Genomic DNA, 46,836 nt, shown 5'->3' on the forward strand with positions numbered 1-46,836 from the left:
CGTCTCCCCCTCGACGTGTTGTCTTGCAGGGGGATTCTTCCCCCCGAGAGTCGGTCATCATTTTTCTTCAGCCCATTTACCTACTTTATGCCTTTCATCTTCCCAGGCCTGCTATTCCTCACCGCGATGACTGAACGACAGACTGGGTTCGCTGCTATTATCATAATATCTCTGAACCTCATACCGCTTTGGTGTATCAGCCACATTTTCAGGTTCCACCGAGCAGGGGGCAATAGAGTCTCACCTTTATAAAATGGCCATAACAAAACACCCGAGGTAAACATTCGTGGCTCTCGCTGAAATGTTTCCGACCCTGTAAAAAGAAGACCTGTTCGGGTCAATGAACAGCAGGTTCATTTAGTGACAACATGACTCCACGCGAAAGAAAAATTATTGTTTGACGGATTCAAGTCGGTGATGCCGACGTCTCTTCCTACAGAGTGATCAACTCGACTTTGCCGTGACGCTAGCCGGCACTGAAGATTAGCAACAGTTGTTGACTCTGGTTAAGCAGCATAGCCTGAATGGTATTCAGTAGCAGTGGCATACTCTGGTAGAGGGATAAAATACCGATCAATAGGGTTAAGGGAAAGCCGATGACGAAGGCGGAAAACTGTGGTGTCATACGGTTGAGTAGCCCCAAGGCCAGGTTCACGGCCAGCAACATGAAAATTAGCGGGAGTGAAAGCTGTAGCGCTTGAGAGAATATGGCCCCGCCAAATTGCGCCAGACCGACAAATCGCTCGGTTAATGGGGTTAGGCCATCGTAGGGTAATTGCTCGAACTTATCGGCGAGGTGCTCAATCATCCACAGAATACCATCGACACTGACAAACAGCAGTAAGCTCATATAGGTCAGTAATCGAGAAATTACAGAAAGAGAGCTGTGGCTACCGCTATCAAAAAACGAGGCAAAAGAGAGGCCCATTTGCAGTGCAATGACCTCTCCGGCTAAGCGGATGGCAGCAAAGACACACTGCATACTGATTCCCAATGCCGCGCCGATTATGCATTGATTGATAATAAGCAATACACCCTGTGGGGAAAACAGCGCCACGAGGTGAGTGGCACTCGGTAGGGCAATCAACAGGCTGATGACCAAGGCGAGCGCCACGCGTAGGCGAAGGGTGATCGATTTCTCTGACAGTAATGGCGCAACGCTAAAGAAGGCGATGATCCGACAAAAGGGCAGAAAAACCGAAGGTAAACGGTCTAACAACCCGAGTAGACTCAGCCATTCCATCGGTTAACCGACCCACTGCGGAAAGGTGGTGAGCAGGCTCTTAATATACTCGGTCATAGTGGTTAGCATCCAAGGTCCGGCCACCATCAGCGTCACGACGACAGCGATGATTTTAGGGATAAAGGATAGCGTCTGCTCATTCACTTGAGTCGCCGCCTGCAATAGACTAATGATTAGCCCGGTAAGCAGGGCCGCCAGTAAAGGGGGAGCGGCGAGGAATAACGCTACCTTCATCGCGGCCTGACCCAAGGTGGTGATCATTTCTGGTGTCATCATCAATTCTGCCCTGTTAGCTGATAAAGCTCTGTGCCAAAGAGCCGATTAAAAGTTGCCATCCATCTGCCATCACAAATAGCATCAGCTTAAAGGGAAGCGCCAAGGTTGCAGGGGGAACCATCATCATCCCTAACGCCATCAATACACTCGCTACCACCAAATCAATGATCAGAAAAGGAATAAACAGCGTAAAACCAATCTGAAATGCTGTTTTTAACTCGCTGGTCACGTAGGCGGGTACCAGAACCCGTAAAGGGACGGCGGCGGGGGTTTCCGGTGCTGACAGGTGGGCCAGACGGGTAAAGAGAGCCAAATCGGTTTGCCGCGTTTGATGCAGCATAAATTCCATTAAGGGTTTTTTTCCGATGTCGACCGCTTCAACTAACGTCACCTTCTGTTGTTGATAGGGAAGATAAGCCTCTTGCCAGATACGATCGAAAGTTGGCCCCATAATGAACCAGGTTAAAAACAGCGATAAGCCTATGACTACCTGATTGGGTGGCGCTGAAGTCGTGCCTAACGCGTTACGCAGTAAGCCAAACACGATGATCAAGCGGGTGAAACTGGTCATCAGTAATAAGGCTGCAGGAATAAAACTGAGCGCGCCGATGAGCACTAACGTTTGTACCGGTAACGCCCACTCTTGCTCGTGATCAAAGAGGGGGTGCGCCGCTGCATACTGCGGGAGGAGGCCTATCGTCGCCATGGCGATGATGCGAATACGCATTAAATCCTTCATCGTGTTTTCCTTGCACGCAACCGTGCAAATTTCTCAGTAAAGTGGCAGGAGGCGGGTGTGGGCTGAGTGCTTATCTCCTGCAGCGGCTCGGTTAGCGTACAGAGTAATTGAATCGACTGCGGCGTCACCCCAATAACGATCTGTTGCTCTCCCACTTGCGCAATCATTAGGCGCTCGCGTGGCCCAATTACCAATGTCTCCTTAATGGCAAGCGCGCGCAGGCCGCGATATCGTCCTCCTTGAGGAAGATGCTTAAGTAATTTTTTGATCCCAAGCAGTAGCAAAATAATCACAATCAGTGCCCCTCCTGATTGCCACAGCATTTGGCTTGCCGGGACCGCGACACTCGGGGCAGCAGTCGTTACAGTCATGACCATTCACTATCGACTTAAGCGGCGCATGCGCTCAGAAGGGGTAATAATGTCAGTAATACGCACACCATACTTATCATTGACGACCACCACTTCGCCCTGCGCAATCAGGTAATGGTTGATAAGAATATCCAGAGGTTCGCCTGCCAAGCCTTCCAGCGGAACGATCGACCCTTGGGTTAATCGGAGTAGCTCTTTAATCGTCATCCTCGTCCGGCCTAATTCAACGGTGAGTTGAATGGGGATATCCATGATCAAATTGATATCTTGGAGTGGGTCAAGAGGCTCGGGCGCAGTGATTGCGGGGAGTGGGTCCTTTTCAGCCTGCCCATCATTCACCTGTTGTTCTGCTAAGGCTTCGGCCCAAGGGTCCGAAGCTAATTCATTATTTTCCGGGGTTACAGGGGTATCACTCATGGGAAGTTCCTTCTTGTAAAGTTGAGAGCAATGGCGTAATCAGTTGATTCACACTCAGGGCATATTGGTCACGATGAATACCGTGAGAGGCGGTGAAAACCGGCACGTTATCGACGGTGGCGATGATATTCTCTGGCGATTCTATCGCCAGTACGTCCCCGACTTGTAGGCGCATAATTTCCCGCAGTGTGATGGATAGCTCACTAAGCCGTGCGGTGACTTCTAACGGTGATTGTTGCACTTCGTTGACCAAGTTTTCCCTCCACAAGCAGTCTTCTTGCTGACTATTCTCTAAAGGGGGATTTACCAGCAGTTCACGAAGGGGTTCTATCATCGAAAAAGGGATACAGATATTGAAGTGTCCCACCAAATTACTGATCTCGACTTGAAAAGTGGTATTGATAACGATGTCATTAGGCGAGGTAGTAATATTGGTGAACTTAACCTGCATCTCTGAACGCACATATTCCATGGTCAGGGGGTAGATGGCCTGCCACGCTTCCTGATAGTTGTCTAAGGCTAAACTTAATAAGCGACGGATAACGCGCTGTTCGGTATAGGTGAACTCACGGCCTTCTACTTTGGTGGGGAAACGACCGTCCCCACCAAATAAGTTATCGACCACGATAAAGACGAGGCTCGGTGAAAAAACAATAAGCGCCGTTCCCCGTAAGGGTTTCATATGCAGCAAATTCAGGTTAGTAGGCACCGGCATATTGCGCGCAAATTCTTGATAAGGCTGGATATCGATCGATTCCACCGTAATATCAGGACTACGACGCAGTAGGTTGAATACTCCCATACGAAATTGGCGTGCAAAACGTTCATTAATAATTTCTAAGGCTTGTAGTCGTTCCCGAACCACCCGACGCTGTGTCGTCGGGTCATAATCTCGAATGCTGTTCGGGTCACTGTTTTCGGTGGAAGTTTCCGTTTTACCGGAGTCTCCATTAAGTAACTGGTCGATCTCAGCTTGAGATAAACTCGTATCAGCCATTACTGCTACCTCAAAATAAAGGTGGTATAGAGAATATCGGCGACATCCTGCTCAGGTAATCCGGGAGCAAAAGGAGGCTTTAAGACTTGTTTGATTTCCGCCGATAATGCCGTTTTACCTTCTTCGGTTTGTAGCGCCGATTGTTCTTGATGGCTGAGCAACAATAGAATCCGGCTTCTGACTTCCGGTAAGTACTTCACTAAACGCTCCTCGGTGTGCATATCCTTAAGCCGCAAAGTGAAGCCAACGTAAAGCACGCGCTCATCTTGTGAGGCTGACTCCACCAAGTTAACGGTAAAAGGTTCAAGCGGGTAGAAAAGGGGTTGAGGGACGATGACCTCCTCAGGGACTGGGGTGAGCGCCTGAGTCTGGGGTGAAGCCGTCAACGCCCGCAGTTTCCACACCGCGTAGCCTGCCGCACCGCAGGCAATGAGCACGATGATGAGTAAAATAATGATCCATTTACGGGTGGATTTAAGGGTTGATTCGGATTTGGTCGACATGAGTCCCGATATCCTTTCATTAGCAATTAAATTGGTGTGAGGCTTATTATCCAAGGTTGAAAGAGGGGTAATCGGCGGAATAGCGATAGTTTACTTGGCGATATTAAGGTGTTCGCTCAGTCTTTAACCGACTGAGCGAAGCGTTAGACCAGCAGTGAGATGTGACTGCCATCACGCAGTAGTGCGGAGGCAGTCTCTGTTGCAGAGGATGGCTCGTGGATTTCGCCTTGCGTTAGCGTAACACTGGGTGGCTCAGGGGAGTGATGCGATGAGAATGCTGACTGTTGCCCTGATGCGGCATCGTGACCGACTTGACTGTGCCCCAATTGAATACCGTTATCGGCCAAAGCTTGGCGTAACTGCGGAAGGGCTGCCTCTAAGGCTGATCTGACTTGCCCATGATTGGAGAGCATGACTAACTCAGCATGGTCCTTATTCACCGTCATCGAAATCTTCACATCGCCCAACTCTTCTGGATGTAATTTCAAGTGGATAGTCTGTTGCCCTTGTTTATGAAAAATAATCTGCTGAGACAGATCACGTTGCCACTGAGGCGACCCTAACGGGGCTTTTAATTCTTGAGCGCTCGCCGGATGGAAGGAGAGTTCAGGAAAGGAGGGGGACTGATTCAGTGGCAAGAGGCCAGTGGAAGCATGAGGCGTACGGGGGCCGTTTACCGGTGGGGGTTCTGTCATGACGGAGTGAGGGGGTAACGGGGCCGTTGCGGCAGCGACTGTGGCAGGCACAGTAGGAGGGAGAGACTGCCGAGTATCGAGAGCCTGCAGTGCAGAGTGTTGGTCTAGCATAGCGTTACGCACACCTTTTTTCGCGGCGTGGGTGGGGCCTGAAGGTAATACTGAATTTGAGTGGGGAGATGGTTCGATATCTGACTCAGAGAGTTTCAACGAGCTAGAGGAGAGTGGACTCTGGAGTGGGAGGGGCGTAGGTAACATAGCGGTAACGAGGTTAAGTAATGTTGTCGCCTGCGGTGACTCAGAACGCTGCTGGTTATTAATATCAAGCGCATCGAGCTTGGGCTCGGCTTTACTCAGCACGAGGGGTTTTGTTGCGGGTTGTTGAGGAGCCAATAGCGCACCGAAAGCGGGGGGAAGACGATCGTCGGTGAGGGATGTTTCAGGCTTAAGCATCGTTGAATGTGGTAACTTCATGACTTTCCCTGTGGGGGTGAGTAGTGTTACTAGGCTAATGGTCATCACGCTTCTCCTTGAAAGCGACGGGTAGCAAATTCATCATTGGATTTTTGCTGGGCGCGAGCCTGACTCAGCGTATCGCGTTGATGGCGGCGTTCTATTAGCACTTGTAGTGCGTTAACTTTTTTTCGCGATTGTTGCCAATCTCCTAACAGATGCGCTTGCTGTTGGTCGAGCACCTTTACCGCAGCATCTTGCGCGGACAGGGCCTGCTCGACGGTATGTAAAAAATCATGATAATTATCGCGGCGGTAGCCGTAGATCCCGCCTTCCGACTCATGACGTAGCAGTTGTTGGTAATCATGCCGGTAGTGCTGCAGTAGCTGTTGCTGCGCGTTAGCCTGTTGACGCTCGTTTTGTAACGTCGCCAGCTGCTGGCTGACATTATCGAGCTGTACCGTTGCTCGCTCTTTTAATACCTCTAAAACGCTTTTATGACGCATTACTCCTCCTCATTCACTGAGACCAGTGCGGCGAGCGCACTACACGCCTGTGTGTAATGACAACGTTCGTTAATCTCTTGCTGCAAGTACCGACAAATTTCCGGGTAGCGTTCGATTGCCCTATCTAATCGCGGGTCGGACCCTGCGGTATAAGCGCCAACACTGATTAAGTCTTGGTTACGCTGATACAGTGCCAATAATCGTTTGCATTCGCGTGCATACTGCAGCTGCTCCGGCGAGACAATCTCGTGCATCACTCGACTGATCGACGCTTCAATATCGATAGCTGGGTAGTGACCTGATTCGGCAAGTTCACGAGATAGGACGATATGGCCATCAAGAATGGCGCGCGCCGCGTCGGCGATGGGGTCTTGCTGATCATCGCCTTCTGTTAACACGGTATAGAAAGCGGTAATCGACCCATTAATACTCTCGCTATTACCCGCTCGTTCGACCAGTGCCGGAAGTTTAGCGAATACCGAGGGCGGATAGCCTTTGGTGGCGGGAGGTTCGCCAATCGCTAACGCGATTTCCCGTTGCGCCATGGCATATCGGGTTAACGAATCCATAATGAGCAGCACGTTATAGCCGCGGTCGCGAAAATCTTCGGCAATCCGCGTAGCATAACTTGCGCCTTGTAACCGTAATAAGGGGGAAACATCTGCCGGGGCGGCCACGACGACTGCCCGTGATAATCCCTCCTCGCCAAGAATATGTTGGATAAAATCTTTCACTTCGCGGCCACGTTCTCCGATAAGGCCCACCACAATGACATCGGCACTGGTGTAGCGAGCCATCATGCCCAATAGCACACTCTTGCCAACGCCAGAACCGGCAAATAAGCCCATCCGCTGACCCCGGCCCACCGAAAGTAAACCGTTGATAGCCCTGACTCCTGTATCCAATACCTGATCAATCGGCTTACGCAGTAAGGGATTGAGCGGTGGGGTAGTCAGTTTTCCCGTCTCCAAGGGAGGTAACGGGCAATTATCCAAGGGGCGACCACAACTGTCGACAACCCGACCAAGCAGGGCGGGGCCGAGCGGTAGGCTCCCTTCCATACCCGCCTTACCTAGTGACGCATAGACCCTGCATCCTGGGCGGATCCCCTCCATTGGCCCGAGCGGCATTAAGTAGAGCTGGTTACCTTTAAACCCCACCACCTGCGCTTCGCATTTTTTTTCAATTGCATCGTATTCGCGCTCAATCCAACAGTGACTCCCTAGCGGCAATTGCAAGCCACTGACTTCTAACACTAAGCCTGTTGCGCGTGTCAGGTAGCCGTAATGGCGAGGGGCGAAAGTGGTGCTGAGGCTTTGCTCGAAACGGTCTAACCGTGTCATCCAGCGATGTAGCGCAAGCATTAGTAGACTCCCTGTTGCGCGAGTTCGCATAAGCTTTGCCAACGGGTGGAGAGGGCGCTCTCCAGTTCACCCTCTACACTGACTAAACGGCAATCACCGCGCGATAAGCTATTATCCACCACCACTTCCCAACGCGGATGTTCGGTGAGTGTCGACAGCTGGCCTTGCAGACATTGATGGTCTTGTGGGTTCATTTTTAGAGTAAGGGGACCGCTAAGCAGGGCTTCTTGGGCCAACAATTGTTTTACTTGGGTCATCACCATTCGCGCATCGTGGCTGACCTCTTCTCCTGTCAGTTGGTGGGCAATTTCCAAGGCTAATTGCACCAATCGATAGCTGACGGTCTCCTCAAGCAGATCGAAGGATAACGTTATCTGTTGCACCAGTTTTTCCACACTGGCCAGTGCTTGGTGTTGTTGGGTATTAGCCTGCTCATTTGCCTGCTGAGTGGCATGTTGCAAGCCTTCGCGTTCGCCCTGAGCGAAACCAGCGGAATAGCCTTCTTCCCAGGCCTTATCGCGGACCGAAGCACGAAAGGCTTCGATCTCTTGTTGCGCTTCGAGCGCCGCCGTCGGCGCTGGCGCACTGACGGGCAGTGGGTCGGCTGGCACGGTGACCGCGGTATGTCCTGGCTCGACAAACTGTTGTGGTTGCCATTTCTGCCAAGGAATTGAGGGATCTTGTTTAGACATAGGCTTCATCTGCACCTCCAATGACCATATCGCCGCTTTCGGCAAGCTTTCTTACAACCAGTAGAATGGCTTTTTGTGCCGTTTCCACATCGGACAGACGAACAGGGCCTCGGTTGACCAAGTCATCACGTAAAATATCGGCAGCACGCGTTGACATGTTATTTAAGAATTTGTCACGCAGTGCGTTATCTGCACCTTTGAGAGCAATCAATAATTGCTCTGCATCGATCTCTTGCAGTAAGCGTTGTAGGCTGCGGTCGTCGACATCCACCAGATTTTCGAAGAGGAACATTTCGTCGATAATCTTCTGAGCAAGGTCACCATCAAAGGCACGAACAGCGTCGATAATGGTCTCTTCTTGCTGGGATTTCATTAAGTTGAGAATCTCAGCCGCTGTGCGAATTCCCCCCATTTTGGCACGCTTAATGTTTTGACCATCGAGGAGGTTATTCAGTACTTCAGTGAGTTCTGCCAAGGCGGCCGGTTGTACGCCACCGAAGGTGGCAATCCGTAGCATGACATCTTGGCGTAAACGCTCATCGAAGTGCGCCAAGATATCGGCGGCTTGGGAACGTTTTAAATGGACCAAGATGGTGGCGATGATTTGCGGGTGTTCCTCGCGAATCAAGTCCGCAGCAGATGGCGGATCCATTAGGTTCAGCGTATCCATACCAGAGGTGGTATCGCGTGTTTCCAATAAATCCTCCAGCAAACTGCTGGCGCGTTCTTCGCCCAAGGCCTTAACCAGAACGGTACGCAAATAATCATTCGAATTAATGGATAGCGCAGCATACTGCTCTGCGTCTTGTTCGAATTGCTGCAGCACATGGGTGAGTTGCTGGTGGGACACTTGGCGCATGGTCGCCATCGCACTACTCAGGTGTTGGACTTCACGTTGATTAAGGTGTTTGAAGACCTCGGCCGCGCGCTCCTCGCCGAGGGTCATCATTAATATTGCACTGCGATCGGTGCCGGTCATTTTCATAGTTCGCTTCCCATCCAATCGCGGATCACTAAGGCCACCACTTGAGGTTCATTTTCTGACATAGTGCGAATTCGTTGGCTCATCTGTTCGGCATTGATCCGTAACTGTACTTTACGTGCCGCCTCGTTAAGACTTGGATCCACTACGCTGGTTTCTTGAGGTGTCTCGACAACCGGTGGGTTGAGCGTCTGTTGAACGTGTTGGAAGGCGGGTGACACAATTTTACGGTAGAGCACGAGGGCGATAATGATGACGACTAACCAGCGTAATGCCTGAGTCGCCAAGGCAATCCATTGAGACTGTTGCCACCAAGGTAAGGCATCGTCGGCAAATTCCTGTGCGCTAAAAGGGGTATTGACCACATTAACGCTATCACCACGCGCCTCGGAAAAGCCCATCGCTTGTTTAACCAAACTGGTTATTTGGTTAATTTGCTCGGTGGAGAGGGCGACCTCTTTACCTTCCTTATTCTGTTGATAATTCACCACGACGGCGACGGAGAGTCGCTTGATGCCACCGGTGCTCAACTGGGTATGGCGAGTGGTTTTATCGAGTTCGTAGTTGACGGTGCTTTCATTGTTCCTTTGCAGCGGTGTTTTCTTCGCAGCTGAGGTGTTTCCTGTGTGCGCTGCGGTGTTCTTATTGCCTTCTATATTGGCTTGGGCTGGCGGCGTCGGTTGATTCGATAAAGCCCCTGGAACCCCTTCAGCTTGCTGTGCGTTTAACTCGCTCTGGCTACGTTGTGCGGAGCGAATGGCTTGTTTAGCAGTATCACTATTAGGTTGATAGCGTTCATCGGTCTGTTCTTGACGGTCGAAATTAATCTCGGCAGTGACTTGCGCGCGGACATTTTGTTGCCCCAACATCGGACGTAGTAACAGCTCAATACGTTGCTGCACCGTTTTTTCGATACGTTGGGTGTATTTTAATTGCGTGGTATTTTGCGTTTGTGCAGCTAAGCCTGCGCCAGAAAGCAGTTCGCCAGCTTGATCAACCACCGTCACATTATCGGCACTCATCCCCGCCACGCTACTGGCCACTAAATGCACTACGGCATTAATTTGTGAGGCATCAAGCACCCGCCCAGGTTGTAACTTAAGCGTTACGGCAGCAGTCGGCGGCTGTTTTTCCCGAACGAAGACACTGGGCCGAGGAATGGCGAGATGCACCCGGGCGGTCACAACGGGATCGAGTGTTTCAATAGTGCGCGAAAGCTCTCCAGCTAAAGCGCGTTGAAAATTCACTTGTTCGTTAAACTGGCTTAAGCCAAACTTTTCATCGTCCAGTAACTCAAACCCCGTAGTGCTACTTTTCGGTAATCCTTGGCTCGCCAGCTGTAAACGAAGCTCTCTGACTTGCTGATGGGGAACAAGAATGGCACCGGTATCGGTATCGAGTTGGTAAGGGACGTTCATTTTGGTTAAGGCGCTGACGATATTTCCGCCTTCGGCTTCGGATAATGAACCATAGAGAGTCCGATAATCAGGGCTTCTAGCCCATAAGGCGAGCGCCGCAATCACCGCAATTGATAGTGCGGTAGCCACGATAAAGACCACCTTCTGTTGGTCGCGCAAGGTAGCGATAGATTGCTGGACTCTGCTCCAGAGAGACGTGGGTAGGGTGGCTGTGTTAATGCTCATACAGACACTCCTACTGTAGCCCAGCGGTGGATATAATGTGACAGCACATGGTTCTCCTCATTGACACATATTAATAATGACTCTTTATCAGGCTTATTATTTGGGTTCTGAAAGGAAGTAATGGTCGAATGAGGGGATCTTTTCGGGGTTAATTTTTAGATTTGAATCATTAGCAGGCTGCTAAAGTGTGATGATACTTTGACACTTAGGAGATTTATCGTGACTAGGGTATCAGCCATTAACTTACCTGAATCAACACCTTTATCGACCATGTCAACTCGTCGCGAGGGGGCGGAACAGCCCTTTTCATCGGTGTTTTCCTCCATGCTTAATGGTATCAGTCAGTACCAAGATCATGCCGCACAACAAGTTCGCGAGGTGGAACTAGGCCACAGCGAGGTGGGGATCAATGATTTAATGGTGTCGATACAGAAAGCCACGGTTTCACTTCAATTAGGCGTGCAAGTGCGTAATAAGATGATTGCGGCTTATAACGAAGTAATGAATATGTCGGTGTAGGGGGGTGAGTTGATGATTAATATAATTATGTGTTTACCGTCTTAAGCCCATGGGGCACTGGTGGGGCAGATCCGTTTAATTTATTGTTTAACATCGCTCTGAGTTTCATCATTTTCAGGCATGCAAGACCCATAAACATTGTGAACCATTTATTCATTGGTATGACCCATTTGGTTAGCAATGAAATCAGGGGTAGCTCCAGCAGCTAAAGACCAACAGGCATAGGTGTGACGAGATTGATATGCCTTCCTGCCTCTGATGCCTGCAACAGTCAAAGCCGTTTTCCAAGTTTGAGATAGCGATAAAACACTGTAATGGTAGTTGCTATCTTTTTTGTTAGAGTTGTGGGTTAAACACGAAGTTAACGACTTCAGTTTCCCGTTTACCATACTCCCGCTTGATGACCTTGATTCCCTTTCTGACCTCATGCGGGTTAACTCCATTTGATCGTATATTGCCTCCCACGCAGAATCGATTAAATAAATCTTCCTGATACCCGAGTCTGTTTTGGGGACCGTGAAGTATCCTTTCGATGTGAGGTTGCCCCTTACGTTAATGGTTCTGTTTTTAATGTCCACATCCCCCCAGGTTAGTGCGCCATATTTCTCCATGTCGCACGCCCGTGAATAACGCAGAAATCCACCGTGCGATTCAACGCCGGTGGGGTATTTCTTTTCTTTCATGATTACTCTCCGGTTATATTAATGAACAACCTAACTAGGAGCTAAAGAATCAATCCACTTTTCTATTGCCTCAACTTTATAGATGCACTGGTTATTAGGTTTAGGATCCCCATCAGATGACACATGGGCATATTCTCTGCCAAGCATCCATGATTGCTCCCTAGCACGTTTAATCATCCCCGGCTTCAATCCGGTAACCAAAGTTAATACGTCCTCGGTCACCCATTTAGCGAGAGTTAAAACTAAAGATTGTTGCATAGCATTCTCCTTTACCTTCCCGCAGGCATGACGATGCCGCTGATTATCGGTGCGAATAGGGTGGGTTAATTTAAGGGGTTTAGTGACGGTTTAAAACTTTAGCGCGTGCAATCTTCTCAGCATCTTCACGGCACTCACAGCAGCAATAACTTGTGCCGGGTACCGATGGCTCGCCACAATTGCCGTTCCAGTGATTGGCTGATGCTGGCTCCGGTCTAACTCTTCTTATCAGTGCTGCATTTAGGTGTTGTTCCGCTTCTGCGTCAGCTTGGTCTGCTATATCTGCGAACATAGTGGCTGCCTTTAGGTAATAAAAAACCGCCTTAGTGGGTTGATTTCATTCACTTAGTTTATATCACTGCGATTAAGAGCTGATTTTATGTTTTGTATCTGATTACCATTCAAACCTAAGGCAAATCGATTATTAGATACATAAAATAAAATATCTTCTTTAGTCACGGAATCCGTGTGCTCTAATAGACATAATGTTGCTTGGCCAATGATTGATTCTAATATGTAAGTTTTCACAATAATCACCTATTTATTATTACTAACTCTAAAATTGACTTAATTTATCCTAATACCCCACCTTAAATTTTACAACTACCTAACATCAGGTCTCCTGAATGTGATGATGTTGTCTACTTTTTTTTTATTGGTTTTAATTTCTAATTTAGCTAATTCTGTTAGCAAGAAATTCACCTGAGTATGATTTAATGATGCTTTGTTAACCCATAACTCTCTGATTTTACCGAAAGTTATCTCCTCTCCTAAGCATGAAAGATGGATTACACAGTAACCCAATTCAGAATGGAAAAATTCCTCATTTAACATATAATTTTTCCTTATATCAAATAGCCGTAGGATACCTGAGCCTAGTTGAATTAATGAGAATAGCTATTATTTAGGAGTTAAATTGTTCATAATTTAAAATTTGCGTGGATGTCATTAACAAAATCCTTCTCCATGCTCCACCACACACAAGCTCATGCTTAGGCTGAATATCTTTCATAGCCTCTATCTGATGCCCGCATTGTGATTGGGTGGGGCTGATTGTGTTATTGAGGGGTAATACTTGAGTGTTGATGATTAGAGTAGGGTCAAGTCGATTGTCATTATGGTAACCCCGGTAAAGGCATCCAGTGAGTAAACTCTACTTCCCCGCCGGTATTCGGGATTAGCTCACCGTGCTCATAATGAAGGTCCATATTTCGCCAATACCATCAGTATCAAGGCACAGGGTATCACTTTCAGGGGGCGCCCCCCTACAATGCACCATTGCGTTAATTTTCTAAGCTTACTTAATTCCTTCAGCGCCGACCATAAACCAATATCACTTAGCTCTCTTTTCCCTTCGATCGCTTCGTACCATATGAAGAAATCGTTCTCGTCCATTACCCAATCAGGTAATTCTTTTCGATTAGGAAACTTAATCTCCGCCACTGGCGGTGCGGGGTAAAGTGCAGGTTCTACCTTGCAGCAAATTGAGAATACTTTGTCGTCAGCGCATTCTTTCTTTTTAAGAAAGCCACTGGATTTGCCGTTAGTGATGCTAATGAATTCTTATGAGTAGAAGGCTCCATAGATTCATCTTCATTCAAGCCAAATGGCATTTCATCTCGGCACTGCTCCATGCTTGAGATGCGGCTCTTCAGCCAGTCAATTCTCTTTTTATACTCACTTTACTCTCCACTATAAGTTAGCCTCCCTAGGCGATGGGGTTGTGCCGGTTTCCTTCATAAAGCCAATAGAAAGTCGCCACTTAGGGCGACTTTATTAGTTATTCTGAAATATCGTGAATGTCTATCAGCATTCCACGCTTTTATTATTCAAGTCCTTCTTCACTCAAAGACTTTCTCACTGACTCCTTTGTCATCATTCTCTCGTACCAACCTTTCAAATTAGTTAGCCTGTCGAAGTTAATATCGGCATTGTAAGTTGATTTTAGCCAGCTAGCTTGTCCCCATTTTATCAGAGCAAAGAGGTATGCATCTGTAATCGAGAATCTTCCATTAAGATAATCCTTTCCAGCCATCTCTTTATCTAGCCATTCAAATCTAGCCAATAACTTAGGCTTGGCGGTGTCAGTGCCATAACGACCTGATAGCTTGCTATAGAGTAATGGAATAAAACCCTTGTGAATTTCAGTTGAAAGAAAGCTCAGGGTTTCTTGAAGTTTATATCTCTCGAATAGTGCATGCGGAGGTATTAATTCAGACTCCGGTCTGAGGTCGGCTAAAAATTGATTTATAACTGAACCCTCAGTCAATTGAGAACCATCATCTAAAACTAAGAGAGGTATATAACCTAGGGGATTTATTAATAAATAATCCTCACCAAGTTCAGTAATTTGAGTCGAATGCTCTACTTTTACCAATTCAATAGGTAACTTCAACTCATTTATGATGATATGTGACGATAAAGAGCATGCACCAGGTATGTAATAAAGCTTCATTTTTAATCTCCTGAGTAATTATGTTTATTGTCCAAGAGAGGAGATAAAAAAGGAAGAAGGCATAATTTTGTGGTATAGGTAAAAAAAGTATACCTATAGGCTAATATTATGAAAAAGAACTTAAGTGGTTGCTCGGTAGAGGAAGCTATGAGAATCCTCGGTGGTAGATGGCGACTCCTAATTATTTCTTATTTGATTGGTGACCCTAAAAGGTTTAGTGACCTTCGCCGACTAATGCCCAATATTTCGCAAAGAATGCTGACGCTTGATCTGAGGGAGCTGGAAGAAGAGGGCTTAGTTAAAAGAACTGTCTATCCGACCTCCCCAATAATGGTTACTTATGAACTTACAGAGGATGGCACTAAGATCATACCAGTAGTTGAAGTGATGAAGGAGTTCGGATTATGGTATCAACAAAGGTAGTTTATGATTATCACTCTAATCACTTGAACCGCCGCGATCGTTAAGTTTAGATATGACGACTCCACCAGACTGTCACATAACCTCAGCCTATTCTTTCACCTTTTCATCACGCTTGCTTGTACGTACTGCCAGCATGGATTCTGGTAGCGGAGGATTAAATGCTGCCTTGTTATTATCAGCCCTGTGCTTTCCCTGCTCGGTGTAACCAGTATTCCAGTCAGGAGTTTTGCCGTCGTTGGTCATCGACATCACCATGCCTAAATATAACCTTGGCGATTACCTCTCCTCACTGACCAGGTCTCACCCAACAAAGAGTCGCTAGTGTTCTTTTGCGTAAAACGTCAGGAAAGCGTGCTAATTCCTCTCACTGACCAAGTTACTGGCGTAAGAATATCGCCGATTTTTTTCGGGTAAGTTCATGGGATAACCTTAAATTAGGTGGGGAGGGTGGTTATTGCTGGCTACTGAAGGGCACATCATTGTCGAACTCCATTGGTGGTTCGTTCGATTGCAAAGGCTGACTACGTTGACTCCGCGAAGCATTATTCCTAGGGTCGTTATCAGGATTATTGAAAAATAGACTTTAACTTGGTGCGGGCACTTATGAAGCGAAAGAGATAGATAACAGTTCTCAGCCAGCTCATTCTTAGATAAATTCTGCAAGGCGACGAATCAGCCTTGAGTTTCCCTAACGACAGTATCCCGTCGATGGAGATTATCATCGCTCTCTAGCGCCGAATTTCGCTAAGGCCTAGCTTTTGGCCGGATGAACTCGATATAAGTGGGCCTTTCTTGTTCATAAAGTCTGCTCTCAACAGTGAGATAACTTCCTCCTTTTATAGGGTGCCACCACAGTCAGCATCCCTTTAGACAGGTTGAAATATCGATAATCTCATAAAATAAGCTTCACGCTTTCTTACGATCTCTTATCGAAGGCTTATTTACGCGTTGCGAAAGCCGATTGAATAACTCCGCAACTATACCAACACCCGTTTCCATCATCGTTCTCAACTATCAATAAATGAAAGATGATTAGTTTATTTTTGACCGTCGGCGAAAAAAAACGTTTATATTGGGAGAAATCTTATTACTGATTAAAGTTATGAAAACATCTTATTGTGCTTCAGCCTGCTTTTTTTATTCAACTCTAGTGCGCAGGCTTTCGCCTGCAAAACGGCTGCCGGTGTGACGATCCCAGTTGGCGGGGGAAACGCTAACGTTTATGTTAACCTGACTCCTCAAGTTCAATCAGGCGGCAACCTAGTCGTCGACTTAGCGAACAGTATCTTTTGTCATAACGACTATCCGGCAAGTATTACCGACTACGTGACGCTGGCGTCGGGTTCTTCCTTCAACGGGGTGCTGAAAAACTTTACTGGCTCTGTGATCTATAATAGTAAAAGCTACTCATTCCCGACAACGAGTGAAACGTCGAGAGTGCTCTATCGATCCAAGACAGATACGCCCTGGCCCACGCGGCTATTACTGACGCCCATCAGTACCGCTGAGGGGGTGGTGGTTAATGCCGGTACCTTAATCGCTTCATTAGTGCTTCACCAAACCAATAATGTTGGTAATGACTCCTATTATTACGCGTGGAATATCTACGCCTCTAATAACGTCGTGGTGCCAACAGGAGGCTGTGATGTCGATAACCGAAATCTGACCGTACAACTCCCTAATTATCCTGGCCAGCAAGCTTTTACAATCAATGTTCACTGTGCCACCGATAAAAATCTTAACTATGCCCTCAGTGGTACGACTGTCGACTCCGCAGGGACTATCTTGAAGAATGTGCTCGAAGGAAATACCGATTCGGCAAGCGGAGTGGGGGTTCAGATTCTCAAAGACGGTACGCCGGTTAAGTTTGGGGATACCATCAAACTCGGTAAAGTCACCTCTTCTGGAACAAACATTACCTTGACGGCTCAATACCAACCCACCAGTGGGCAAATGACCGCAGGGAAAGTCCAGTCAATCGTCGGGATGAATTTCACTTATCAATAATCTCTAACAGACAAAGCAACCTAGGTAGCCTTGCCAAGTTTGCGTCAAGCGTTACCTTTACCTGCCAGCGATGCTTCACCCTTAACGTTGGCGTAAATTGATCCCCTTCCAGAAAGCAGTGTCACTATTAGTGACACTGTCACTTTACTGAGAAGTAATGCTTGCTGCTACCAAGGTTAACTGAAATAACTACGCATAATGCGCTGGATAGAGTGTAAATTAGTGTTTTCTTCGCAGAGATAACAGTAGCGCGTAAAGCTTTTATGTGTGTGTTCGTCAAAAATAATGCTTCGTCGTACGCTAAGTAAACTATCCTGTTTAACGCCTTTTTCGACGCTAAGATCACGGCCCAAGGCGAGCTCTGCTTGAAAAGCGGCAGTGAAAATATGTGTAGCCGAGAGACGAAGATAACAGGTAGCAAGCTTATCGTTTAGGGTATGGTGATTGTTGATAGCGCCTGCGCCTTTATTCCAACTGCCCCCGAAGGCTAATTGAGTTGCCGACTCAAGATTATAGCGAAGATAGAGTTGGTACTCGTATTTAGGTGTTTGTGTTTGATTGTCGTGCGATACTCCACAACGGTGATTAGTGCTCACCCCTGACACATCGCCCTGTATCCAAGAACCACTGTTCGCTGAAATGATGGACATACGTGGCTTGCAACAGATAGCGACAATAATTGCCCCCACTATTGACGGCCTGATCACTCTGATGATGATCGATAGGCGCATAGCGATAGGAGGCGAGGGAGAAAATATCGCTGTGGTTGGCACTGAATTTAAAAGTTCATCCTAATATGATATCGACGTTGCCGAAGGTTATCCCCCAAGGGCTTAACATCAGCGAGCGTATTAGCCCTTACCCAAGGGACCATAAGTTGCGGCTCGATACTGAGAAGGGTTATGGGACGATAGCGATAGGTATAACGGACTAGGGTGTCTTGGCTACGAAACTGATTATTATCAGAAACGCGCCGATTATCTGAAAACATGGCGTGACTCCGGGTAGACTGGAAATAAGTCAGTACAATACTTTTGTCGGGCTGTAACATTTCGTAGTTCCTGGGACGAACTTGAGTGCGTAGGCCGGAGAGTGAATCGTGAAAGTCATCAATCGCCTTGATCCGCTTACGCCGATGGACGCGACAAGCTTGGCTGTTAAGTAAGCCCGCGGTGACGGCGCCGATAGCCGGTACGACGGCAGAAAAGCAGATTATTGAGCGGTAGACGCTTTGGAGATCACGCTGTCAGAGGAAAATATTGCCCAGTTAGAAGCGCCTTATATTACGCATCCGGTATTGGGTATGATCTAGGCTTAGGTGGCCGTAGCAGCCCCGGTGAAGGGCTGATACGGCAGGTTGCTACTGATGTTCTACCGAAGCAGAAGTGTCTTTTTGCATATCCATACGGATCTGCGCGTGGCTGAGAAGCGCGAAGATGAAAGTTCCGCCACAGATATTCCCTAGTAGTGTTGGAATGGCGAACGGCCAAACGAAGGATTGCCAAGGCAGTGCACCGGTAAACACAAGGTAAAGGACTTCGATGGTGCCTACCACGATATGTGTGGTATCGGCGACCGCAATAAGCCAAGTCATCAGCAGAATAACCAGTATTTTGGCATTCCCTGCCGACGGCAGCATCCATACCATGGTGGCGACAATCCAGCCGGAAACTACTGCTTTAGCAAACATTTGTGTTGGAGTATTCTCCATCACCTTCATGCCAATATCGTGGAAGGCTTGTCTAATGGCGGGATCAAAGACCGGCATATAGCCAAATGCCCACGCCACGATAGCGGTCCCAATCAAATTGCCCAATAGCACCACAGTCCACAGTCTCAATAGAAGATAGAGGTTGTTGGCGGTTGGCTTCTGCATTACGGAAAGTACCGGAGTGATGGTATTTTCGGTGAATAGTTGTTGGTGAGCCATGATGACGATAATAAAGCCAAAGGTATAGCCGATGCTTTCGATCAGCAAGCTACCGGAAAAATGGCCTAACTCAGCATGAAAAATCCCTTTCGCCAACAGCGAGGCGCTCATTGATAATCCCGCGGCAATTGCTGACCATAATAGTGCCCAAATATCGCGTTCCAGCTCTTTTTCACCCTCTTGACGGATATGCTCGTGGGTAGCCATGGCCTGTGAGGGAAGATTCTCCTCATCCACTTCGATATCTTCACCTTTTTTATTCTCTTTACCCTCGATTTCTTGGGAGTGAGTCTCATTTTTTTTGTTTTGATTCATCGGCTTTACTCAGAAAATAGCGTGGTACTTCAAGCTTAGCACTCTTTAACAAAATTGCAGTATCCGGGGAGACAAAAAAGGGCTTTTCTAACAGCGAACGACGAAGCGTAGGTGGGAGGAAGGAAAGGATTATGTCGCGAGCGATCGTTGCTAAGCCTAATAACCCTTTACTTAATCGGTCAAGGCGATAGGGGCGGATCATAGAGTTTAATGAGTGCGTCATTGACGATAAGGGTAGAGAGGGCTAGAAGGCGCTCTTCTTCTTGCTCGTTATAGAGACGATAGGAGTAGAGTTCGATAATTTGAATGTCAACGATATCCACCTCAAAAAAAGGGGCAAGGAACGCTATTTTAGTCATCAGCAATCTCCTTTTAACCAGGGTTGGGCTAAGTAGGATTAGGAGGAATCTCCGCCTTATGGGGCTGAGAGGAATAAGTATAGTGTATTGTCGGCTAGCTAAATGGAAAGTTAACGCTTAAATGATATTTTTATGATGGGGCTGAATAGATATTGCTGATTGCTCAGTCTTGGAGGCGGCGGTGATACCACGTTAAAGTCACTTGAGAATAGCGCCGGTGCGTAATGTCAGATAAAAAAAACCCGCACGAAGCGGGAAGTAGGAACATAACAGGATTTCGAATGAACATACTGACAGTCATCGGGGGGTGACTGTTCTTTTCCGGACGAAAAGAGTATGTCTTCAGTCATTAAGCGTAGTACGACTTACATGATAATCAACATTCTATTAGTTAACTTTGTGATTATTTGTGCGATAACTTGTTTTGAATAAAGGTGAGGCAGAACAGGCAAAAAAAACCCGCCATAAAGACGGGAAAAATTTTATTGCAGTATTCAGGATGTAACAGCATTGAGGTGCTATACCTATTCTGACTGGCACTTTTTCATAAAGTTCACAGAGTTTGCGAAAAAATTACGAACCCGGCAAGTAAGCGCCACTGGCAATAAACCAAATAAGTAACGCAACCCCCGCAACGATGATCGCTACGGGGAAAAGATAGCCTAATTTCATGATGCATCATTCCTTAGTGGGTAAAGCCCCCATTATCTCACGGACTGAACGAGAGGCAATCCCCATCGGTCAGATAATGGGTTTATCACTAAGGCTAATAGCCGCGGGCTGATCCTGCTGGGCGTCTGACATCATTCGCCCCATACAAAAAGCCCGGTCTGACGTTACCCGAAACGGCACTGTCGTTACCTGAACTTGGTGTGCCTACGCCCGCAGCACCCGGAAGCCCGACCATAATAAGCTCTGCTGCGCCCCAAGGCGTTTGCTCGACCGTGTGATAGCCCATCTTACCCAGAATATTCAAGGTATCGGCCGAGAGACCATTTTTCTCGTAGTAGACCTCATCGGGATACCACTGATGGTGGATCCTAGGCGCGTCCACCGCTTCTTGTGGTTTCATCCCAAAGTCGATGATATTTAGGGCAGTTTCTAAGGTAATAGTGATAATGCGTGATCCCCCCGGCGAGCCGAGCACTAAGAAGACTTTACCCTCCTTGGTAACCAAACTTGGACTCATGGAAGAGAGTGGGCGTTTACCCGGCGCGATACTGTTTGCAGTCCCCTGTACTAAACCATAGAGATTTTTTGCCCCAATTTTGGTGGTAAAGTCGTCCATCTCATCATTCATTAATACCCCTGTACCGGGTGCCATCACCACGGCACCAAAGCGTCCGTTCACCGTATAGGTGGTGGATACGGCATTGCCATAGTGGTCTACGATGGAGTAGTGTGTCGTTTCCGGCTTTTCACCGGTGGCTATCAGTGGCTTAACTTCTGTGGAGGGCGTCGCCTTATCTTTTTGAATTTTTTCACGCAACGATGCGGCGTACTGCTTATCCATTAATTTGGCCACGGGGTTTTGAACGAAGGCAGGATCGCCTAAGTAGGTATTTCTATCGGCATAACTAAAGCGAAGTGCCTCCGTCAAGGTATGTACCATTGCGGCAGAGTTAAAGCCCATCGATTTCAGGTCGTAGCCTTCCAAAATATTCAGTGTTTCACAGAGTGTCACGCCGCCTGAGCTAGGAGGCGGCGCTGAAACAAAGGTATAGCCACGATAGGTACAGGTGAGCGGGGCGAGTTCGGTGGCGTGATACTGTGCAAAGTCTTGGGCGGTAATGATACCGCCACCGGCTTTAGACGCCTGTTCAACGGCTTTAGGGAATTGACCATGATAGAAAGCATCTGGACCCTCTTTCGCGATACGTGACAGCGTACGCGCGAGGTCGGTTTGCCGTAAACGATCACCAGGTTGTAGCGGGGTACCGTCTGGACGTAGGAAGATTTTCGCCACCGCCGGGTCTTGTTTAAAATGCGCCACCGTGGTGTCGAGAATGTCAGTATCCGCACGGGTGAGGATGAAACCTTCTTTCGCTAGCTTGATCGCGGGGGCCATTACCGCTTGGCGGCTGAGTTTCCCATATTGACGACGTGCCATTTCCATACCCATCACCGTACCGGGAACGCCAGTGGCTTTCCAGCCATAGAGACTGCTACCGGCGATCAAGTCGCCTTGGGCATTTTGATACATTGCTGCGCTGGCGGCGGCGGGTGCCATCTCGCGGAAATTAATAAAGGTATCCTTACCGTTTGCCAAATGGAGGGTCATAAATCCACCCCCACCGATATTGCCACAACAAGGATTGACGACGGCTTGGGCATACCCCACTGCTACCGCGGCATCGATGGCGTTGCCGCCTTGTTTCAGAATATTAATCCCTACTTGAGTTGCTAAGTCTTGCGAGGTCACCACCATACCATTTTTGGCTTCGACGGCGGGAGCGGAAGCGGCTTGGACGAAGGGGGCTGGCGCTAAAACGAGTAACGCGAGGGCGGAGAGTGTGTATTTGCTTAACATTAAACTTTACCTTTTGAATTATTTTCTTCTACCTTAAACGGATAAGAAAAAAACTCAAGAAATTCAATGGGCTATCATAAGTAAAAACAATATCTGTGATAGCGCACAAAAAAAGCTCACCTTGGCTGGCGTTGTGGCTCGGCAATCTTTATCATTGGCTCCCTTTTATTCGCTATTTTTTGACATGTTAAGCGTGTATTGAGCGAGGTTTATCGTGTTTGCAGAGTATGGTGTGCTGAATTTCTGGACCTATGTCGCAGGAGCTATTTTTTTAGTCTTGATACCGGGTCCTAATACGCTTTTTGTTTTGAAGAATAGTATGAGCGGCGGGGTAAAGAGCGGTTACCAAGCGGCGGCGGCAGTATTTATTGGCGACGCGGTATTAATGTTTCTGGCTTACACAGGGGTTGCTACCTTAATCAACACTACGCCGGTGCTATTTAATGTGGTGCGTTACCTTGGTGCAGGTTATCTGCTTTGGTTGGGGCTTAAGATGCTTTACACCACGTTTAGCCAGCGTGAACAGAGCGCTGTAGCGCCGAGTAAAAAAGTGCGGGGTGCGGTGTTTAAACGCGCTTTAGTGTTAAGCCTGACCAATCCCAAAGCGATCTTATTTTACGTGTCGTTCTTCGTACAGTTTATTGACGTACAGAGTGCGCATCCGGGCATCGCCTTCTTTATTCTGGCGACAGTATTAGAAATCGCGAGCTTCTGTTATCTCAGCGTGCTTATTTTTAGTGGCTCGTCGCTGACTCGCGCGATTGGCTCACGCCAGCGTCTTGCTAAGGTTGGAAATTCAATGATAGGTCTGTTGTTTCTTGGATTTGCCGCTCGTTTAGTCACGATGCAGTAGCACCCAAAAAAAGCTCACGTTAACGTGAGCTTTTTTGACTATAGATGGTTTTTTTCGCAGAACTCTTCCCATGTCATTCCTAGTGCCTCAGCGTGGCTACGCAGGTAACTCTCAATCGCTTGCGCGGCGACGGCATTATCCGTTTCGACTAATTGAATAGAGAATATAATACCGTCTAATTGTTTTTGACGTATAAATGCGGCGTAGATACGCTCAGCATGAAGAGTACGCAGTTGTTCTACCGTCATGCCATTATCGCGAGCATCTTTTTCAGTCACTTCATCGAGTGCCACTTGAAAGTCTGGGTGGGCTGAGAAAAAAATATCGCGGGCTTGGGCATAGTACTGTTCTGGGGTTTTCATCGAAGGGCCTAGCTTTTGTAAGAATCTGAATTAATTATACCCGTTTCAGGCAAAGATGTCAGGGTTAGTCATTAGCTAGCTTGCATTGTGCTAGCGAAACATTATACCTTAGCGCCAGAAAAAATCTGTAGGGATGCCATATGAAAACTCGATTATTACTGTCACTTTTCGTGCTTGCGGGTTGTAGTCCGATTACTAATTATCAAACTATCGTCAAAACGCCAGCGCCACAATCACTGGAAGGGGTATGGCGGACATCAGGCCCACAATCCGGATTAGTCAGTAAAGATGCCGTCGGCTATTTAATTATTGACCCGGCGGGGAACACCTTAGACTGTCGTCAATGGCAACGCGTGATTGCTAAGCCAGGGAAGTTGAGCCGGATTGATAATCAATGGGTTAACGTCAATCATCAAGTTCGTATCATGCCGTTAACCCGTGAGAACGGTATGTTGCACTACGATCGACTCACCCTGACTAAGGTCTCTTCACCTAGCGCAGCATGCCAAAAAGCCCTTGCCGAAGCAAAGGCTCAACCTCAAGCAGAGACCATTCAAAATATTGAGATTGACGGTCAATAATGAGCGTATCAGGCGGGGTTAACCCGCATGATAGGCATGATTGATTTTATCTTGCGTCACCTGTTCAATTTGCGCGTTAACCTCTCTCTGCAATTGATAGAGAGAGGTTTCGACCCCCTCCTGAGCAGCCAATAGCTGCTGAATCATTGTTTGATTATCCATTTCCTCTAAATGTTGCACAGTGTGTGAATACGCCTCTGCCAGGGGAAGTAAAGCGGTGAAATCTTTTATCTCAAGCGCCTGCTGAATCTTATCGAGTAAATCGAGGCTTTGTTGTACCTCCGCAAGTAACGCCATGATGATTATCCCTCTTGGCTAAGTGACGTTTGCCATGCCACAGCAATGGTCTGCAGTAATTCACGGCAGTGGTCGAGTTTTAGGCGATCATTATGCAGATTCGCCAGCATCAATTGCTGTACAACATAATGAAACAGTGACAAAAGCTGTCCGGCGAGGGGATCCTCAGCATGAGGTTCAATGGCCTGTATCAGGCCAGTATCGATAATCGCGACGGCTTTCGCGATCATGTTGCCCTTATTGATGATGTCCTGATGCTCCATCGAAATGGCTGCGCGCCCTAAGGCATTCAAAGCGCCGTCAAATAACAGGGTCGTCAATTGATGTTGGCTGGCGCTTAACACCGAACTTTCCAGCCCCACTTGAGCATACACATTCGCGAGTTGACGTTTATTCATAGCGATAACCTTAATCGTCCGATGTAGAGAATTGTGCCGTCAGATAATCTTTGGTGGTATTCATCTGCGCGATAGTCTTTTTTAACTGGACGAACTGAGACTTATAGCGTGCCATGGTGGCATCAATGCGTGCTTGCTGCTGATCATAGCGAACCTCTAATTTATCGTAAGTGTCATTTAACGCATTGACTGCCGTTGTCAGCGTGCCTTTTGATGAATAGTTGTCACTTAAAATATTATCGAGAGCGTTGTTGGCTAGGGTACTAAAACCTGTGGTTTTCCCATCGCCCAAAAAGAACTGGTAAACCGCCTGAGGCGTTGAAGTTAATGCCGAGGAAAGCTTGGTCTCATCAATATTCAAGGTACCAATGCTACCATCTGCCGCTTTAGTGGTATTTTGGGTGATCCCCAGCTCAGCCATAATGGTTAAGGCACCCGATTGTGTGGTGTTTAGCACTGAGCGTAACTGATTTTGAATATCACGCACTGTACCGTTACCCATTAACGGGCCATTCGAACTGGTATCGCTCGACAATGTACTACCGCCAGTGTATTTGGTGATGTTGGTGATAACTGATTGCACGTTATTGTAGGCAGTCACCCAGGCTTTGATATTCTTTACGGCGTCAGCGGTATTATTGGCGATCTCCAGACGTTCTTCGCCGTTCGAAACCGCTTTAAGGTTTAAGGTCACACCATAAGGTGCGTCGGTGACGGTATTTGACGCACTTTGTACCTCGATACCGTTGACGACTAAGATGGCATCTTGTCCCGCTGTCGTTTGCTGCATACCCGTCGCCGAATCAGTTCCTGAGTAACCTATCAGTGCCTGCAGCTGATCGTCGCCAGAGACTGAGACACTCAGGGTATTATTTGCCCCTGTCTCTTTCGAGGAGAGTGACAAATAATACTCCCCATCATTCGACTTAATACTGGTTGCCACGACCCCAGCACCACTCTTATTGATGGCATTGATGATACCATTAAGGCTGGTATCACTGTCATCTAAGGCAATGGTTACTGGCTCACCATCACCGGTTTGTAAGGTCAAAGTACGATTTTGCGCACCCGCCATGCCGAGAGGCTGGTTGTTACTGCTGATGGCACGCGAAAGCAGCGTCTGAGCGGTAGCAAGCTGTTTGACATTGATTTGGTAACTGCCGACGCTTGCATTACTGTTACTGGTTGCAGTAAACGACTGGTTGGTACTGATGATACTGGTTGAATTCAATGCTGAGGTCGAGCTAAGGGCCGTCGTGGCTTTTTGTAACGATTCTAATGCACTACGTAGCTGGCCAAAGGCCGATATTTGGCTTTGAACGGTGGTGGCCTGCTGGGTAATGGGGGTTAAGCTTTGTGATTCATAGGTTTCTAACTCAGCATACATTGCATCGAGATTGAGTGTACTGTTTCCGATGTCTAGACTATTAATAACCGCCATGATGTCCTCTCTATCTAAAAATTGTAAAATCTTTATCGGCAAAATAGACAAAACAGTTAGTCAGCAGCAGTTAATTTTGCGCGATCGATAAAGTTCATTCAGCACCTGCCGATAATCCCTTTGACCACGTACTGAGACGCAGTACGTAACATTCACTCAGAGAAAAGGAATTGAATATGGCTGTTATTAATACCAATATCATGTCTCTAACCACTCAAAATAACCTGAATAAATCACAATCGGCATTGGGGACGGCCATTGAGCGCCTCTCTTCTGGGCTGCGTATTAATAGTGCTAAAGATGATGCTGCCGGGTCAGCCATTGCCAACCGCATGTCGTCTAACATTCGTGGGTTAACACAGGCTTCGCGTAATGCAACGGATGGCATTTCACTGGCGCAGACCGCAGAGGGTGCGTTAAACGAAATGAACTCCAACTTACAGCGTATTCGTGAGCTGACAGTTCAAGCGAAAAATGGGACCAACAGTGCCGAAGACGTGAAATCAATTCAAGCAGAGGTCGACGCACGTCTATCGGAAATTACCCGTATCGGTACCGCGACGACCTTCAACAACATCAAATTATTCGATAGCGATCAAAGTATTAATATCCAAGTGGGTGCGAATGATGACGCGGCAGCAAACGTTATTACTATCTCATTAACGGATGATGGTTTTAAATCCTCTGCACTGGGCGCAGCCTTCACTGTCAGTGGGGACGATGCCTCACTTGCCGAGATCGATAAACGTATTGCCTCAGTCGACTCCGCGCGCAGTAGCTTAGGTGCGATTCAAAACCGTTTCGAATCGACCATTAATAACCTGAACACGACAGTGAACAACTTGAGCGCTTCACAATCTCGAATCCAAGATGCGGACTATGCGACAGAAGTTTCAAGCATGTCACGTGCGCAAATCTTGCAACAGGCGGGAACTTCTGTACTGGCTAAAGCGAACCAAGTCCCACAAACCGTTTTATCTCTTTTACAAGGCTAATAACGGCAGTACTAAAGAAAAAACCTCTTAACCTAGCGGTATTGACGGCCCGACTCCCAAAGTGGACTCGGGCCGTTTTTAATTTCGATGCTCAATGTTACACCGTTTTGCAGGAAGAAAATCTTCTCTTCAAGCTCATCCTAAAAGCATGTTTTTTTCCTGCGATAAGAAATGATTCCTACCCTCGATAATATTCAGTATGAATAAATAGAGAAACAGGAACTGCACAGTGGAGTGTCTATATAATCAGGAAGGATTGCAGAGTGAAGCCATTGATTGGCCGCGCTACCTACAGTTAGTACGGCATGAGGCATTGAGGCTACAGGTACGTTTGCCCGCCAGTGTTGATCTTGATGATTTAATCCAAGCGGGGGCAATCGGGTTGATGAATGCGATATCACGTTATGATGCTCAGCAAGGCACTGCGTTTACCACCTATGCCGCTCAGCGTATTCGTGGCGCAATGCTAGATGAATTGCGCAATCTAGACTGGGCACCACGTCGCGTACGCAGAGACGCGCGAAATGTTGCCGCGGCAATTGCCAAAATTGAGCAGAGAAGCGGCTGTCATGCAACAGAAACAGAGATTGTCTCTGCTCTAAATATCAGTCGAGAAGAGTATCGCACCATTCTGATGGAGACGAACAATAGCCAGTTATTTTCATTAGATACACTCTATGAGGACCATAGCGATGCGATCGACCATTTATTTCTGGCTTCGGACGATCAAAACCCCCTCGACGCCTTGGTTGATCAGGATCTGCGTCAACAGATTATTGCGGCGATTGGGCTGCTTCCTGAACGAGAGCAACAGGTACTCAGTTTGTATTACCAAGATGAGTTGAATCTAAAAGAGATTGGGGCGGTGTTGGGGGTGGGGGAGTCTCGGGTCAGTCAGATTCATAGTCAAGCTATCAAAAGGCTCAGTAGTCGATTAAAGGGATAAGCAAGGCATGGGGAGATGCCTTGCTGTGTTTTTATCGATTAACCAATCGTCATTAAGCTTGCATTGCCCCCGGCTGCTGCTGTATTGACGCTGACAGAGCGTTCGAATAAGAAGCGCTCCAGCGCAATACTGGTTTCGCCTTGGTCATAGCCTTGAACGATAGCGATTGGTCCTGAACGTTCAGCCACTTGTTGGCATAACGTCGAGAGTTGATCGGTATCACCGTGGTATATGACGGCATCATAGCGGTCGCTAATGGCTTCAGCCGAGAGATCGATACAGTTGCGTACCGCATCCGGCAGGGTAGCGAGTAGCTGACGGTGCTCGGCATCATCAGGCCAGAGTGCGCGACTGCCACAAGCGGTGACGGCGGCTAACTGAATCAGTCGATCAGAAGGCTGTTTAGCGATACAGAGCACGCGGGCACGCGGGAGTAATTGATAGGTATTACGTTCCCCTGTTGGGCCTGGGAGTAACGCGATACGATTCGACACCGTAGTATCGCGGTACATCTCACACGCCTGTGCAAGAACGCTATGGTCGTTCTGCTCAGCCCACAATTGTAAGGCGCTTACTGGAGCAACATCTGAAGGCTGATCCGCGGTAGAATGCAATGGTAGCCGTGACAGTGTCACTTTCGAGGCGTTATTCGGCGCACTCGATAGGAGACGAGTGAGGTAGAGTGGTCCGCCGGCCTTAGGCCCGGTACCTGATAATCCCTCACCACCAAAGGGTTGCACCCCGACAACGGCACCGACCATATTCCGGTTAACATAGAGGTTACCGGCATGCATACGTTCAGTGGCTAGGCTGATGGTTTCATCGATGCGGCTGTGTACACCAAAGGTCAGCCCATAGCCTAATTGGTTAATCTCAGTCAGTAGTCGAGTGAGGTGCTTACTGTTGTAGCGCACCACATGTAATACCGGACCAAAGATCTCACGGGTGAGATCGGCTGCTGAATTAAGCTCGATCAGGGTCGGGCGAACGAAGGTACCTTGTGACAGAATCTGCGCATCGTTTTCACCATGCCAGCTGAATTGAGTCACCTTAAAGCCACGCTGCTGCATATCGTCAATATGATTAACAATATTGTCCCGTGCCTCTTCATCGATCACCGGGCCAATATCGGTGGTCAGTAGTTCTGGATTACCGACACGATATTCTGCCATGGCCCCTCGTAACATTTTAAGCGTGTGATCTGCGATATCTTCCTGTAAACAGAGTAAACGTAATGCGGAGCAACGTTGGCCGGCACTATCAAAAGCTGAGGCTACAATATCTACCACGACTTGTTCAGTCAGCGCTGAAGAGTCGACCACCATCGCGTTAATCCCACCGGTCTCGGCGATAAGTGGAATCGGACGGCCTTGTGGATCGAGGCGTTTAGCTAGTTCGCGTTGTAGTAGGGTGGCGACCGCTGTCGACCCTGTAAACATCACCCCGCGTGTGCGTTTATCGGCCACCAGACGGGCTCCCACAGTTTCCCCATCACCTGGAAGAAATTGCAGCACGCCTTGCGGAATACCGGCTTCCAATAAGATCGATACAGCCTGATAAGCGATTAACGGCGTCTGTTCCGCCGGTTTAGCCAGCACAGTATTACCTGCTGCCAGTGCCGCAGCAACTTGACCGGTAAAGATTGCCAGCGGAAAGTTCCACGGGCTAATACAGACGATTGGGCCAAGAGGACGATGTGTCTCATTATCAAAGTCCTGGGTCACTTGGTCTGCGTAGTAGGTTAAAAAGTCAACGGCTTCACGCACTTCAGCAATGGCGTTCACGTAGGTTTTACCGGCTTCTCTCACCAGCAGCCCCATCAGTGATTGTAATTGACCTTCCATTAACATCGCTGCGCGTTTCAGAATTGCTGCGCGCTCTTCAGACGGTGTTGCAAACCAGATTGCGCTGGCTTCATGACTCGCATCTAAGGCAAGATCGACTTGTGCCTCGCTGGCGTTGATGACTTCGCCAACGATATCAGTTAAGTAAGAGGGATTGCGTACCGGTTGTGCGGCAGCATTTTCGCTCTCTACACCCAGCACGGGTTTGGCAATCCACGATTGCGAGGCAGTGGTGAGCAGGGCGCTGGATAGCGAGGCTAAACGATGTTCATTCGCCATATCCAAACCTGAGGAGTTAGCACGGCTGCCATACAGCTCCCTTGGCAGAGGAATACGGGGATGCGGAAGCCCTACCTGTCCTTCTTCTCGAGTGAAGGTATTAATGGTTGCGACGGGGTCGACGATCAGATCTTCAACGCTTAACGATTTATCGGCGACGCGGTTAACAAAGGAGGTATTCGCTCCATTCTCTAACAGGCGACGGACTAAGTAAGCGAGTAAGGTTTCATGAGTACCCACCGGGGCATAGATCCGGCATGGGCGATTGAGTTTCCCATCGGCCGTTTTACCGACGACTTGGTCATAAAGTGGTTCACCCATGCCATGCAAGCATTGGAATTCATATTGGCCAGGGTAGTAGTTATTGCCTGCCAACTGATAGATCGTTGCTAAGCTATGGGCATTGTGTGTAGCGAATTGCGGATAAATCAGATTAGGCGCCGCTAACAGTTTTCTTGCACACGCAATATAGGCGGCATCGGTATACACTTTACGAGTGTAGACCGGATAATCTTCCAGACCTTCCACCTGCGCACGTTTAATTTCGCTATCCCAGTATGCGCCTTTAACGAGACGGATCATAAGACGACGTTGGCTACGCGCGGCCAAATCAATCAGTTCATCAATCACAAAAGGACAGCGTTTTTGGTAAGCTTGAATAACAAAGCCAATCCCGTTCCAGCCAGACAGTGCGGGTTCAAAACAGAGCTTCTCAAGTAAATCTAATGAGAGTTCAAGACGGTCAGCCTCTTCTGCATCAATATTGATGCCAATATCGTACTCGCGGGCAAGCAGCGTCAAAGACTTGAGAATAGGGTACAGCTCTTCCATCACGCGGTCATATTGCGCGCGTTGATAGCGCGGATGGAGGGCCGAAAGTTTAATGGAGATGCCCGGGCCTTCATAAATACCCCGACCGTTCGACGCTTTCCCAATTGCATGGATCGCCTGTTGGTAAGAGTGCAGGTAGGCTTTGGCATCTTCGGCAGTGAGTGCGGCTTCACCGAGCATATCGTATGAGTAACTGAAGCCTTTATCTTCTAACTTACGGGCATTCGCTAAGGCTTCGGCAATAGATTCTCCGGTGACAAATTGTTCGCCCATCAGGCGCATCGCCATGTCGATCCCTTTACGGATCAGTGGTTCACCACTTTTCCCGATAATGCGGTTGAGGGAACGCGACATGTTGACTTCGTTGTGGGTTGACACCAATTTTCCGGTAACCAGTAATCCCCAAGTTGCTGCATTGACGAACATGGAATTACTTTGTCCAAGGTGAGCAGACCAATCACCATGGCTAATTTTGTCGCGGATAAGCGCATCACGCGTTGGTTTATCGGGGATTCGTAATAGGGCTTCGGCTAAGCACATTAAGGCAACCCCTTCCTGAGAGGAAAGGGAGAACTCTTGCAAAAGACTCTGTACTAAACCGGAACGCCCGCCTTGGTTCTTCTGATTACGTAATTTTTCGCTTAAGTGCAGGGCTAGGGCATGGACTTTCTCTGCAACCTCTGGACTCACTTTCGCTTGTTCAAGCACCATAGGCACCATATCCACTTCCGGACGACGCCATGCGGCAGTCACTGCAGAACGCTTGACGCTTTGTGGCAGGACATGCTCTGCAAACTCCAAGAAAGGCTGATAAGGCGTAGCGATATCGGCGGCATCTTGGGCATTCGGCTCAGTCGACGAGGCGGAAGCCGTCGGATAAATGGTTTCACCCGCTTCAACCTGTGTAAGCAGGTTAAAGATAGCCTGTTTAATTAGCCAGTGCGGTGTGCGGTCTATTTTTACCGCTGCACGCTTAAGTCGTTCGCGGGTTTCATCATCAAGTTTTACGCCCATGGTGGTGTGTGCCATGCCAGTTCCTCATTAAAGAAGTCGATAAAAGGTTGCACCTTGACTATCTCTTGAGTTGCACCTTTAGCGCAACCCATTTGTAGAAAAAAAGTGAACAAAATTAAATAAATAATAATTACTAGTGGATTTATTCAAAATAAAAGCAGTTATAAGTGCGATTTAGTTCAAATAAAACGCTTTGCAGCATAAAAAAATTTGATCCAGATCCCTGTTTTGTAAAGAGTGAAGTGAAGCTTATCGCTTTTATGTTAAAAGTTTGTGTCAGTTGCAACCAATAGTGCAACTTTCATGATGTGAAAGATGGACAGCAGCAATAAAAAAAAGAATATCTTAATTAGGAAAACTCATTGATAATACTAATAAAATAGAGGATTAATCATGGTAAGTACTCCCTTGTTAGTGACGTTCTGTATCTATATTGCAGGAATGTTACTTATCGGTTTTATGGCATGGCGCTCGACGAAAAACTTTGACGATTTCATCTTGGGTGGTCGCAGTCTGGGCAGTTTAGTGACCGCGTTATCGGCGGGTGCTTCCGATATGAGTGGCTGGTTATTAATGGGGCTACCTGGCGCTATTTTCTTATCGGGAATTTCGGAAAGTTGGATAGCGATTGGTTTAGTGCTTGGTGCTTGGGTTAACTGGAAAATTATCGCTGGCCGTCTACGGGTACAAACGGAGCATCACGGCAACGCCTTAACCCTGCCAGATTATTTTACTCATCGTTTTGAAGATCACAGTAAAATCTTACGTGTTATTTCAGCGCTGATTATTCTCGTCTTTTTCACCATCTATTGTGCTTCAGGTATCGTCGCGGGGGCGAGACTCTTCGAAAGTACTTTCGGTATGGACTACACAACGGCCCTCTGGGCAGGTGCGGCAGCAACTATTGCTTATACCTTCTTAGGCGGGTTCTTGGCGGTCAGTTGGACCGATACCGTTCAAGCCAGTTTAATGATTTTCGCACTGATTCTTACACCAGTGATGGTAATAATGGCCGTGGGTGGCGTAGACAGTTCATTAGACATTATTCGCCATATTGATCCACAGCGTTTAAATATCTTCAACAATCTTAGCGTGGTGGCGATTATCTCGTTACTCGGCTGGGGTTTGGGCTATTTCGGGCAACCGCATATTTTAGCGCGTTTTATGGCTGCCGATTCCCATCGCACCATGCGTAGCGCACGCCGTATCGGCATGACTTGGATGATTCTCTGTTTAGGTGGTGCGGTGGCGGTCGGCTTCTTTGGCATTGCCTATTTTGCTGATAATCCCTCACAGGCAGCGGAGGTAAACGGTAATAGCGAGCGTATTTTTATTGAACTAACGCGTATTCTGTTTAACCCTTGGATCGCCGGTATTTTACTTTCCGCTATTTTAGCGGCAGTGATGTCAACGTTGAGTTGCCAGCTGCTGGTGTGTTCCAGTGCTTTAACGGAAGACTTCTATAAAGGTTTCATTCGTAAAAATGCGGGCCAACGCGAGAAAGTATGGGTAGGTCGTTTAATGGTGCTTATTGTTGCGCTGATTGCGATAGCGTTAGCCAGCAATCCAGAAAATAAGGTACTAGGCTTAGTCAGTTATGCTTGGGCCGGTTTCGGCGCGGCATTTGGGCCGGTGATTCTGCTTAGCGTGTGTTGGTCAGGGATGAGCCGTAACGGGGCGTTGGTCGGTATGATTGCCGGGACACTTACGGTTATCATCTGGAAACAGTTTGCGTGGTTTGGCTTGTACGAAATTATCCCTGGCTTCCTGTTCGCGACAGTGGCGATCGTCTTGGTCAGTCTCTGCGGAAAAGGGCCTTCACAACAGGTGCGTGATCGCTTCCAACAGGCCAATCAAGAGTACCTGCAATAACGGGGGATCGCTCTCCGGTACGATGGATTGCGGCAGATAAGTGACAACGCGCTTATCTGCCGGATTGCGCGCTAGCTAAAAAGCGCTGCACCGATATAACTGCCTTCTTTTGCAGCAGGAGGTACAAAGAATAGTCCGCTACCAATATGCGAGATATATTCATTTAGGGCATCGGAGGCCCCTAGTTTACGCTGCAAGGTTTCGAAATGGGCAGGATCATTCTGGTAACTGATAAACAGTAATCCAGCATCAAGTTGCCCATACGGATTTAACCCATCGGTGTAGTTATAAGACCGCCGTAAAATCCTCACTCCTTGATTATTTTCATGCGCTGCTAAGCGGATATGCGCGGTAGCCGGTATCACTAATTCGCCCTCGCTGTCTTGTTTGTGAAAATCAGGAGGATCAAATTCATGGGTGCCTGATAGTGGCGCACCAGAGAGTTTATGGCGACCAAATACCTGATTTTGATCGCTAACGCGATCAGTATCCCAGTTCTCAATGTTCATCTTAATTTTACGCACCACTTGATAACTACCTTCTTGCTGCCAAGTGGGGCCATCTTTAATCCATACATGTTGAGAAAACTCAGTGTCCTCAACTAAGTTACGGGTACCGTCTTTAAAACCAAATAAATTGCGTGGGGTCTCTTGGCCTTTTCCTGCGGAGGCCCGACCAAAGCCCATTACGGTCCAGCGGGTTTGGGCGGTTCCTGTACTTTTAGCAATACGGGCTAAGACGCGAATAGCATGGTAGGCCACTTGCGGGTCATCGGCACAGGCTTGCAGAGAGAGATCGCCGCCAGTCAATTCTGGTTGCAGATTATCACTGGGCAATGCCGCCAGCGGCCGTAAGTGTGGAGGACATTTTGCGGCAAGGCCGTAAGCATCGGTAAAAAGCGAGGGGCCCATGCCAATCGTTACGGTTAAGGAAGCGGGGTCTAGACCTACCGCCTCGCCGGTATCCGTACCAACACTGCCTACTCTCGAGGGTTCGACGGTGCCGACGGCTGCACCCTGAACCAATTGAGCGATAGCCGCCGACCAGCGGGCGAGCAATATTTGCAGTGCTTGCTGAGTGGGCGTCGTCATATCAAAAGTCATAAACATAATATGACGTTGGGGCGGTGTCGTAATGCCTGCTTGCCCATGGTCGCCATAAAATGGCCACTGATGGGAGAGGTCGATATTATCCTTCTCGCTGGCCTCTGTGGCAGAGGCCAGTGTTGGGGAGAGGGCAGGGAGCGTCAGCGCGCTGGCTAACGATCCTTTTAACATATTACGACGCGAGACGAGGCCATGGGTAAATCGTGGCTTATCGTGACGACTCATCACTTAGGCTCCAGCGTGTGTAGCGACTTTCTCAGCGATATGGGAAAGCGGCTCTTGTAAGGCTTGTATTGCACGGCTTAATTTCGCCGCATTTTCTGCTTTCAGCGACTGAGTGTAAGGACGATAGCCGCCTAAACTTTGACTATCACGGTACTGATCAAGCAATTTGCGCACCGCACTAAATTGTTCGCTAACCTGCTGGGTCAGTGCCGGATCGATTTTTGCCAAGCCAGGCTGTAAATAGGCAAAGGCTTGCATTGCCCCTTCGACGTTCCCTGCAAAGTCGACCAAATCGATATGGCTGTAAGCTTCTTCCTCACCATTGATTTTGGTACTTTGCACCTCTTCGAGCAGGTCTGCGGCACCGTTGGCTAAATCTTCAGGTTTATAGGTGAGACCTTTGACTTGTTTATTTAATTCTGCAACGTGCGTGACTAAACCTTGGGCGGTTTGCTTCGTTTTCTTATCAATCTTTCCTTTCTCGAAGAGGTCGCGTTCAATAGCATGGAAGCCATGCCAGCCGACTGCTGGGTCGAGATTCGAAGCGCGCATATCGATGAGATAGTCTAGGTTGCCGGCATTATTCGTCGCTTTGTAGCCGGGGAGTAAGAAGCCGTCGACATCAGATTCAATACGCTCGTAGAAAGGGCGAGCCTGCGCGTAGGCGATTTTTGCTTGCTCCAGCTGACCAGCATTGATGGCCGTTTGCAGTTTCGCAACGGCGCTGACCATGCCAGCAACGGTACTTTCTACATAGCGACCGTAGTCGTCTGTCCCCTGTTTTAATAGGGTGCTGATGCTATCGGAGGATTGTGCGCTTCGCTGGCCGTTCACGGTAAAGTCGACTAATTCTTTTGCAGCGCCAGGGCAGTAAAGCTGATAATTGCCACCCTCTAGGTTAAGGGTAAATTTTACCGCCGGTAGGCCGGGCGCGAGGTTTTCTTTTTCGCCCAAAATACGGTTATTACTGAGCAGTTCGATCTCAGTGATCGCGGTGGCGGTTTTATTCACGATGTTAAAGGTGACGGGTCCTGCCTTGACCTTATTCGTATCGAGTTGACATTGTCCGCCGTTATCGCCCGTTAAGGTAATATTTACCTGAGCGACGTCGGGCGTTGTGGCGGCATGAGAGGCGCCTGCAGTGAGTAAGAATAACGCAAGGGTACTCAACTTTAGAGCGGGGTGGCGTAATAATTGCTGTTTCATCATAGTCGTTATCTCATTATATTTTAAGCGTTATGGTGTGATCTTTTTTTGCTACGGACGCTTAGCGCGAGTGCACCGAGACTCATTACCACTAATACGATAGGTAACTTATGCTGCAGGAAATCGTAGACATTCTCTGTCTCTTGATAAGCGGTTAATGCTTGGTTTGTGTGACGTTGCCAGACTGCACTTGTCTGCCATGGGCAGCCTACGACAGTGGGGGGTAGCGTCACACCTAGCAATCTTGGTGATGGTAAGCCACTGCCACTTAAAGTTAACAGGCTATTGGCGGTACTGTGTGCCGCGATAATTTCTCCATGCTGCACGGTGAGCGTGATCTGACAACTCAACTGCCACTGGCTTTGATAGGGGCCAGGGTGCTGTTGAGGATGTAGCCCAGGGGGAACGCGTTGGTGATAAAGTGCAATGACTTGGTCCAGCGAGAGCTGATTCGGGGCATCAGGCCATTGACCCTTAAGCGTGACGGTGTGCTCTTCCGGTACGGGCGTGACTGGGGCGGCACTAAAGGGCATAAAGCGCGTAGACTGACCGGTAAGGGTTAACTCGAGACCGTCGGCTGTACGCAGCAAGGTGCCGATAGGCACTTCGCTGTCATCTTGCGGCGTGACCAGTGGCAGAGACTGTGCTGAGTGAAACGCGGGAGGCGAAAGTAATTTGGCACAGATTATTGCGCCGACCAGTGTGACCAGACTTAGGCTCTGCAATAGGCGGTAAGCGACCCTTGGACTTGGCTGATAGCGTTGTGGCCAAGCCAAGATTAAAACGAATAGCACGAGATAGCTTAGCCAGCCTAATAGCTCTGCAGTGCGTGGGTCGGCAGGGATCCCCAGTACGCCGGTGATGAGCGCGGCACGGATCGAGCCTGCTGGCAGTAACCAATAGAGGTCCAACACCTTATGTTGGCCGATCAATAGCCAACCCGCTTCGTGAGCACTGCGCAGGGCAGAGACCACTAACCCAGCAGCCACGACGACCAAGAAAATACCGGTTATTTTAAAGAAACGTCCGAGATTAAGACGTATACCGCCACGATATATCCCCCAACCGATCATTAGCGCCAGTAACAGGCCAACCACTGCGCCAACAGTCGCCCAGATCGATGATTGCGCGGCGGAGAAAGTCGCTAACATAAAGACGCTGGTTTCGAAACCCTCTTTGAGGACGGCTAGAAAAGCCATAGTCGGTAAGGCCCAGCGGCTCGATTGGCGTAAGGCTAGGCTTGCCTCGTTCTCAAGTTGATATTTCAGTTGTGGTGCATGGTGCTGCATCCAAATAATCATACTGCTGACGAAGATCACAGCAATGGCGCCGATTATTGCCTCCATCGCCTCTTGTTCTGCTTGAGGTAAAGCGTGTTCAGTGAGACTGAGTCCGATGCCTACTGCTAGGGAAAGTAATACGGCAGCGAAGACACCCCACCACATGGGGACTAATGATTGCTGATTTTTTCGTAAAAAGGTCGCGATGATACTGACGATTAGAACGGCTTCTAACCCTTCACGTAACGCGATAACCAAGGTGGCTAGCACGGTCACTGTCTCTAGGTAAATTAACGTAAATAGGAATGGTTAGTAATATCATTTCCATTTAGTTTTGTAAAAGTATTCTAAGCTGTTATATGACCCGCCAACAGGATTTTTCGTATCAGAATATGTCGTTTAGCCGGCGGGTGAGCTCGCTTTGCGTAAGGTTACTGAGTAGCTTGGGCGTGCGTTAGTGTTTCCTCTCTCGGCGATGCGCCGATGGGCTGTAAGTGGGAAAGATATTTTGCACTGGATTGCCTGACGATATCGTCTCCCCGCTGCAGAATATTTCGCCCTTTAAAGGCCTCATAGATTTTGGCAAAACGAAACGGGGCTAATCGATCCCTTATCGAGCAAACGCTCTGGACGGGCAGTGGCAACAGGTCAGGATAGCTTCAGATAAAAGAGACTGTAGCGCCACCGGGCGTAACCTGAATCATTTCCCTGCTAAGAGTACGCCCTCTTCTGTCGACCAATGTAAGACACTTTCTCCCGCAAAGTGCCGGCCTGAACGGATTAAGCGTACCTGTGAGGTTCACGATAAGCTCTCTCGCTCCCACAACCTCATCGCAGGGGCGCGACGCATAACCCATTGATCACTATGGAGATAAATCGGAGCGTGAAATTCAGCGGCTCAATCTTGCTTGCACAGTGGTGTAGTCGTGGGGATGCAATAAAGCGATGGTGATTAATCCGCCTAAAGTATGGGTCAAGCTTTGAGTGGCCTCATCAAGACAGGCAATACAATCCCATAAGATATTGCTCTCAGGGCTGAGTGAATGTTTTCGCGCTTGGTAAGGTCGAGCTTCACGGGCGCTCTCGGGGGGGGAGAGAGGGTATGATTTAGGGTGATGACTCGAGCACGAATGAAGTGATTATCACAAAAATGTCATTTTTGAGTGATAAATGTAATAAGTGTTGATTTGTACTATAGTTTATAGACATGATGAGCAGGCAACATCGTTCTATCATAACAACTGTTGGGAGATCGCGAATGAGACGACCTGGGGCAGTGGGTAAACGACTTCTTTCACACTGTGCGCCGTGTTGTGCCATGCTTTCCTCCTGTTCCTTTCCTCTAACCGCGATCTATTCGCTTATACAGCTATCTTGCGACAATGTACGTCAACGACTTCTAATCTCAGGCAGTAAGGCTCATAAGGAAGCTAACCTCTAAAGCGTTCAACTATACGTCGCCATTGGGCAGACGGTAACTGAAACCAACAGTAAGGTGCCATCATGGGAAGACAAAAAGCAGTAGTCAAAGCACGTCGTGAAGCAAAACGCGTCCTTCGTAGTGATGCGCGGAGCCATCGTTCACGCGAAGAAGAATCAGTCTCCTCCTTGGTTCATATGAGTGGTCTTGATGCAATCGGTATGGCGCGAGATGTCCGTGACCGTCAACCGATCGTTGCACGTAATGCTTCACAAGCCCATTATTTGCAGGAAATTACCACAAAATCATTGATTTTCGCTACAGGCGAAGCGGGGTGCGGTAAAACCTGGATCAGTACCGCTAAAGCCGCAGAAGCCTTAATTAACAAAGATATCGAGCGAATCATTGTGACTCGCCCAGTGTTACAAGCCGATGAAGACTTGGGTTTCCTCCCTGGCGACATTTCTGAAAAATTTGCTCCTTACTTCCGGCCGGTCTATGACGTATTAGTCAAACGCTTGGGGTCCTCTTTTATGCATTACTGTTTACGCCCTGAAATTGCGAAAGTTGAAATTGCTCCTTTCGCTTATATGCGGGGCAGAACCTTTGAGAATGCGTTCGTTATTCTTGATGAAGCGCAGAACGTTACCGCTTCACAAATGAAAATGTTCCTCACTCGCTTAGGGGAAAACGTAACCGTTATCGTCAACGGCGATATTACCCAATGTGACTTACCAGCAGGTGTTAAATCCGGGCTTGCTGATGCGATGCAGCGTTTTTCTGATGATGACGTTGTCGGGGTGGTACGCTTCAGTGCAGAAGACTGTGTTCGCTCAGAGCTCTGTCAACGCACACTGCTTGCCTATCAATAATCAGTTGTGTCATCGACCGCCCAGTAGGGCGGTTTTTTATTTATCGTTATTGAGGGAGGAGCATGAGTATAAGGATTAGAAGGGCGCGGGGCGATGAGGCTGAGTTATGTTGGCGTATTCGTAATCTAGCGATCATCGCACAGTGCCAAGCTTGCTATCCTTTATCCGCCATTCGCGCGTGGACGCCAGAAAAAATGCCTGATGGTTACCGGCAGGCTATCCTGCAAAATCCCTTTTATGTTGCAGAAAATGTGCAACATCAGCTCCTGGCGACCGGGTATCTAGATGTCGAGAAGCAGCGTGTTGAGGCGATGTTTACTTCACCTGAAGCCATGCGACAGGGGATCGCGGCGCGTATCATGACCTGCATTAAACAAGAGGCGCTGGCGCGAGGCATAAATGCCCTCACACTTTCTTCTACCCCTAATGCTCAGGGGTTTTATCTTAAACAGGGGTTTCAATGCCTGCGTAATGATACCCACTATTCGCCTGCTGCCAGTTATACCTTTGACTGCATCGAGATGCTTTACCGGCCAGAACAGTAAGCGATTCAGGGATCAGCATGTCGTTACTGACCCAATTAGGAATTCGTTATCCGATTTTTTAGCACCGATGGCTGGCGTGTCCCCCTTACTAGCCAGTCAGGTTTCTGAGGCGGGAGGGCATGGTGCGAGTACCTTTCAGAGCATTTTACGTAATTTGGACAGGCTGTTTCTAGATAACTTCTCGCCCCTTATGCCTCCTTTACTGACTCGCCTGAGTTACTGGAGGTTATCCCTGCTACCCGCCCAGCGGTCGTCAGTTTTCACTTTGGTCTACCGCCTAAGTTTATCTTGCGAGCCTTACAGCATACGAAAGTCCCTGACTGGGCGAGTGTCGGACGACTTAGTGAGGCACTCTATACCCAACAGCAGGGATGTTCAGCGATCATTACGCAAGGGATGGAAGCGGGAGGGCGAATTACTTAGCGGTTAAAGCAAGGGGCGGGCGCCGCACAATTGGGAATCGCCTTTATTGCTTGCCGGGAGTCTGCCGCCAGCGATTAGCTAAGACAACGTTTATTCACGACGAATGGCATGCCAATTACTGATATGATTTCTGGCCGCCCCGCCCGTGGGGTTATGGGGCGTTGGCAGCAAGAGATCGATCGCCCGTTACGCCCAGCACATGCCGACTATCCTTATAGTTACGCTCTAGCCAAGCAGTTGGATAAGGTCGCCAGTGCGCAAGGCGTCACCGATTAGCAAGTCTGTTGGGCTGGCACGGGGGTAACGGCATTATGGCCCTTGGATGCGTTCCCCTTAATGCAAACGCTTATTGCTGAACTCAATTAGGCTTCTTACTTTACCCAGGGTAAGTCTTGGTAACGGGTGGTGTAAGCGGGGGACAATTTTTCTCGCTTCATCGCCCAAGGTTTCTGAATTCCTTGTCCTGCAAACCAAATTGTTCCTCTGCTACGTTGATTGATCCCATCAACAACTTGCATTAATGCGTCGCTATTCGCGTGAGGAGCGAGTGGATCAAAAAGATTAAGCTGCGCCACACCGTGCTGAAAAAAATCACCTAAGAAAATACCTGCCTTCATATAGCGAGGCCCCTCCCGCCAAATTTGGTCAAGTAAATAGAGCGCCAGCCGCACGATATCGCGCGTATCTTGGGAAGGGGTAAGGAGTTGACCGGTGAGTTGATTGGCATAATACACTTCGCCCACAGCATGTGGGCTGGTACGGATAAAGACGCCCACCTGTCGGCAATACTGTTTCTCCCCGCGTAATTTCTCGGCAGCCCGCACCGCATAATTACAGACTGCCTCACGCATCTGCACGTAGTCAGTGATGCGCTGGGAAAATGAGCGGGAACAGAGGATCTGCTGCTTTACTGGCGCAAACTCTTCTAGGGCTAAGCAGGGCTCGCCGCGCAGTTCACGTACTGTCCGTTCAACAATGACCGAGAAAGATTTACGGATAAACTGAGTATCTTGTTGGGCAAGATCCGCGGCAGTATAAATGCCGAGCTGTGCGAGTTTTTTACTGAGCCGACGGCCAATGCCCCAGACTTCCTCTACTGGCACTAGCGGCAGCAATTTTTTTTGCCGTTGTGGCGAGGAGAGATCAACCACACCTGCGGTCTTAACCCATTTCTTTGCAGCATAATTGGCGAGTTTTGCCAAAGTCTTAGTGGGGGCAATGCCGACACCTACCGTCAGGTGTGCTTCGTTTTTGATGCGCTGGCGTACCTGCTGACCATACTGTTCCAACGAGCAACATGCCGCCATACCGGTAAGGTTAAGAAAAGCCTCATCGATTGAATAGATTTCGACATGTGGTGCCATCTCTTCGAGGAGTGTCATCACGCGATGGCTCATGTCCGCATATAAGGCGTAATTGGAGCTAAAGACCGCTATTTTTTGTGGGTAACTTTGCTGTGTCAGTTTGAAATAGGGTTCTCCCATCCGAATATTCAGCGCTTTGGCTTCCGCGGAGCGAGCGATAACACAGCCATCATTGTTACTTAGCACCACCACCGGCTTACCGCGGAGATCGGGACGAAAAATCGTTTCGCAGGAAGCATAGAACGCGTTGACATCCACTAAGGCGAACATTAGGGATTCAGCGTTTTGATAACATGCTTGACTACACCAAAAATGTCGAATTGGTCGACATCATCGATAGGAATGGCGGCGTAGGCGGAGTTTAATGGTAAGAGGTGCAGGGTGGGCTTTAGCATCAGTTGCTTGACAGTAAACTCTCCCGCTAAGGAGGCAACGATAATATCGCCCTGCTTAGCGGTTAACGCACTGTCGACCACCAGCATATCTCCCTCACTAATCCCGCCATCAATCATCGAGTCTCCGCTGACTTTAACAAAATAGGTTGCGCTGGGATGGCTGATAAGCAGTTGGTTGAGATCGATTCGTTGCTCAACATAGTCCAGAGCAGGGGAGGGAAAGCCGCAAGGAATACGACTAATAAATAAAGGGAGCTCAAGAAGCGCACGAATACGTGCAGGTTGATAACATAGCATTGTCATCTCTCAGATTAATACTGTAAATATATACAGTATCTTCAATTTACTGAAAGGTGCAAGACCCAATCGTACAGATTTTGGTAACGTTATGATGAGAATGAATATTTAGGGAATCTCGGACGCAGAGGGGAAAAATAGACATAAAAAAACCCAGTGCTACTAGCACTGGGTTTAGTCATTAGCATGAAAGTGCTAATGGGGGAAAAGAGTGATCATCACTCTTTTGCAGAATATGGCGGTGAGGGAGGGATTCGAACCCTCGATACGTTGCCGTATACACACTTTCCAGGCGTGCTCCTTCAGCCACTCGGACACCTCACCAAATTGTTTGTTAAGCTTTGCAGCGCTAACGGGGCGCTACTATAGGGAGTCGCCCCGCAACGGTCAAGTACTATTTCACGCTTTTTACTTATTCGCTTAAGGGCTGAGCGACTCGGCGGAATGTCGTACTTTTTCAGCTTAATCCTTAACCCGATCTGCAAATTTCTTACGTAACTTCTGTAGTTTAGGTGGGATTACCGCCATACAGAAACCATTGTTTGCCCCAACGCGATCCCAGTAATCTTGATGATAATCTTCAGCGGGGTACCACACCGTAAAGGTTTCAATCGTCGTAACGATAGGTTGCGAGTGATCCTGCTGGGCGAGTTTGATCGCGTGTTCAGCAGTCTGCCGTTGTGCCGCATCCAGCGGAAAAATAGCGGAACGGTATTGTGTACCGATATCGTTACCTTGGCGATTAAGCTGGGTCGGATCGTGGGTCGCGAAACTCACTGCGAGGAGATCGGCATAGCTAATCTGCTCGGGATCAAACCCAATACGTATAGCTTCGGCATGGCCAGTCGACCCGCTACAGACTTGTTCATACGTTGGATCTGTTGATGCGCCGCCGGTATAACCACTTTCGACAGACGATACCCCTTTCAAGCTTTGAAAGACGGCTTCCGTACACCAAAAACAGCCGCCTGCAATGATTGCATATTCAGTTGCCATATAGACCTCATAATTAACGTCATTTTTCACGTCCCTAGAGTAGCGGAATGTGTTCACGGTGACCATGAGCAGATTGTGCAGTCGGAGCTGTTATAGCGTATTACTTAGGTAACTTTCTGATTCGCCCCGCAATCGTCAAGATTGAGTCTATACTTAGTAACATTAATGAATCACATAATATTCTTAATTGTTACATTTTTATAACGTGTTGAGGGTGGTTATACCATGTACCGAGTGTGCACCTCACCGCGATGCGCAACCAGAAAAAGCGAGTATTTATGAATGAATCGCGGCAACAATGCCGACAAAACGACTACGCATTTTTTTTCGATATCGATGGTACGCTAGCCAGCCTTCAAGCAACGCCAGAAGCCGTCTCAATACCCGTTTCGGTCATTACTGATCTTAAGCAATTAACCCAACAATTAGGGGGTGCGGTCGCCTTTGTCTCGGGGCGGCCGTTAAGTCAAATTGATGCGTTAACGCAACCGCTGCGTGGGGCGGCGGCCGGTATTCACGGCGCCGAAATCCGCGCATTCAACGGTGAACTGACGACCACGCTTGCCGACGCACAGCAGCTTGGCGAGATCGAACAGCAACTGTCGCGCGAAATCGCCGCATTGCCTGGTGTACGATTGGAAAAGAAAGGCATCGCCTTTGCCTTACATTACCGACAAGTGCCTAGCGCCCAGCAGGTATTACAACACCTTGCGGATGACATTGTTAAGCGCTATCCCGATTTTAAAGTTCAAGCAGGAAAATGCGTGTGGGAAATTAAACCGCGCGCATGCGATAAAGGCAAGGCGATAGATTTCCTTATGCAAACCCCTCCTTTCAAGGGCCGCATTCCGGTTTTTTTGGGTGACGATGTCACGGACGAAGCCGGCTTCCAATCTGTCAATCGGCAACAGGGTATTTCCATCAAAATCGGTAGCGGTGAGAGCGAAGCGACCCAACGAATCAATGATGTAACAGCGCTATATCAATGGCTAAGAAAGCTCGCAAACAATAACGTTAACTTAGATAAAATGAGGCGTGTATAGCATGGGTAGATTAGTTGTTGTCTCCAACCGTATCGCACTCCCTGACCACAGCAAAAATGGCGCTGGTGGGCTGGCCGTCGGGCTACTGGATGCTCTGCAAGAGCAGGGTGGACTCTGGTTCGGATGGAACGGAGAGATCAGCAAGATCACCGGAGAAGAGGAACCTCTACAGATCGAGCAAGATAAAAATATCACCTATGCGGCCTGCTCACTGACCCAAAACGATTACGACCTTTATTACAGTCAGTTCTCCAATACGGTGATTTGGCCCGCCTTCCACTATCGCCTCGATCTTGTTGAATATCAGCGTGAGGCTTGGGAAGGCTACTTACACGTCAACGAACTGTTAGCGACTAAACTTTTCCCACTGCTGCAACAAGATGATGTGGTATGGGTACACGACTACCATTTACTCCCTTTTGCTGCAGCACTGCGTGAGCAGGGTAGCCAGCATCCGCTGGGATTTTTTCTGCATATTCCTTTTCCTGCCCCTGAAGTATTAATGGCGCTGCCTGACTATCAAGAAATATTACGCTTAATGACCGCCTATAATTTATTAGGCTTTCAAACCGAGCGTGATGCGAAAGCGTTCTTAGCCGCGATTGCCCATGAAACGGAATTAGTGACGCAAGAAGAGGGGGTCTATCAGGCCTACGGTAATACCTTCCATGTCCACGATTACCCAATTGGTATTGATCCCGATAGTATTCGTAAACTGGCAGAAGGACCCTTACCACCGAAAATGCAGGCGATTCGACAAGAGTTGGGCGATGCCAAAAATATCATTGCGTGCGAGCGTTTGGACTATTCAAAAGGGATCCCAGAGCGCTTTCTTGCGTACGAAAGCTTTTTAGAAAAATACCCCGAGCACCGCGGGAATATCCGTTACACGCAGATTGCGCCGACCTCACGCGGCGAGGTGCAAGCCTACCAAGCGATACGCCATCAGCTTGAAACAGAAGCAGGAAGGATAAACGGGAAATACGGTACCATGAGCTGGACGCCTCTCTATTATCTCAATCAGCACTTTGACCGCCGTCTATTAATGAAGATTTTCCGCCTGACCGATATTGCGTTGATCACGCCGCTACGTGATGGAATGAACTTGGTCGCCAAAGAGTATTTGGCTGCGCAAGACCCGGAAAATCCCGGTGTACTGATTCTATCAAAATTCGCTGGGGCCGCTTGTGAGCTGACCGAGGCGTTATTAGTGAATCCTTATGATCGCGATGAAGTCGCGAAGGCTATTTTACATGCCACAACCATGACAAAAGAAGAACGGGTTCGCCGGCACGCTATCATGATGGAGACCCTAAGTCATCAGACAATTACCCGTTGGCGTGAGACATTTTTAGACGATTTATATAAAATATCGGGATAAAAAACCCTGATGTTTTCCTCTTCCTCCATCATTTAGGGGGGAAGAGAACAAGAAGGAATAAGTTGAAAAAATCTTAATAATTTTGATGCAGAGCGATAATTAGTATAACTTTTACTTTATAGTTTTAAGCGTTATGGTCGCCCATGCTATTTTTTAAAAAACCCAAATCCAATATTTCGTTATGTTATAAACAAAATAGGAACATAAACG

50 protein-coding genes and 1 tRNA gene are annotated in these 46,836 nt (G+C 48.3%); 14 read left to right on the forward strand and 37 right to left on the reverse strand.

All coding sequences use genetic code 11. The annotated features are described in order from the left end of the window. Positions 1 to 466 precede the first annotated feature (466 nt). The 13 genes from fliR to fliF all read right to left on the reverse strand — a co-directional run bounded on the left by fliR (position 467) and on the right by fliF (position 10,881). Positions 467 to 1,243 carry a flagellar biosynthetic protein FliR gene (gene fliR, locus MKR94_RS09840; RefSeq protein ID WP_241646741.1) on the reverse strand — a complete coding sequence of 259 codons (777 nt, stop codon included), beginning with the start codon at positions 1,241 to 1,243 and terminating at the stop codon, positions 467 to 469. A gap of 3 nt (positions 1,244 to 1,246) precedes the next feature. Then, positions 1,247 to 1,516 (reverse strand): flagellar biosynthesis protein FliQ, encoded by a 270-nt coding sequence (fliQ, locus tag MKR94_RS09845; protein WP_241646780.1) that lies wholly within the window; start codon positions 1,514 to 1,516, stop codon positions 1,247 to 1,249. A gap of 16 nt (positions 1,517 to 1,532) precedes the next feature. Further along, positions 1,533 to 2,225, reverse strand: coding sequence for a flagellar type III secretion system pore protein FliP (fliP, locus tag MKR94_RS09850; RefSeq protein WP_241646781.1), 693 nt, complete (start codon positions 2,223 to 2,225; stop codon positions 1,533 to 1,535). Positions 2,226 to 2,254: 29 nt separating this feature from the next. Next, a complete protein-coding gene (locus tag MKR94_RS09855) occupies positions 2,255 to 2,629 on the reverse strand; it encodes a FliO/MopB family protein (protein WP_241646742.1) in 375 nt (124 codons plus the stop codon). Between the two features lie 9 nt (positions 2,630 to 2,638). Further along, on the reverse strand, positions 2,639 to 3,046 hold the full coding sequence (gene fliN / locus MKR94_RS09860; protein ID WP_241646743.1) for a flagellar motor switch protein FliN: 408 nt from the start codon (positions 3,044 to 3,046) through the stop codon (positions 2,639 to 2,641). Further along, positions 3,039 to 4,043 carry a flagellar motor switch protein FliM gene (gene fliM / locus MKR94_RS09865; protein WP_214216448.1) on the reverse strand — a complete coding sequence of 335 codons (1,005 nt, stop codon included), beginning with the start codon at positions 4,041 to 4,043 and terminating at the stop codon, positions 3,039 to 3,041. The genes fliN and fliM overlap by 8 nt, the downstream gene beginning before the upstream one ends. Before the next feature lie 5 nt (positions 4,044 to 4,048). Next, the gene (gene fliL, locus MKR94_RS09870) at positions 4,049 to 4,546 is read right to left on the reverse strand and encodes a flagellar basal body-associated protein FliL (RefSeq protein WP_241646744.1); all 498 of its coding nucleotides are present in this window, start codon (positions 4,544 to 4,546) and stop codon (positions 4,049 to 4,051) included. A 143-nt stretch (positions 4,547 to 4,689) separates the two neighbouring features. After that, positions 4,690 to 5,760: a flagellar hook-length control protein FliK gene (locus MKR94_RS09875; RefSeq protein ID WP_241646745.1), complete on the reverse strand. Its 1,071-nt coding sequence runs from the start codon at positions 5,758 to 5,760 to the stop codon at positions 4,690 to 4,692. Next, entirely contained in the window at positions 5,760 to 6,200 is a 441-nt protein-coding gene (gene fliJ, locus MKR94_RS09880; protein WP_241646746.1) for a flagellar export protein FliJ, read from the reverse strand. The genes MKR94_RS09875 and fliJ overlap by 1 nt, the downstream gene beginning before the upstream one ends. Then, a complete protein-coding gene (gene fliI, locus MKR94_RS09885; RefSeq protein ID WP_422047518.1) occupies positions 6,200 to 7,564 on the reverse strand; it encodes a flagellar protein export ATPase FliI in 1,365 nt (454 codons plus the stop codon). Before fliI ends, fliJ begins: the two co-directional genes overlap by 1 nt. Next, entirely contained in the window at positions 7,564 to 8,256 is a 693-nt protein-coding gene (locus tag MKR94_RS09890; protein WP_241646748.1) for a flagellar assembly protein FliH, read from the reverse strand. The genes fliI and MKR94_RS09890 overlap by 1 nt, the downstream gene beginning before the upstream one ends. Further along, a complete protein-coding gene (fliG, locus tag MKR94_RS09895; protein WP_241646749.1) occupies positions 8,249 to 9,241 on the reverse strand; it encodes a flagellar motor switch protein FliG in 993 nt (330 codons plus the stop codon). Before fliG ends, MKR94_RS09890 begins: the two co-directional genes overlap by 8 nt. Next, a complete protein-coding gene (fliF, locus tag MKR94_RS09900; RefSeq protein ID WP_241646750.1) occupies positions 9,238 to 10,881 on the reverse strand; it encodes a flagellar basal-body MS-ring/collar protein FliF in 1,644 nt (547 codons plus the stop codon). The genes fliG and fliF overlap by 4 nt, the downstream gene beginning before the upstream one ends. A gap of 219 nt (positions 10,882 to 11,100) precedes the next feature. On the opposite strand from fliF, the gene fliE reads away from it, so the two are divergent. Further along, positions 11,101 to 11,400 carry a flagellar hook-basal body complex protein FliE gene (gene fliE / locus MKR94_RS09905; RefSeq protein ID WP_338328021.1) on the forward strand — a complete coding sequence of 100 codons (300 nt, stop codon included), beginning with the start codon at positions 11,101 to 11,103 and terminating at the stop codon, positions 11,398 to 11,400. 149 nt (positions 11,401 to 11,549) lie between these two features. On the opposite strand, the gene MKR94_RS09910 is transcribed toward fliE, so the two are convergent. From MKR94_RS09910 to MKR94_RS09930, 5 genes are all read right to left on the reverse strand, one after another. Continuing rightward, positions 11,550 to 12,083, reverse strand: coding sequence for a site-specific integrase (locus tag MKR94_RS09910; protein WP_241646751.1), 534 nt, complete (start codon positions 12,081 to 12,083; stop codon positions 11,550 to 11,552). Between the two features lie 30 nt (positions 12,084 to 12,113). Further along, the gene (gene xisR / locus MKR94_RS09915) at positions 12,114 to 12,341 is read right to left on the reverse strand and encodes an excisionase family protein (protein WP_241646752.1); all 228 of its coding nucleotides are present in this window, start codon (positions 12,339 to 12,341) and stop codon (positions 12,114 to 12,116) included. Positions 12,342 to 12,420: 79 nt separating this feature from the next. Further along, positions 12,421 to 12,633 (reverse strand): hypothetical protein, encoded by a 213-nt coding sequence (locus tag MKR94_RS09920; protein ID WP_241646753.1) that lies wholly within the window; start codon positions 12,631 to 12,633, stop codon positions 12,421 to 12,423. A gap of 311 nt (positions 12,634 to 12,944) precedes the next feature. After that, complete coding sequence (locus MKR94_RS09925) at positions 12,945 to 13,175, reverse strand: hypothetical protein (RefSeq protein WP_241646754.1); 231 nt, start codon at positions 13,173 to 13,175, stop codon at positions 12,945 to 12,947. Positions 13,176 to 14,166: 991 nt separating this feature from the next. Further along, positions 14,167 to 14,796: a glutathione S-transferase N-terminal domain-containing protein gene (locus MKR94_RS09930; protein ID WP_241646755.1), complete on the reverse strand. Its 630-nt coding sequence runs from the start codon at positions 14,794 to 14,796 to the stop codon at positions 14,167 to 14,169. A gap of 108 nt (positions 14,797 to 14,904) precedes the next feature. On the opposite strand from MKR94_RS09930, the gene MKR94_RS09935 reads away from it, so the two are divergent. Further along, positions 14,905 to 15,219 (forward strand): winged helix-turn-helix transcriptional regulator, encoded by a 315-nt coding sequence (locus MKR94_RS09935; protein ID WP_241640528.1) that lies wholly within the window; start codon positions 14,905 to 14,907, stop codon positions 15,217 to 15,219. Between the two features lie 87 nt (positions 15,220 to 15,306). Here the strand turns inward: MKR94_RS09935 and MKR94_RS09940 are convergent, their stop codons facing one another. Further along, the gene (locus MKR94_RS09940) at positions 15,307 to 15,462 is read right to left on the reverse strand and encodes a hypothetical protein (protein ID WP_241646756.1); all 156 of its coding nucleotides are present in this window, start codon (positions 15,460 to 15,462) and stop codon (positions 15,307 to 15,309) included. Between the two features lie 867 nt (positions 15,463 to 16,329). Here MKR94_RS09940 and MKR94_RS09945 point away from each other — a divergent pair. Next, positions 16,330 to 17,226 carry a fimbrial protein gene (locus tag MKR94_RS09945; RefSeq protein WP_241646782.1) on the forward strand — a complete coding sequence of 299 codons (897 nt, stop codon included), beginning with the start codon at positions 16,330 to 16,332 and terminating at the stop codon, positions 17,224 to 17,226. 176 nt (positions 17,227 to 17,402) lie between these two features. Here MKR94_RS09945 and MKR94_RS09950 read toward each other — a convergent pair whose 3' ends face one another. From MKR94_RS09950 to ggt, 6 genes are all read right to left on the reverse strand, one after another. Next, positions 17,403 to 17,876, reverse strand: coding sequence for a hypothetical protein (locus MKR94_RS09950; protein ID WP_241646757.1), 474 nt, complete (start codon positions 17,874 to 17,876; stop codon positions 17,403 to 17,405). Positions 17,877 to 18,004: 128 nt separating this feature from the next. After that, entirely contained in the window at positions 18,005 to 18,277 is a 273-nt protein-coding gene (locus tag MKR94_RS09955) for a hypothetical protein (protein WP_241646758.1), read from the reverse strand. Between the two features lie 309 nt (positions 18,278 to 18,586). Then, on the reverse strand, positions 18,587 to 19,471 hold the full coding sequence (locus MKR94_RS09960; RefSeq protein ID WP_241646759.1) for a formate/nitrite transporter family protein: 885 nt from the start codon (positions 19,469 to 19,471) through the stop codon (positions 18,587 to 18,589). Positions 19,472 to 19,650: 179 nt separating this feature from the next. Next, positions 19,651 to 19,830, reverse strand: a complete 180-nt coding sequence (locus MKR94_RS09965) for a hypothetical protein (protein WP_241646760.1) — start codon at positions 19,828 to 19,830, stop codon at positions 19,651 to 19,653. 573 nt (positions 19,831 to 20,403) lie between these two features. After that, positions 20,404 to 20,502, reverse strand: a complete 99-nt coding sequence (locus MKR94_RS09970) for a YoaK family small membrane protein (RefSeq protein ID WP_143056398.1) — start codon at positions 20,500 to 20,502, stop codon at positions 20,404 to 20,406. A gap of 94 nt (positions 20,503 to 20,596) precedes the next feature. Further along, complete coding sequence (gene ggt / locus MKR94_RS09975; protein ID WP_241646761.1) at positions 20,597 to 22,360, reverse strand: gamma-glutamyltransferase; 1,764 nt, start codon at positions 22,358 to 22,360, stop codon at positions 20,597 to 20,599. A 214-nt stretch (positions 22,361 to 22,574) separates the two neighbouring features. On the opposite strand from ggt, the gene leuE reads away from it, so the two are divergent. Next, positions 22,575 to 23,213, forward strand: a complete 639-nt coding sequence (gene leuE / locus MKR94_RS09980) for a leucine efflux protein LeuE (protein WP_241646762.1) — start codon at positions 22,575 to 22,577, stop codon at positions 23,211 to 23,213. 38 nt (positions 23,214 to 23,251) lie between these two features. Here the strand turns inward: leuE and MKR94_RS09985 are convergent, their stop codons facing one another. After that, positions 23,252 to 23,575 carry a DUF6388 family protein gene (locus MKR94_RS09985; protein ID WP_048911141.1) on the reverse strand — a complete coding sequence of 108 codons (324 nt, stop codon included), beginning with the start codon at positions 23,573 to 23,575 and terminating at the stop codon, positions 23,252 to 23,254. Positions 23,576 to 23,715: 140 nt separating this feature from the next. On the opposite strand from MKR94_RS09985, the gene yedD reads away from it, so the two are divergent. Further along, positions 23,716 to 24,156, forward strand: a complete 441-nt coding sequence (gene yedD, locus MKR94_RS09990) for a lipoprotein YedD (protein ID WP_241646764.1) — start codon at positions 23,716 to 23,718, stop codon at positions 24,154 to 24,156. Between the two features lie 18 nt (positions 24,157 to 24,174). Here yedD and MKR94_RS09995 read toward each other — a convergent pair whose 3' ends face one another. From MKR94_RS09995 to fliD, 3 genes are read right to left on the reverse strand one after another with little or no spacing between them, the layout of a single operon-like run. Then, positions 24,175 to 24,453: a hypothetical protein gene (locus tag MKR94_RS09995; protein ID WP_241646765.1), complete on the reverse strand. Its 279-nt coding sequence runs from the start codon at positions 24,451 to 24,453 to the stop codon at positions 24,175 to 24,177. Positions 24,454 to 24,458: 5 nt separating this feature from the next. Further along, positions 24,459 to 24,851, reverse strand: coding sequence for a flagellar export chaperone FliS (fliS, locus tag MKR94_RS10000; RefSeq protein WP_241646766.1), 393 nt, complete (start codon positions 24,849 to 24,851; stop codon positions 24,459 to 24,461). Positions 24,852 to 24,861: 10 nt separating this feature from the next. Next, positions 24,862 to 26,292: a flagellar filament capping protein FliD gene (gene fliD / locus MKR94_RS10005; protein ID WP_241646767.1), complete on the reverse strand. Its 1,431-nt coding sequence runs from the start codon at positions 26,290 to 26,292 to the stop codon at positions 24,862 to 24,864. Positions 26,293 to 26,468: 176 nt separating this feature from the next. On the opposite strand from fliD, the gene MKR94_RS10010 reads away from it, so the two are divergent. Both MKR94_RS10010 and MKR94_RS10015 read left to right on the forward strand, forming a co-directional pair. Further along, positions 26,469 to 27,287: a flagellin N-terminal helical domain-containing protein gene (locus MKR94_RS10010; RefSeq protein ID WP_241583408.1), complete on the forward strand. Its 819-nt coding sequence runs from the start codon at positions 26,469 to 26,471 to the stop codon at positions 27,285 to 27,287. A 229-nt stretch (positions 27,288 to 27,516) separates the two neighbouring features. Next, on the forward strand, positions 27,517 to 28,233 hold the full coding sequence (locus MKR94_RS10015; protein WP_241646768.1) for an RNA polymerase sigma factor FliA: 717 nt from the start codon (positions 27,517 to 27,519) through the stop codon (positions 28,231 to 28,233). Positions 28,234 to 28,271: 38 nt separating this feature from the next. Here the strand turns inward: MKR94_RS10015 and putA are convergent, their stop codons facing one another. Continuing rightward, on the reverse strand, positions 28,272 to 32,216 hold the full coding sequence (putA, locus tag MKR94_RS10020; RefSeq protein WP_241646769.1) for a trifunctional transcriptional regulator/proline dehydrogenase/L-glutamate gamma-semialdehyde dehydrogenase: 3,945 nt from the start codon (positions 32,214 to 32,216) through the stop codon (positions 28,272 to 28,274). Between the two features lie 375 nt (positions 32,217 to 32,591). Here putA and putP point away from each other — a divergent pair, with 375 nt between their 5' ends. Continuing rightward, positions 32,592 to 34,073 carry a sodium/proline symporter PutP gene (gene putP, locus MKR94_RS10025; protein WP_241646783.1) on the forward strand — a complete coding sequence of 494 codons (1,482 nt, stop codon included), beginning with the start codon at positions 32,592 to 32,594 and terminating at the stop codon, positions 34,071 to 34,073. Positions 34,074 to 34,144: 71 nt separating this feature from the next. Here putP and efeB read toward each other — a convergent pair whose 3' ends face one another. Genes efeB through efeU form a run of 3 tightly spaced genes read right to left on the reverse strand, consistent with a single transcriptional unit; the run spans position 34,145 to position 38,166 of the window. Next, positions 34,145 to 35,404 (reverse strand): iron uptake transporter deferrochelatase/peroxidase subunit, encoded by a 1,260-nt coding sequence (efeB, locus tag MKR94_RS10030; protein WP_241646770.1) that lies wholly within the window; start codon positions 35,402 to 35,404, stop codon positions 34,145 to 34,147. 3 nt (positions 35,405 to 35,407) lie between these two features. After that, entirely contained in the window at positions 35,408 to 36,613 is a 1,206-nt protein-coding gene (gene efeO, locus MKR94_RS10035) for an iron uptake system protein EfeO (protein WP_241646771.1), read from the reverse strand. 20 nt (positions 36,614 to 36,633) lie between these two features. After that, positions 36,634 to 38,166, reverse strand: a complete 1,533-nt coding sequence (gene efeU, locus MKR94_RS10040) for an iron uptake transporter permease EfeU (protein WP_241646772.1) — start codon at positions 38,164 to 38,166, stop codon at positions 36,634 to 36,636. Positions 38,167 to 39,393: 1,227 nt separating this feature from the next. Here efeU and phoH point away from each other — a divergent pair. The 4 genes from phoH to MKR94_RS10060 all read left to right on the forward strand — a co-directional run bounded on the left by phoH (position 39,394) and on the right by MKR94_RS10060 (position 41,426). Beyond that, positions 39,394 to 40,182 carry a phosphate starvation-inducible protein PhoH gene (phoH, locus tag MKR94_RS10045; RefSeq protein ID WP_241583431.1) on the forward strand — a complete coding sequence of 263 codons (789 nt, stop codon included), beginning with the start codon at positions 39,394 to 39,396 and terminating at the stop codon, positions 40,180 to 40,182. 62 nt (positions 40,183 to 40,244) lie between these two features. After that, positions 40,245 to 40,727, forward strand: a complete 483-nt coding sequence (locus tag MKR94_RS10050; protein WP_241646773.1) for a GNAT family N-acetyltransferase — start codon at positions 40,245 to 40,247, stop codon at positions 40,725 to 40,727. 228 nt (positions 40,728 to 40,955) lie between these two features. Further along, entirely contained in the window at positions 40,956 to 41,150 is a 195-nt protein-coding gene (locus tag MKR94_RS10055; RefSeq protein WP_241646784.1) for a nitronate monooxygenase, read from the forward strand. Between the two features lie 108 nt (positions 41,151 to 41,258). Continuing rightward, positions 41,259 to 41,426, forward strand: a complete 168-nt coding sequence (locus tag MKR94_RS10060) for a nitronate monooxygenase (RefSeq protein WP_241583444.1) — start codon at positions 41,259 to 41,261, stop codon at positions 41,424 to 41,426. A 95-nt stretch (positions 41,427 to 41,521) separates the two neighbouring features. Here MKR94_RS10060 and umuC read toward each other — a convergent pair whose 3' ends face one another. The 4 genes from umuC to msrA all read right to left on the reverse strand — a co-directional run bounded on the left by umuC (position 41,522) and on the right by msrA (position 44,202). Beyond that, complete coding sequence (gene umuC / locus MKR94_RS10065) at positions 41,522 to 42,784, reverse strand: translesion error-prone DNA polymerase V subunit UmuC (RefSeq protein WP_241583454.1); 1,263 nt, start codon at positions 42,782 to 42,784, stop codon at positions 41,522 to 41,524. Beyond that, the gene (umuD, locus tag MKR94_RS10070) at positions 42,784 to 43,206 is read right to left on the reverse strand and encodes a translesion error-prone DNA polymerase V autoproteolytic subunit (protein WP_241583456.1); all 423 of its coding nucleotides are present in this window, start codon (positions 43,204 to 43,206) and stop codon (positions 42,784 to 42,786) included. Before umuD ends, umuC begins: the two co-directional genes overlap by 1 nt. Positions 43,207 to 43,442: 236 nt before the next feature. Next, positions 43,443 to 43,530: transfer RNA gene (locus MKR94_RS10075), tRNA-Ser, on the reverse strand. A gap of 138 nt (positions 43,531 to 43,668) precedes the next feature. Continuing rightward, complete coding sequence (gene msrA, locus MKR94_RS10080) at positions 43,669 to 44,202, reverse strand: peptide-methionine (S)-S-oxide reductase MsrA (protein ID WP_241646774.1); 534 nt, start codon at positions 44,200 to 44,202, stop codon at positions 43,669 to 43,671. A gap of 278 nt (positions 44,203 to 44,480) precedes the next feature. Here msrA and otsB point away from each other — a divergent pair, with 278 nt between their 5' ends. Together otsB and otsA are read left to right on the forward strand one after the other, a co-directional pair. Then, the gene (gene otsB, locus MKR94_RS10085; protein ID WP_241646775.1) at positions 44,481 to 45,245 is read left to right on the forward strand and encodes a trehalose-phosphatase; all 765 of its coding nucleotides are present in this window, start codon (positions 44,481 to 44,483) and stop codon (positions 45,243 to 45,245) included. 1 nt (position 45,246) lies between these two features. Continuing rightward, positions 45,247 to 46,626, forward strand: a complete 1,380-nt coding sequence (otsA, locus tag MKR94_RS10090; protein WP_241646776.1) for an alpha,alpha-trehalose-phosphate synthase — start codon at positions 45,247 to 45,249, stop codon at positions 46,624 to 46,626. Positions 46,627 to 46,836: the final 210 nt, after the last annotated feature.

The organism is Rosenbergiella metrosideri (assembly GCF_022602565.1).
GTDB lineage: Bacteria > Pseudomonadota > Gammaproteobacteria > Enterobacterales > Enterobacteriaceae > Rosenbergiella > Rosenbergiella metrosideri.

Bases quoted from the DNA above. Each gene is read 5' to 3' on its own strand.
- fliR (WP_241646741.1), bottom strand. From the start codon at position 1,243: ATGGAATGGCTGAGTCTACTCGGGTTGTTAGACCGTTTACCTTCGGTT.
- fliQ (WP_241646780.1), bottom strand. From the start codon at position 1,516: ATGACACCAGAAATGATCACCACCTTGGGTCAGGCCGCGATGAAGGTA.
- fliP (WP_241646781.1), bottom strand. From the start codon at position 2,225: ATGGCGACGATAGGCCTCCTCCCGCAGTATGCAGCGGCGCACCCCCTC.
- MKR94_RS09855 (WP_241646742.1), bottom strand. From the start codon at position 2,629: ATGACTGTAACGACTGCTGCCCCGAGTGTCGCGGTCCCGGCAAGCCAA.
- fliN (WP_241646743.1), bottom strand. From the start codon at position 3,046: ATGAGTGATACCCCTGTAACCCCGGAAAATAATGAATTAGCTTCGGAC.
- fliM (WP_214216448.1), bottom strand. From the start codon at position 4,043: ATGGCTGATACGAGTTTATCTCAAGCTGAGATCGACCAGTTACTTAAT.
- fliL (WP_241646744.1), bottom strand. From the start codon at position 4,546: ATGTCGACCAAATCCGAATCAACCCTTAAATCCACCCGTAAATGGATC.
- MKR94_RS09875 (WP_241646745.1), bottom strand. From the start codon at position 5,760: ATGACCATTAGCCTAGTAACACTACTCACCCCCACAGGGAAAGTCATG.
- fliJ (WP_241646746.1), bottom strand. From the start codon at position 6,200: ATGCGTCATAAAAGCGTTTTAGAGGTATTAAAAGAGCGAGCAACGGTA.
- fliI (WP_422047518.1), bottom strand. From the start codon at position 7,564: ATGCTTGCGCTACATCGCTGGATGACACGGTTAGACCGTTTCGAGCAA.
- MKR94_RS09890 (WP_241646748.1), bottom strand. From the start codon at position 8,256: ATGTCTAAACAAGATCCCTCAATTCCTTGGCAGAAATGGCAACCACAA.
- fliG (WP_241646749.1), bottom strand. From the start codon at position 9,241: ATGAAAATGACCGGCACCGATCGCAGTGCAATATTAATGATGACCCTC.
- fliF (WP_241646750.1), bottom strand. From the start codon at position 10,881: ATGAGCATTAACACAGCCACCCTACCCACGTCTCTCTGGAGCAGAGTC.
- MKR94_RS09910 (WP_241646751.1), bottom strand. From the start codon at position 12,083: ATGAAAGAAAAGAAATACCCCACCGGCGTTGAATCGCACGGTGGATTT.
- xisR (WP_241646752.1), bottom strand. From the start codon at position 12,341: ATGCAACAATCTTTAGTTTTAACTCTCGCTAAATGGGTGACCGAGGAC.
- MKR94_RS09920 (WP_241646753.1), bottom strand. From the start codon at position 12,633: ATGTTCGCAGATATAGCAGACCAAGCTGACGCAGAAGCGGAACAACAC.
- MKR94_RS09925 (WP_241646754.1), bottom strand. From the start codon at position 13,175: ATGTTAAATGAGGAATTTTTCCATTCTGAATTGGGTTACTGTGTAATC.
- MKR94_RS09930 (WP_241646755.1), bottom strand. From the start codon at position 14,796: ATGAAGCTTTATTACATACCTGGTGCATGCTCTTTATCGTCACATATC.
- MKR94_RS09935 (WP_241640528.1), top strand. From the start codon at position 14,905: ATGAAAAAGAACTTAAGTGGTTGCTCGGTAGAGGAAGCTATGAGAATC.
- MKR94_RS09940 (WP_241646756.1), bottom strand. From the start codon at position 15,462: ATGACCAACGACGGCAAAACTCCTGACTGGAATACTGGTTACACCGAG.
- MKR94_RS09950 (WP_241646757.1), bottom strand. From the start codon at position 17,876: ATGTCCATCATTTCAGCGAACAGTGGTTCTTGGATACAGGGCGATGTG.
- MKR94_RS09955 (WP_241646758.1), bottom strand. From the start codon at position 18,277: ATGTTACAGCCCGACAAAAGTATTGTACTGACTTATTTCCAGTCTACC.
- MKR94_RS09960 (WP_241646759.1), bottom strand. From the start codon at position 19,471: ATGAATCAAAACAAAAAAAATGAGACTCACTCCCAAGAAATCGAGGGT.
- MKR94_RS09965 (WP_241646760.1), bottom strand. From the start codon at position 19,830: ATGACTAAAATAGCGTTCCTTGCCCCTTTTTTTGAGGTGGATATCGTT.
- MKR94_RS09970 (WP_143056398.1), bottom strand. From the start codon at position 20,502: ATGAAATTAGGCTATCTTTTCCCCGTAGCGATCATCGTTGCGGGGGTT.
- ggt (WP_241646761.1), bottom strand. From the start codon at position 22,360: ATGTTAAGCAAATACACACTCTCCGCCCTCGCGTTACTCGTTTTAGCG.
- MKR94_RS09985 (WP_048911141.1), bottom strand. From the start codon at position 23,575: ATGAAAACCCCAGAACAGTACTATGCCCAAGCCCGCGATATTTTTTTC.
- yedD (WP_241646764.1), top strand. From the start codon at position 23,716: ATGAAAACTCGATTATTACTGTCACTTTTCGTGCTTGCGGGTTGTAGT.
- MKR94_RS09995 (WP_241646765.1), bottom strand. From the start codon at position 24,453: ATGGCGTTACTTGCGGAGGTACAACAAAGCCTCGATTTACTCGATAAG.
- fliS (WP_241646766.1), bottom strand. From the start codon at position 24,851: ATGAATAAACGTCAACTCGCGAATGTGTATGCTCAAGTGGGGCTGGAA.
- fliD (WP_241646767.1), bottom strand. From the start codon at position 26,292: ATGGCGGTTATTAATAGTCTAGACATCGGAAACAGTACACTCAATCTC.
- MKR94_RS10010 (WP_241583408.1), top strand. From the start codon at position 26,469: ATGGCTGTTATTAATACCAATATCATGTCTCTAACCACTCAAAATAAC.
- putA (WP_241646769.1), bottom strand. From the start codon at position 32,216: ATGGCACACACCACCATGGGCGTAAAACTTGATGATGAAACCCGCGAA.
- efeB (WP_241646770.1), bottom strand. From the start codon at position 35,404: ATGAGTCGTCACGATAAGCCACGATTTACCCATGGCCTCGTCTCGCGT.
- efeO (WP_241646771.1), bottom strand. From the start codon at position 36,613: ATGATGAAACAGCAATTATTACGCCACCCCGCTCTAAAGTTGAGTACC.
- phoH (WP_241583431.1), top strand. From the start codon at position 39,394: ATGGGAAGACAAAAAGCAGTAGTCAAAGCACGTCGTGAAGCAAAACGC.
- MKR94_RS10050 (WP_241646773.1), top strand. From the start codon at position 40,245: ATGAGTATAAGGATTAGAAGGGCGCGGGGCGATGAGGCTGAGTTATGT.
- MKR94_RS10060 (WP_241583444.1), top strand. From the start codon at position 41,259: ATGCCAATTACTGATATGATTTCTGGCCGCCCCGCCCGTGGGGTTATG.
- umuC (WP_241583454.1), bottom strand. From the start codon at position 42,784: ATGTTCGCCTTAGTGGATGTCAACGCGTTCTATGCTTCCTGCGAAACG.
- umuD (WP_241583456.1), bottom strand. From the start codon at position 43,206: ATGCTATGTTATCAACCTGCACGTATTCGTGCGCTTCTTGAGCTCCCT.
- msrA (WP_241646774.1), bottom strand. From the start codon at position 44,202: ATGGCAACTGAATATGCAATCATTGCAGGCGGCTGTTTTTGGTGTACG.
- otsB (WP_241646775.1), top strand. From the start codon at position 44,481: ATGAATGAATCGCGGCAACAATGCCGACAAAACGACTACGCATTTTTT.
- otsA (WP_241646776.1), top strand. From the start codon at position 45,247: ATGGGTAGATTAGTTGTTGTCTCCAACCGTATCGCACTCCCTGACCAC.